The 49,453-nt window shown below is 49.8% G+C and carries 48 protein-coding genes, 1 tRNA gene and 2 rRNA genes (1 of these 51 running past the window's edge); 18 read left to right on the forward strand and 33 right to left on the reverse strand.

The window, feature by feature from the left end; all coding sequences use genetic code 11:
• A protein-coding gene (locus HYT76_08085; GenBank protein ID MBI2083515.1) for an ATP-dependent helicase crosses the window boundary here: on the forward strand, nt 1–663 show its 3' end. The gene continues 1,179 nt to the left of window position 1, outside the view; 663 of the gene's 1,842 nt are visible here — the last part of the coding sequence; its start codon lies beyond the left edge, outside the window; its stop codon occupies nt 661–663.
• A 7-nt stretch (nt 664–670) separates the two neighbouring features.
• On the opposite strand, the gene dksA is transcribed toward HYT76_08085, so the two are convergent.
• Nucleotides 671–1,036: an RNA polymerase-binding protein DksA gene (dksA, locus tag HYT76_08090; GenBank protein ID MBI2083516.1), complete on the reverse strand. Its 366-nt coding sequence runs from the start codon at nt 1,034–1,036 to the stop codon at nt 671–673.
• A 37-nt stretch (nt 1,037–1,073) separates the two neighbouring features.
• Here dksA and HYT76_08095 point away from each other — a divergent pair, with 37 nt between their 5' ends.
• Entirely contained in the window at nt 1,074–1,394 is a 321-nt protein-coding gene (locus tag HYT76_08095) for a DUF721 domain-containing protein (GenBank protein MBI2083517.1), read from the forward strand.
• Here HYT76_08095 and HYT76_08100 read toward each other — a convergent pair.
• The 10 genes from HYT76_08100 to alr form a co-directional block, all read right to left on the reverse strand.
• Nucleotides 1,358–2,662: a DUF1015 domain-containing protein gene (locus HYT76_08100; GenBank protein MBI2083518.1), complete on the reverse strand. Its 1,305-nt coding sequence runs from the start codon at nt 2,660–2,662 to the stop codon at nt 1,358–1,360. The genes HYT76_08095 and HYT76_08100 overlap by 37 nt on opposite strands.
• Nucleotides 2,659–3,306 (reverse strand): threonylcarbamoyl-AMP synthase, encoded by a 648-nt coding sequence (locus tag HYT76_08105; protein MBI2083519.1) that lies wholly within the window; start codon nt 3,304–3,306, stop codon nt 2,659–2,661. Before HYT76_08105 ends, HYT76_08100 begins: the two co-directional genes overlap by 4 nt.
• On the reverse strand, nt 3,303–3,812 hold the full coding sequence (purE, locus tag HYT76_08110) for a 5-(carboxyamino)imidazole ribonucleotide mutase (protein ID MBI2083520.1): 510 nt from the start codon (nt 3,810–3,812) through the stop codon (nt 3,303–3,305). Before purE ends, HYT76_08105 begins: the two co-directional genes overlap by 4 nt.
• Before the next feature lie 153 nt (nt 3,813–3,965).
• Nucleotides 3,966–5,237, reverse strand: a complete 1,272-nt coding sequence (gene purD, locus HYT76_08115) for a phosphoribosylamine--glycine ligase (GenBank protein ID MBI2083521.1) — start codon at nt 5,235–5,237, stop codon at nt 3,966–3,968.
• Nucleotides 5,238–5,258: 21 nt separating this feature from the next.
• The gene (locus tag HYT76_08120; GenBank protein MBI2083522.1) at nt 5,259–6,482 is read right to left on the reverse strand and encodes a hypothetical protein; all 1,224 of its coding nucleotides are present in this window, start codon (nt 6,480–6,482) and stop codon (nt 5,259–5,261) included.
• 37 nt (nt 6,483–6,519) lie between these two features.
• On the reverse strand, nt 6,520–8,151 hold the full coding sequence (purH, locus tag HYT76_08125; protein ID MBI2083523.1) for a bifunctional phosphoribosylaminoimidazolecarboxamide formyltransferase/IMP cyclohydrolase: 1,632 nt from the start codon (nt 8,149–8,151) through the stop codon (nt 6,520–6,522).
• Nucleotides 8,152–8,162: 11 nt separating this feature from the next.
• Nucleotides 8,163–9,431 (reverse strand): MCE family protein, encoded by a 1,269-nt coding sequence (locus HYT76_08130; protein ID MBI2083524.1) that lies wholly within the window; start codon nt 9,429–9,431, stop codon nt 8,163–8,165.
• Nucleotides 9,428–10,153: an ABC transporter ATP-binding protein gene (locus HYT76_08135; GenBank protein MBI2083525.1), complete on the reverse strand. Its 726-nt coding sequence runs from the start codon at nt 10,151–10,153 to the stop codon at nt 9,428–9,430. Before HYT76_08135 ends, HYT76_08130 begins: the two co-directional genes overlap by 4 nt.
• On the reverse strand, nt 10,153–10,989 hold the full coding sequence (locus tag HYT76_08140) for an ABC transporter permease (protein ID MBI2083526.1): 837 nt from the start codon (nt 10,987–10,989) through the stop codon (nt 10,153–10,155). The genes HYT76_08135 and HYT76_08140 overlap by 1 nt, the downstream gene beginning before the upstream one ends.
• Nucleotides 10,925–12,046 (reverse strand): alanine racemase, encoded by a 1,122-nt coding sequence (gene alr / locus HYT76_08145; GenBank protein MBI2083527.1) that lies wholly within the window; start codon nt 12,044–12,046, stop codon nt 10,925–10,927. Before alr ends, HYT76_08140 begins: the two co-directional genes overlap by 65 nt.
• Before the next feature lie 199 nt (nt 12,047–12,245).
• Here alr and HYT76_08150 point away from each other — a divergent pair, with 199 nt between their 5' ends.
• From HYT76_08150 to HYT76_08185, 8 genes are all read left to right on the forward strand, one after another.
• Nucleotides 12,246–12,995: an MBL fold metallo-hydrolase gene (locus HYT76_08150; protein MBI2083528.1), complete on the forward strand. Its 750-nt coding sequence runs from the start codon at nt 12,246–12,248 to the stop codon at nt 12,993–12,995.
• Between the two features lie 87 nt (nt 12,996–13,082).
• Complete coding sequence (locus HYT76_08155) at nt 13,083–13,862, forward strand: hypothetical protein (GenBank protein MBI2083529.1); 780 nt, start codon at nt 13,083–13,085, stop codon at nt 13,860–13,862.
• A gap of 204 nt (nt 13,863–14,066) precedes the next feature.
• The gene (thiS, locus tag HYT76_08160; protein MBI2083530.1) at nt 14,067–14,270 is read left to right on the forward strand and encodes a sulfur carrier protein ThiS; all 204 of its coding nucleotides are present in this window, start codon (nt 14,067–14,069) and stop codon (nt 14,268–14,270) included.
• 69 nt (nt 14,271–14,339) lie between these two features.
• Nucleotides 14,340–15,110, forward strand: coding sequence for a thiazole synthase (locus HYT76_08165; GenBank protein ID MBI2083531.1), 771 nt, complete (start codon nt 14,340–14,342; stop codon nt 15,108–15,110).
• The gene (thiH, locus tag HYT76_08170) at nt 15,097–16,101 is read left to right on the forward strand and encodes a 2-iminoacetate synthase ThiH (GenBank protein MBI2083532.1); all 1,005 of its coding nucleotides are present in this window, start codon (nt 15,097–15,099) and stop codon (nt 16,099–16,101) included. Before HYT76_08165 ends, thiH begins: the two co-directional genes overlap by 14 nt.
• A gap of 9 nt (nt 16,102–16,110) precedes the next feature.
• Nucleotides 16,111–17,529 carry a phosphomethylpyrimidine synthase ThiC gene (gene thiC, locus HYT76_08175; GenBank protein MBI2083533.1) on the forward strand — a complete coding sequence of 473 codons (1,419 nt, stop codon included), beginning with the start codon at nt 16,111–16,113 and terminating at the stop codon, nt 17,527–17,529.
• Nucleotides 17,526–18,527: an NAD-dependent epimerase/dehydratase family protein gene (locus HYT76_08180; protein MBI2083534.1), complete on the forward strand. Its 1,002-nt coding sequence runs from the start codon at nt 17,526–17,528 to the stop codon at nt 18,525–18,527. Before thiC ends, HYT76_08180 begins: the two co-directional genes overlap by 4 nt.
• Entirely contained in the window at nt 18,524–19,489 is a 966-nt protein-coding gene (locus HYT76_08185; protein ID MBI2083535.1) for an acyltransferase family protein, read from the forward strand. Before HYT76_08180 ends, HYT76_08185 begins: the two co-directional genes overlap by 4 nt.
• Here the strand turns inward: HYT76_08185 and HYT76_08190 are convergent.
• The 4 genes from HYT76_08190 to HYT76_08205 all read right to left on the reverse strand — a co-directional run bounded on the left by HYT76_08190 (nt 19,401) and on the right by HYT76_08205 (nt 23,050).
• Complete coding sequence (locus HYT76_08190; protein MBI2083536.1) at nt 19,401–20,444, reverse strand: hypothetical protein; 1,044 nt, start codon at nt 20,442–20,444, stop codon at nt 19,401–19,403. The genes HYT76_08185 and HYT76_08190 overlap by 89 nt on opposite strands.
• 100 nt (nt 20,445–20,544) lie before the next feature.
• Nucleotides 20,545–21,930 (reverse strand): glucose-6-phosphate isomerase, encoded by a 1,386-nt coding sequence (locus HYT76_08195; protein ID MBI2083537.1) that lies wholly within the window; start codon nt 21,928–21,930, stop codon nt 20,545–20,547.
• Nucleotides 21,931–21,933: 3 nt separating this feature from the next.
• Nucleotides 21,934–22,293 carry a hypothetical protein gene (locus HYT76_08200; GenBank protein MBI2083538.1) on the reverse strand — a complete coding sequence of 120 codons (360 nt, stop codon included), beginning with the start codon at nt 22,291–22,293 and terminating at the stop codon, nt 21,934–21,936.
• Nucleotides 22,294–22,795: 502 nt separating this feature from the next.
• Nucleotides 22,796–23,050, reverse strand: a complete 255-nt coding sequence (locus HYT76_08205) for a hypothetical protein (GenBank protein MBI2083539.1) — start codon at nt 23,048–23,050, stop codon at nt 22,796–22,798.
• A gap of 22 nt (nt 23,051–23,072) precedes the next feature.
• Between HYT76_08205 and HYT76_08210 the strand changes: the two genes are divergently transcribed.
• Nucleotides 23,073–25,166 carry a hypothetical protein gene (locus HYT76_08210; GenBank protein MBI2083540.1) on the forward strand — a complete coding sequence of 698 codons (2,094 nt, stop codon included), beginning with the start codon at nt 23,073–23,075 and terminating at the stop codon, nt 25,164–25,166.
• Nucleotides 25,167–25,205: 39 nt separating this feature from the next.
• Here the strand turns inward: HYT76_08210 and HYT76_08215 are convergent, their stop codons facing one another.
• The 4 genes from HYT76_08215 to HYT76_08230 all read right to left on the reverse strand — a co-directional run bounded on the left by HYT76_08215 (nt 25,206) and on the right by HYT76_08230 (nt 27,125).
• On the reverse strand, nt 25,206–25,640 hold the full coding sequence (locus tag HYT76_08215) for a type II toxin-antitoxin system VapC family toxin (protein ID MBI2083541.1): 435 nt from the start codon (nt 25,638–25,640) through the stop codon (nt 25,206–25,208).
• Nucleotides 25,641–25,883: a type II toxin-antitoxin system Phd/YefM family antitoxin gene (locus tag HYT76_08220; GenBank protein MBI2083542.1), complete on the reverse strand. Its 243-nt coding sequence runs from the start codon at nt 25,881–25,883 to the stop codon at nt 25,641–25,643. It lies immediately after the preceding gene.
• Nucleotides 25,884–25,933: 50 nt separating this feature from the next.
• Nucleotides 25,934–26,017, reverse strand: a tRNA-Leu gene (locus HYT76_08225).
• Nucleotides 26,018–26,159: 142 nt separating this feature from the next.
• The gene (locus HYT76_08230) at nt 26,160–27,125 is read right to left on the reverse strand and encodes a radical SAM protein (protein MBI2083543.1); all 966 of its coding nucleotides are present in this window, start codon (nt 27,123–27,125) and stop codon (nt 26,160–26,162) included.
• Nucleotides 27,126–27,189: 64 nt separating this feature from the next.
• Between HYT76_08230 and HYT76_08235 the strand changes: the two genes are divergently transcribed.
• The gene (locus HYT76_08235; protein MBI2083544.1) at nt 27,190–28,164 is read left to right on the forward strand and encodes a flippase-like domain-containing protein; all 975 of its coding nucleotides are present in this window, start codon (nt 27,190–27,192) and stop codon (nt 28,162–28,164) included.
• Nucleotides 28,165–28,192: 28 nt separating this feature from the next.
• Here the strand turns inward: HYT76_08235 and HYT76_08240 are convergent, their stop codons facing one another.
• Entirely contained in the window at nt 28,193–28,855 is a 663-nt protein-coding gene (locus HYT76_08240; protein MBI2083545.1) for a hypothetical protein, read from the reverse strand.
• A 127-nt stretch (nt 28,856–28,982) separates the two neighbouring features.
• Between HYT76_08240 and HYT76_08245 the strand changes: the two genes are divergently transcribed.
• Together HYT76_08245 and HYT76_08250 are read left to right on the forward strand one after the other, a co-directional pair.
• Nucleotides 28,983–29,552 (forward strand): DUF1802 family protein, encoded by a 570-nt coding sequence (locus tag HYT76_08245; protein ID MBI2083546.1) that lies wholly within the window; start codon nt 28,983–28,985, stop codon nt 29,550–29,552.
• 63 nt (nt 29,553–29,615) lie between these two features.
• Complete coding sequence (locus HYT76_08250) at nt 29,616–30,227, forward strand: N-acetylmuramoyl-L-alanine amidase (GenBank protein MBI2083547.1); 612 nt, start codon at nt 29,616–29,618, stop codon at nt 30,225–30,227.
• Here HYT76_08250 and HYT76_08255 read toward each other — a convergent pair whose 3' ends face one another.
• The 10 genes from HYT76_08255 to mutL all read right to left on the reverse strand — a co-directional run bounded on the left by HYT76_08255 (nt 30,228) and on the right by mutL (nt 40,719).
• The gene (locus tag HYT76_08255; GenBank protein ID MBI2083548.1) at nt 30,228–30,923 is read right to left on the reverse strand and encodes a carboxypeptidase regulatory-like domain-containing protein; all 696 of its coding nucleotides are present in this window, start codon (nt 30,921–30,923) and stop codon (nt 30,228–30,230) included. It lies immediately after the preceding gene.
• A 75-nt stretch (nt 30,924–30,998) separates the two neighbouring features.
• Nucleotides 30,999–31,718 (reverse strand): NTP transferase domain-containing protein, encoded by a 720-nt coding sequence (locus tag HYT76_08260; GenBank protein ID MBI2083549.1) that lies wholly within the window; start codon nt 31,716–31,718, stop codon nt 30,999–31,001.
• Nucleotides 31,715–32,353 (reverse strand): HAD family hydrolase, encoded by a 639-nt coding sequence (locus HYT76_08265; GenBank protein ID MBI2083550.1) that lies wholly within the window; start codon nt 32,351–32,353, stop codon nt 31,715–31,717. Before HYT76_08265 ends, HYT76_08260 begins: the two co-directional genes overlap by 4 nt.
• Nucleotides 32,340–33,122, reverse strand: a complete 783-nt coding sequence (locus HYT76_08270; GenBank protein MBI2083551.1) for a CDP-alcohol phosphatidyltransferase family protein — start codon at nt 33,120–33,122, stop codon at nt 32,340–32,342. Before HYT76_08270 ends, HYT76_08265 begins: the two co-directional genes overlap by 14 nt.
• 93 nt (nt 33,123–33,215) lie before the next feature.
• Nucleotides 33,216–35,873 (reverse strand): c-type cytochrome, encoded by a 2,658-nt coding sequence (locus HYT76_08275; GenBank protein MBI2083552.1) that lies wholly within the window; start codon nt 35,871–35,873, stop codon nt 33,216–33,218.
• 22 nt (nt 35,874–35,895) lie between these two features.
• Nucleotides 35,896–36,699, reverse strand: coding sequence for a cytochrome C (locus HYT76_08280; GenBank protein MBI2083553.1), 804 nt, complete (start codon nt 36,697–36,699; stop codon nt 35,896–35,898).
• Nucleotides 36,699–37,532, reverse strand: a complete 834-nt coding sequence (locus HYT76_08285; protein ID MBI2083554.1) for a cytochrome b N-terminal domain-containing protein — start codon at nt 37,530–37,532, stop codon at nt 36,699–36,701. The genes HYT76_08280 and HYT76_08285 overlap by 1 nt, the downstream gene beginning before the upstream one ends.
• A complete protein-coding gene (locus tag HYT76_08290) occupies nt 37,499–38,035 on the reverse strand; it encodes a ubiquinol-cytochrome c reductase iron-sulfur subunit (protein ID MBI2083555.1) in 537 nt (178 codons plus the stop codon). Before HYT76_08290 ends, HYT76_08285 begins: the two co-directional genes overlap by 34 nt.
• A 60-nt stretch (nt 38,036–38,095) precedes the next feature.
• Nucleotides 38,096–38,998 (reverse strand): tRNA (adenosine(37)-N6)-dimethylallyltransferase MiaA, encoded by a 903-nt coding sequence (miaA, locus tag HYT76_08295; GenBank protein MBI2083556.1) that lies wholly within the window; start codon nt 38,996–38,998, stop codon nt 38,096–38,098.
• Nucleotides 38,977–40,719, reverse strand: coding sequence for a DNA mismatch repair endonuclease MutL (mutL, locus tag HYT76_08300; GenBank protein ID MBI2083557.1), 1,743 nt, complete (start codon nt 40,717–40,719; stop codon nt 38,977–38,979). The genes miaA and mutL overlap by 22 nt, the downstream gene beginning before the upstream one ends.
• Nucleotides 40,720–40,828: 109 nt before the next feature.
• On the opposite strand from mutL, the gene HYT76_08305 reads away from it, so the two are divergent.
• From HYT76_08305 to HYT76_08315, 3 genes are all read left to right on the forward strand, one after another.
• On the forward strand, nt 40,829–42,052 hold the full coding sequence (locus HYT76_08305; protein ID MBI2083558.1) for a hypothetical protein: 1,224 nt from the start codon (nt 40,829–40,831) through the stop codon (nt 42,050–42,052).
• A 215-nt stretch (nt 42,053–42,267) separates the two neighbouring features.
• The gene (locus HYT76_08310) at nt 42,268–43,428 is read left to right on the forward strand and encodes an acetyl-CoA C-acyltransferase (GenBank protein ID MBI2083559.1); all 1,161 of its coding nucleotides are present in this window, start codon (nt 42,268–42,270) and stop codon (nt 43,426–43,428) included.
• Between the two features lie 105 nt (nt 43,429–43,533).
• Nucleotides 43,534–43,920, forward strand: coding sequence for a hypothetical protein (locus tag HYT76_08315; GenBank protein ID MBI2083560.1), 387 nt, complete (start codon nt 43,534–43,536; stop codon nt 43,918–43,920).
• A 68-nt stretch (nt 43,921–43,988) separates the two neighbouring features.
• Here the strand turns inward: HYT76_08315 and HYT76_08320 are convergent, their stop codons facing one another.
• Nucleotides 43,989–47,789, reverse strand: a complete 3,801-nt coding sequence (locus HYT76_08320; protein MBI2083561.1) for a hypothetical protein — start codon at nt 47,787–47,789, stop codon at nt 43,989–43,991.
• Between the two features lie 407 nt (nt 47,790–48,196).
• On the opposite strand from HYT76_08320, the gene HYT76_08325 reads away from it, so the two are divergent.
• Complete coding sequence (locus tag HYT76_08325; GenBank protein MBI2083562.1) at nt 48,197–48,589, forward strand: hypothetical protein; 393 nt, start codon at nt 48,197–48,199, stop codon at nt 48,587–48,589.
• A 94-nt stretch (nt 48,590–48,683) separates the two neighbouring features.
• On the opposite strand, the gene rrf is transcribed toward HYT76_08325, so the two are convergent.
• Both rrf and HYT76_08335 read right to left on the reverse strand, forming a co-directional pair.
• Nucleotides 48,684–48,799, reverse strand: a 5S ribosomal RNA gene (rrf, locus tag HYT76_08330).
• A gap of 259 nt (nt 48,800–49,058) precedes the next feature.
• Nucleotides 49,059–49,453, reverse strand: a 23S ribosomal RNA gene (locus tag HYT76_08335); the annotation flags it as partial.

Consider the following 49,453-nt stretch of genomic DNA (forward strand, 5'->3'; position numbering starts at 1 on the left):
GTCAGCCTTTTCCTGAAAAGGCTTCTCGAACCGAAGGATAAACTCGCCAATCTGGCGTTGTCTTACTCTCCACTGAAAGATCTCACCATTTCAGCACCAAAAGAAGAACGATTGGAAGATTGGATTCAAAAATTTTTTGAGAAAATCCCTGCTTCGAAAAATATCGAGACCTTTTGTGAACTGATTCTCAAACTCCTGAAGGCAGAGCCCTCGACCCATTTGGGAGAACTTCTGAAGACGCTACAGACCTTAAGAAACGAGGAGGCGCGGATCCCTTGCCCAGCGCCAGATACAAACGAACCGGGGGTCCGGCTCTTGACTGTCCATGGGGCAAAGGGTCTCGAGTTTCCGGTGGTTGTCCTGTGTGATCTCGCCGGACGTCCCTCGACCGCTCGTCCCCCTTATCTCGAACATCCCGAGCTGGGAATTATTTTTAAGGAGAAAGAAACGGAGGCGGCAGGACTCAAAAATAAACTTAAAAAAACAGAACTTTTTGAGGAGCTTGAGGAAAAAGAACGCCGCGCGGAGGAAGAGGAATCAAAAAGGCTTCTTTATGTCGCTATGACACGGGCAAAAGATAAGTTGATTCTTCCACTTGTTGATTCAAATAAAACTAAAGGGAACTTAAAGACTTGGAGTGGCCTATTAAAATCGTTAGGTTAAAAAGGAACTACTCAGCCATCGTTCGCTCAAAGCGCTCCTCTTCTTCTTTGCACCGAATACAAAGATCTGTGACTGGACGTGCTTCAAGTCGGCGAAGATCGATATCCTCTCCACACCGCTCACAAACCCCGTACTCCCCCGCCTCAATCTTCTGAAGCGCTTTTTCGATTTTTTGGTAAAGAACGCGCTCACGATCCCGAAGTCTCAAATTCATCGACTGATCCGATTCGGAGCTTGCCAGATCGACCTCATCAGGGAGATCATCCGTGGAGAAACCGATCCCTTTTTCTTTCGTCGCTTCGGCCGCCTGCAAAATCTCCTTTTGACGTCCTAACAGAATTTCCTTAAAACGCTTGAGTTCTTTTTTGTTCATAAGTGGGGCATATTGAATTCTTCATGGTTTTTTGTCAATGCGAAAAAAGAGTAATAAATTAGAGCAGTTAGGCTCGATCCTCCCCTCCGCTATGAAGCAGTGGAGGGTTGATAACAAGATGACTGTCTGGTCACTGCAGGAGAAGTGGCCAAAGATCGTCGGCGAACCCCTCGCGCGTAAAACACACCCCTTGAGAATCCAGTCTTCGACACTTTGGATCGGTGTTTCGAGCCCGGCATGGGCCAATGAGCTCCAGCTGCTTCAATGTGAACTGCTGGAGAAAATTCAGTCAGAATTTCCATTGATTCGTGAAATCCGTTTTCAGATCGAAACCGTTTCTTCCGGACGAATCCGGTGAAAGACAAGGCCCGTAACAAGTTTTGGGTAAAAATAAGTCGACTTCGGAGGAAGGATGACACCTCTTTCAGCCGCCTCAATCACCTCCTGCGTTCTCGGCGCATTGAGGAGAATGCCGACGCTCTCTGATGATTCTTCCACCATCTTGAACAGAGCCGCCTCTTCTTTCACATAAGAAACCCTTTCTGGATTCCTCTCCTCTTGCTCGCTAATACCGAGGATTTTTCGGAAAAGAGTTTCGTGAACCTGAATCACATCCAGGACCCCTTTCGATTTTTGAGAAGTAACGAGGTGGTATTTTTGGTCCCGTGACATCACCAATCCAAAACCGCTCCCATGGCCTTTCAGTTCTTCCAAGGCTTGAAGAAACTCGGTCCGGTTTTTTGATTGAAATGATTCGATCTCAAATTCTCCCCGAAGTTGCGTCAAAATCCTGGAGGAATCGAGGGCCGCTTGCTTCAATACAACCCGATGAGTCGGGAAAATAATCAAGCCCGGATCATCCATTTCATTAAAATAGGTCAGGATATAATGAAACGGGGCCTGGGAATCGGCCTTCGGGTATTTTTGAAGCATCTCCCTCCGGTAGGCCAAACCCACCTCGTAACGATGATGACCATCTGCAATCAGCAAGGTCTTCTGTTCCATCTTCTCAGAAACTGCCCTTAAGATTTCCGGATCCTTCACCTGCCAGAGCTGATGACAGACCGAATCACGATCGACAATATCAATAATCGGCTCTGTATTATAAAAAGGCTCTAGAGAGGAAACAATCTCTCGCTTGGGATCGGGATAAATCATAAAAATCGGACTGAAATTCGCATGACAGGCCTGCATGAGCTGAAGACGATCTTTTTTGGGCCCCTCCATTGTCGTCTCATGGGGACGAACGGCACCGCCAAATTCTTCCAGTCTTCTCAAGGCAAAAAACCCACGTCGTCTCCACCTCTTCTCCCCCTCAGTCGTGAACTCCTGCTGATAGAGATAAAAAGAGGGGTCCGAATCACGAGCGAGGATGCCATTCTGGATCCATTCTCCAAAATCATGTGCCGATCTTGTGTAGCGATTGTCTTTTGAAGAATCGGTCTCGCTTCTCTCCCCTAATTCCAATCGGATCACATTGTAGGGATTCTGCTCATAAAGGTGTCTTTGTAACTCACCGGAAATCACATCGTAAGGGGGGGCAATCACCTGAGACAGATCACGAACCTTCTCGCGCGAGTAGCGAAGGGCACGAAAGGGGGCGATTTTTTGGGTTTGGTTTTTCAAATCGCCTCTTCTTTCTCAAAATGTTTAAAAATCATGTCGGCGGGAATGACCCCTTCCCGGATGATCGCAATCTTCTCCTCGGTCACATCGACAACTGTCGAACCGAGAGAGGGAGAAAGCTCCCCCCCATCGACAACCAAATCAACCTTGTCTCCAAAATAGCTTCGGACATGTTTTGGGTCTGTCGACGGAGGAAAACCTGAGAGATTCGCCGACGTGGTGCTTAAAGGCCTCCCAAGCCCTTTCACAAGGGCGGTCGCAACAGGATGAGAAGAAATTCGAATCCCGATTTTGCCGGTGTTGGTTGTTAATTGTCGTGATACCTGTTTGTTCGTTCGAAACAGAATCGTGAGCGGGCCCGGCCAAAAGAGATCCATAAGAACCAGGGCATGATCGGGAACCTCCTGAACAATAGAGACGAGCATATCCCTATCAGCGACAATCACGGCAATCGGATTCCCATAATCACGCCTCTTCAGGTCAAACAGCCGCTTGATCGCCATTTCATTTCCGATATCAACCCCCAGGCCATAAAAAGTCTCCGTCGGGTAGGCACAAATAGCCCCCTCTCGAATCATTCCAACCGCCTGTCGGATGAGATCAGTTTCAGGAGACTCCTGATTTATTTTTAAAAGACGACTCATCTCGCAGCCTGCCGGAGTTGATGATCCTTCTCCTCCAGCTTCTTCTCCATCCGTTTGCGATACTGGATCAATTTTTTCTTAAGTGACCGATCGGTCAAGGCGAGGATTTCGATCGCCATCAGAGCGGCATTTTTCGCCCCTGCCTTCCCGATCGCCATCGTCGCTACAGGAATCCCTCCCGGCATCTGAACTGTCGATAAAATGGAATCCAGTCCCTTCAGTGCCGAGGAATCAATCGGCACTCCGATCACCGGAAGTGTCGTCAAGGCAGCAACCATGCCGGCCAGATGCGCGGCATGACCGGCACCTGCAATCAGGATCCGAATCCCCCGCTTCTCTGCCGAACCGGCATAAACAGCGGTCCTTCGTGGACTCCGATGCGCCGAGGCGATCACCATTTCATTCGGCACCCCAAACTCCTCGAGCACACTGGACGTCTCTTGCATCACCTCGAGATCTGAATCACTCCCCATCAAGATCCCTACAATCGGTTTTCTATGAGTCATATTTCTATCCCTTTTAGCCCAATATCCTTCCTATAGTGCATCCCTCGCCAATATATTTTTTCACACGCGTCGATTCGCTCGCACTGGCAAAGCCAGATGCTCGCTTTAGTCATGGGGAGATCCCACTCTCCCCCTGACAACCCCCATCGAACCTTATTCCATTGATTCTTTCCATCCTATGTCTTTCCGGTAATGCACCCCTCTCCAATAAATCTTCTCACACGCATCATATGCACGCTCACGCGCCTCTCTCAAGTCCTTCCCCCAACTTGTCAGACCGAGGACCCTGCCCCCGCATGTCAGATATTTTCCCCCTTCTAGCCGAGTCCCTGCGTGAAAGACAACCGTCTTCGGCATCTTTTCTGCCCGCTCGAGACCCGTGATTTCATCGCCGATCTGCACCTTCCCCGGATAACCATGAGCCGTCATCACGACACAAATCGAACTCTCAGGTCTCCAGTGTAACGTCACCCCTTTTAAGCGACCGATAATTGTCTTCTCCATGAGATCGATCAGGTCGTCTTCGAACCGAACCAGCAGTGGTTGTGTCTCAGGGTCGCCGAGTCGTACATTATACTCCAGGATTTTTGGTCCCGAAGAGGTTAACATAAGACCGGCATACAGGACCCCACGATAATCAATCCCCCGTTTCTGAAGGGTCTGAAGCGTTGGGACAAGAATTTTCTCGAGAATCTCCTTCTCCATCGCAACAGAAACAAGGGGGGTTGGACTGAAGGCCCCCATGCCACCGGTGTTTGGCCCTTCATCACGATCCCCCACCCTCTTGTGATCCTGAGAGCTTGCCAGAGGCAAGACAGAAGTCCCATCGACCAAGACATGAAAAGAGACCTCCTGTCCCTCCAGATATTCTTCGATGACGACAGAGCTTCCTGCCTCCCCAAATATCTTCCCCTTCATCAGCAGGCTCAGCGCCTCAACCGCCTCCTTTCGATCCTTGCAGATCATGACCCCCTTTCCTGCGGCAAGTCCATCTGCCTTGATCACAACTGGATAAGATTGGGTCTGCAGGAAGTCGACCGCCTGATCAAAATCGGTAAAGCTTTCAAATTGAGCGGTTGGTACTTTTGCATCACGCAGAAGTTGTTTCGTAAACGCCTTTGACCCCTCCAGAACCGCAGCCGCCTTGGAGGGACCGAAGAGGGGAATTTTTTCCTTTGCGAAAAAATCCTGAATCCCCAACGTCAGTGGAAGTTCAGGCCCGACAACTACCAGATCGATCCTCTTCTCCTTCGAGACGGTAAGAAGCCCCTTCAGGTCATCTGCCGCAATCGGAACGCACTCGGCCAAAGAGGCGATCCCAGCATTCCCCGGCGCCGCATAAATCTTTTTGACCCGTTTGCTTTGAGAGAGCTTCCAGATGATTGCATGCTCACGACCACCGGAGCCGATGACGAGGATTTTCATAGACTGGCTATAACGTAGGAATTAATTCCGATCCAAGAAAAAATTCATCCCGACCAGGACGGTCCACCCCTCACCGAACAGTTCCGCTGGGATGAACCCCTCTTCCTTGTAGCTCGCATTGACGAAGAACTCCCCTTCCTCGGCCTGAAAATGAACCCCACCTCCACCGGCAATCATGACGGTATTCCACTCTGGGACATCTTCACTAACCTTCCAATCATTCGCATCCTGTTCTGCGAAAACAAAGCGCCCGCTGACCGCAACATCATAGGCCCCAAATTTCAGAGGCAACGGGAGCCGTGTTCCAGCCACCTCCAATCCAAAAGGAAAGATCGATTTTTCTCCTCCTTGGCGAGTCGGCGACGACCAGAATTCGGCAGAGACAGCGGAGGGCATCGGGTTATGCCCCTCCAGAAAATAATACCCCCTTAGCCCTAATCGAACCCCGATCGGTGACAGAGCACCGGTCGTCCTGAGCGTCCAGTTCCCGGGCCCGTAGGGATTTTCGGCAGACTCCCCAGTGCGTGCATAGCGAACGGTCCGGTAGACCGCCGGCCCGGTATCGGCAAGGGACCAAACAGCCAAGGCGGTCAAGGATCCGGAGTCATACCTTCCGCTTCGCTGCTGACGGAACTTTCGGTAACTCGTCAGGTCTCCTTCCCCATCAGAATATCTCGTTCCATCAAACAAAAAAAACTCCTGACCAACCTCGTAAAAAAGCGGGTCCATTTCGTGCACAATATGGGCGATATCACTCATCACCCCCTCATGCGGACGAAGCAGGAGTGCCTCAGAGGCCCGGAGGTTCGCATTAATCCCTCCCATCGTTGAGAGTGCATTGTAGAAACCAATATTTCCATCCGAGGTCGGACCTTCGTCCTCAAAGTCATGATGAAAATGGCCTGCCTCATGGGTCAGATAGGCCCCAGCAATCGCCAAGGGGATGTAGGTACCCACCTGAGCCCACCGCCAAGGTTCTGAATTCCCCGGGATGGTTCTCTCCACCGCATAACGACCGGCACTGTAACCGGAGGAGATAAGGGCAAGGTTTGACTCCGGATGCAGGAAAGGAGTGACAAATGTGGAGACATCCCAATCGGTCTTTTTGATTTCAATACCACCACCTGCTGAAGGATCTCTTGCATATTCAAGCATGGCGTTATCCAAGGCGAAGGTAACGGAAAAATGGGCCGGTTTCGAAACGGAAATCTTCGGTGTGACGTCCCCCGACATCGATAATGCCATCGACTACCATACATGAAGGTTGCTGGGAAGTTTTCGTTTAATGTTTGAAATGTCGTATGCCGGTAAAAACCATCGCGATCTTATGTTCATTGGCGGCATCGATTGATTCCTGATCGCGAAGAGAACCTCCGGGCTGGATGATCGCCGTCACGCCGGCCTTCGCCGCCTCATCAACATTATCACGAAAGGGGAAAAAGGCGTCGGAAGCCAAGACCCTCTCCCGCCGAGGGGAGAGGGTATCCATTTTTGATATCGCCAATCTCACACTATCCACCCGACTCATTTGTCCCGCACCAACTCCCAACGTCCGCAACATCCCATTCTCTTCTCCTTGGCCTTCGGAAGGCGGGCCCGCCAGCACAATCGCATTCGACTTCACATGCCTCGCAACCTTCCAGGCAAACACCATCGCATCCCACTCCTCTTCAGTTGGAGGACGTTTCGTCACAACCTTTGACCCACGAATATCTTCGACGATCCGATCCCGATCCTGGACAAGCAACCCGCCAGCCACTCGTTTGAAATCCCAGCCCCCCTTTGACAAAGGGGGGTAAGGGGGGATTTGCATTAGACGAATATTTTTCTTGGCCTTCAAAATCTCTAGCGCCTCCTCCGAAAACCCCGGCGCCACCACACATTCATAAAAATCCTTCCCGATCTCCTCCGCTGTTTCAAGATCCACTTCCCTGTTAAACCCGATAATCCCCCCAAAGGCGGAGAGGGGGTCACAGGAACGTGCCTCAACAAAGAGCTGTCGGCACGTTCCTCGATCGCGATCGCGATTCGCGATCGTGCCAACAGCCACCCCACACGGATTCGTGTGTTTCACAATCACACAGGCCGGCGCCTCAAACTCCTTCACCAGTTCAATCGTTGCATCGAGATCGAGGATGTTGTTAAACGAGAGCTCCTTGCCGTGGAGCTGTTTGGATGATGTAACGGAAGCCTCCTGTAGGGGCGACCGGCCGGTCGCCCCTACAGCCTTATAAAACGCCGCCTTCTGATGCGGATTCTCCCCATAGCGCAGATCCTGAATCTTCTCTGCCTGAAGCGAAAAAACTTCCGGGAATTCCTCTTCACGCCCCCCCGAGAAGTAGGCAGCGACCGCCCCATCGTACCTAGAGGTCAGGGCAAAGACCTTTTTTGAAAGCCTGAAACTTGTCTCCTTGGAGATCTCCCCTTTTCTCTGCTTCAACTCTTCAATGAGGTCGGCATAATCATCCGGATCACAAATGACCGCGACATCCTGCCAGTTCTTCGCCGCTGCACGAAGCATCGCCGGTCCACCAATATCGATATTCTCAATAGCCTCCTGGAGCGTCACATTCTTCTTCTGGATCGTTTCTTCAAATGGATAGAGATTCACGACGACGAGATCAATCAGCGAAATCCCCAACTCCTTGATCTCTTGCAAGTGCCCCTTGTCGGATCTGACCGCCAGGATACCGCCATGGATCTTCGGATGGAGCGTCTTGACGCGACCGTCGAGGATCTCCGGCTGACCGGTATAATTGGAGACCTCGCGAATATTAAGCCCCTTCTCCTGCAAGATCTGGGCGGTTCTACCGGTCGAAAGGATCTCGATTCCAATGCTCTCTAAAAACTGGGCGAACTCAACTATTCCTTTTTTGTTAGAAACACTGAGTAGTGCCCTTTGAATTCGAGGCATAAAATTTAAATCTACCGTCGAGCGGCACTTAAGGTCGCCGCTGAGAAAAGTGACTTAATATCCTCATCGATCAAGGCAAGCCCCGCCCCGACAAACCAGTCCGGGTTATGTTCGGGGGAGATAAAATCATCCAGACCGGAAACAATGAAGATATTTCTCGTAAGGCTCACGCGACCCAGTGCCTTCAGATGAGGACGCTGGCCATCGGTGGTTCTGAAATCAAAGGCGGAGAACTCAACCTTCAAAGGACCGTGCTCCCAATCAAGACCCGCTCCTCCTCGGGACTCGATCACACCGGCTCGGACTGTAAAATCATAAAAGCTCTTCGCGAGTTGCGCAGAGATCCTGAAGTCATCACGGTTAATCACACGTTCGTCGGTCACCGTTGTTGTTGTGACCCCCCCTGTCGTCTCTGTTGTTGTGGTAATCGTCTGATCTGGAGAGGGCTGGGGATCGACAACAAACTCAAGCCGGAAATACTTGTCCGGCCTTGGCTTGAGATTCAGTCCCACATAATTCTTATAATCCTTCGTCACTCCCAAATATTCGAGGTGATAGTCAAAACCCATCTGAAACCGGCTCACACCGCCAACCGCCGTCGAAACACCCTTGGCCGCCTCATTGAGATTGTCAGCAATCTCCTCGTCATTCACAAGCCGCCCCAGGGTCCCACGCCCATCGTCTATCTTTCTTGAAATATTCGAAAGCCGATCCATCGTCTCACTGATCTCTTCTTTTCGGCTGGAAAAGATAGTGCTCAGATCTTCGGAAAATTGTGCCAGGCCACTGAGGATCCGCTGGACATTCTCTTCGTTGTTCTCGCTGAACCGCTTCAGCGTCTCCAAAAAACCTGCCGCCTCAGAGACGATCCGTCCGACATCGGTGTACGGATTCACGACGAGGATCTCGCCCCCCTCCGAAATCTCCCCTTTTTTCAGATCACCAGGTTCCAGATCGACATAGGTCTCCCCCAAAAAACCCTTGGTCCGAACCGTCGCCTCCGCATCAGCGCCCAGTCGGACACGTTGGTCCAGTCTCAAGACCGCCCTTGCACGTCTCCCCTCCACAAGATCCAGACTCTCGACATACCCTACCTGAATCCCAGCCACCTCGACGGGGGTCTTGCGCGTCAGCCCCTCCGCGGAACTGATTGTTACAGAAACGCGATACCCTCGCCCTTTTATCGCCCCTCGATCACCGACACGAATGATGGCGTAGGCAATAATAAGAATCGCGATGAGCGCAAAAAGACCGACTTTTGTTTCGTACGCAAGTTTCATGGATGATCCGACAAAAATTCCCTTACAAAAGGATGCCGTGAGACCCGAAACTCCTGAGGCGCCCCCTCTTCAATAATTTTTCCCTCATGCAACATCGCAATTTTGTGCCCCATCGAAAGAGCCGACTCAATATCATGACTGATAATCACCGAAGTCACGCCAAATTTCTTCTCCATATCGAGAATCAATTTATTGATCGATCGAGTCATGAGGGGATCGAGCCCCGTTGTCGGCTCATCATAGAGGATAATTTGAGGTTTTAACGCAATCGCACGGGCCAGTCCAACTCTTTTTCTCATGCCACCGGAAAGTTCCGCCGGCATTTTTTGCTCGGCCCCCTCCAGACTGACGTGGCCCAGGAGCTCCCGGACTTTTTTGCTGATTTCAGCTTCTGAAAGGGAGGTATGCTCTCTCAACGGAAAGGCGATATTCTCACCGACGGTCAGTGAATCAAAAAGCGCCCCCTCCTGAAAGAGCATTCCAAATCGTCGCCGGAAATCGTTCAGTTCCGTTTCAGAGAGCCGCGAAATATCTGTCCCTTCAATAACCACCTGCCCTCGATCAGGACGATAAAATCCGATCAGGTGCTTCAGGAGAACCGTCTTCCCCTCTCCCGAGGTTCCCAAAATAACGGTAATCTTCCCTCGTGGAATCTCCAGATTGACCCCCCGAAGGACATCCTGATCTCGAAAAGTTTTGAAGAGGTCCTTAATCTGGATCATCAGAAGTCCGGTAGAAATTCTATAATCAGGGTTGAAAGAAAATAATTAAGGACAAGAATCGTCACTGAAGAAATAACCACGGCACGCGTTGTCGAACGGCCGACCCCTTCCGCCCCCCCGTACGTCCTGTAGCCTTGATGACAGCTAATCAGAGAGAGGCTAAATCCAAACGCCGCTGCCTTGATAAGGCCACCCACAAAATCATTGGCATCGACATAATAAACAAGCCGATTCACAAAGGCCGCTTCAGGTATTTGCAAAAGATAGACCGAAACGAGATAGGCCCCAACGACACCGACGAACGTAAAAACACCTGCCAGCAGCGGAAGCATGAAAAATCCGGCGATCACGCGGGGCAAAACCAGATATTGGATCGGACTGACCGCCATCGCGCGAAGCGCCTCCACCTGTTCGGTGACCTTCATCGTCCCAATCTCCGCCGCCATCGCAGAACCGGCCCGTGCCACCACCATAAGCGCTGTAAAGACAGGCCCGATCTCCCGCGAGAGAGACATCCCGACTGTCGTCCCGACAAGCGATTCGGCATTAAAAAGCCGGAAGGTGTACCCGGTCTGAAGCGCAAAAACCATTCCGGTAAAGGTCGCCGTCAAAACAATGATCGGAAGGGAGCGAACACCGATGAACTCCATCTGCTTGAAAAGCTGCTCGTGTCGGAAGGGAGGTCGAAAAATCCACCGGAAGATGGACAAAAAAAAGATAAAAAACTCCCCGAGCTCTTCGAGGGTTTTCAGAAGACGTCGACCGAGCGCCTTAACGCCTCTCTGAATCAATATAGGATCGAGGGATCCGTTGTGCCACCTGACAAGTGATTTCATAAGGAATTGTCTCCGCCCATTTCGCTACTTCGTCAGCCGTAATCACTTCACGCCCCTGATTTCCCAACAAGACAACCTCACTTCCGACTCGTGCCGATGGGACATTGTAAAGATCGACCATAAACATATCCATACAGACAGTCCCAGCTACAGGGACTCTGACCCCATCGACAAGAACAAAAGCCCGGTTCGAAAGCAATCGATGATAACCATCGGCATATCCGACAGGAACCACACCGATCCGTGTCGCCCGTCTCGTCGTAAAGCTTCTGAGATAGCTGACCGGTGTCCCCTTGGGAACCTTTTTAATAGAAACAAGCCGGCTCTTCCATTGCATCACCGGCTTGAGCTGGTTTTGCCGCCTCTGACGTGTCACCGGATAAGAACCGTAGAGCACAATCCCTAAACGAACGGCGTCGTAATTGAGATAACGCTTATCCAGCGCCGCGAGGCTGTTCCCGATATGACAAAAAGGTTTCGGGAATCGTTTTTCAAACTCCACCCGCCCCTTTTCAAATCGAAGCGCCTGCTGTTTTGAAAATTCTTCATTGTCGGCATCGGCCAAATGGGAGATCAACCCAACCGGTTTGATCGTAGAAAAACAGCTGAGTTCATCGAGAAACCCCGGCAGATCCTCCGGCAAGAGACCGAGCCGCGTCATCCCGGTATCGACTTTAATATGGACCTCGAGGGACTCTCTGCGTCCCTCCAGATACTGATGCAGCGAGCGGGCGACCGCAAAATCATAAAGGACAGGGGTCAGTTGATAGCGAAGGAGTTCCGAAAACTTCCCTTCGATCAGACCGAGCAGGACCAAAATCGGTTTCTTGATCCCCGCCTCACGCAGCAGAACCCCTTCATCGACGGTCCCGACACCGAAGAGATCTGCCCCGACGGACTGAAGGGTCCTGGAGACCGGCACCGCCCCATGACCGTAAGCGTCCGACTTGACCACGACGAGCGCCTTCGTCGCACCAATCCCCTTTTTCAAAAATTGGAAATTGTGGCGCAACGCCCCCAGATCGATCTCAACAGATGTTGGTGTATCGCGTGACATTGTTTTTGTTGCCGTTCCGGTTATTAACAGATAAGCAGGCAAATTCAAGAATTCAATAGCGAACGAGTAAGCCCCAATCAGGCTTTGCCTGTTGGGGCGACGGAGTGAGCAATGATAAAGTGGTGTACTAGATGGGGGTTTCAGGGGGAGAGCGGTATCTCCCCCTGAGTAGTAAAGATAAGTAGCCGAATTCAAGAAGATGTCGCTGAAAATTAGCTTTTTAGGCCACGCAACCGTTTTGATCGAATCCAATGGAGTAACCCTCCTGACCGATCCGGTTTTGAGCAATCGAATTTTTTGGCTCAAAAGGCAATCCCCTCTACCGATCAATCCCGGAGATCTCCCTCCACTTTCAGCGATCCTGATCTCTCATGCCCATTACGACCATCTCGATCTTCCTTCATTTAAGTACATCCCTTCTCGGGTTCCCGTAATTGTCCCACCGGAACTAAAAAAACTTGTTTCGAAAACATTGAAAAATCCGGTCATGGAACTCAAAACAGGAGAGACATTTTCAGTCGCAAAAGATCTCACTGTAAAAGCCTTTCCTGTCGCCCATTATGGGTTTCGAATCCTCCCATTTCGATACACCAAATGTAACGGCTATCTCATCAATCTCAATGGACACAAAATCTTCTTCCCTGGCGACACCGCCTACCGGTCTGATTTTAAAGAGCTCACGTCAGAGGGGATTGACATGGCCCTGATGCCGATCGGTTGCTACCAACCGGAGTGGTTCATGAAAAAGCGCCATATCAGTCCCGCGGAGGCGATTCAGATTTTCGAGGAGATTGAGGCGAAACAGATGATCCCGATCCACTGGGGGACATTCCAACTCTCGACGGAACCGCTGAACGAACCGATCGAGTGGCTCGAAAGGCTGGTCGCCGAAAAAGGGATCGCGAAAAAGGTGCAGATCCTGAAACCGGGGGAATCCTTTCAAATGTAGCAACATTCCTTCACCCCCTCCGAAGGAATCAACAGGTAGGCATGATTTTCATTCCCAGGCGGAATGAAATAAGATATGGGGTGACGTATGGCTGATGTCACAGCAGGGGATGTGGCACGCGCTGCCTTCGCGTCAGTTTGGACCGATCATCTCGGCTCCCATCACCTTGATGGGATCAATCATGCCTCCCTTGCCCTGTCCGGTGGAAGTCCAGAGTTAGTCGAAAAAGGGGCGGTATACCTATCCACCCATCTTCAGCATCAGGGTCGTCATGGACAATATCGATGGATCTTCCATCTCTTCACCGATCCTGACAAAAGGGCTGCCGATCTGGTGGCCGGGATCCGATACCACCTTGCCGTCCATCAGACCTATCGGGTGAATCTGCTGACTCAGATCCATCGACCAATCGTCGATGGCACTACCCTTTTAGGCGAACTCGATACCGCCTTGGATAACCTGCGGGCAAGTTGGAGGGCGCTGTTTGGACTTTGTGGTAGCGCCCCTGCAATTGCCGATCAGCAACTCGCCGCCTTTCGCAAGGTCTTGAATGTCCAAGATATTGACGATCTTTCAGAAAGAGTCGTCGCCCGAAGTCTGGGACCCGATGAAATCGGCAAACTAGGGGAAAATGTCTTTGCGCGCCTCTATAGAGACTGGTTGCATCTCGCCACCCTCTGTCGAACGGAAGAGGTCATTGCTGGTGCGTCAGCTCAGACCCCAGGGGTTCTGTGTGGCCAACGCTACTTTGATCCTGTCTTTCGTGCGGGAATCCTGAGATTAATCGGTCCGATCGCGTTGGGAGTCGCCTTTTTGATGGGTGGATTTCACCTCCTGAAATCCAATTCCACTGAATTGACAACCTAATCTGCTTTTGTTACCACGTGAACGTCTTTACAGGGGTGCCCTGAGCGATCCGCCTGAGGCGGAGAGTCGAAGGGCTGAGATGATACCCTTTGAACCTGTTAGAGCCTCTTAGCGAGGAGCAAAAGCAACGAGCTTAGAGGCTCTTATTCCGCCAAAGCTTTAGCGAAGGCGGAACCGGGTAATGCCGGCGTAGGGAGGCCAAGAGTGATATCGGTCCAAATCAATGGGGAAGAAAAACAAATCGAGAGTCAGCAAACTGTTCAAAAACTCCTCGAGTTCTTGAGAATTAAAAATCAAGCTGTCGCTGTTGCGATCAATAACGAGATCGTACCTAACTCTGAAGTCATTACACGAGAGATTCATGAAGGGGATCGCATCGAAGTTGTACGACCTGTGGGGGGGGGATAACAATCCCCCCCTCGGTCCCCCTCTTTGACAAAGAGGGGGAAGGGGGAGATTTTAAAAATGAAAAAAGATATTCTTCTCATTGCAGACAAATCCTTCTCCAGTCGCTTATTGGTTGGCACCGGCAAATTCCCATCCGGTGAGGTGATGAGAGAGAGTCTCGAGGCCTCAGGGACGGAAATTATCACGGTGGCCCTTCGACGCATCGATATCGCCCAGCCGGAGAAAGATATCCTGAGATTTATCGATCGAAACCGATTCACCCTCCTCCCGAATACCTCAGGGGCACGGGACTCCAAGGAGGCGATCCTCCTCGCCCATCTCGCCCGCGAGGCAGGACTTGGGAAATGGCTGAAGCTCGAGGTGATTCCAGATCCACAGTATCTCCTGCCGGATCCAATTGAAACATTGAAGGCGGCTGAACAGCTCGTCCAGGAAGGTTTTGTGGTCTTTCCCTACATCCATGCCGATCCGGTCCTTGCGCACAGGCTGGCGGACATTGGCTGCCCCACTGTCATGCCTCTCGCCGCACCGATCGGTTCGGGTAGAGGGCTCAAGATGCGCGAGGCGATTCGAATCATTATCGAACAGGCGACAGTGCCTGTTATTGTTGATGCCGGTCTCGGTTCCCCCTCACACGCCTGTGAGGCGATGGAGATGGGGGCCGATGCCGTATTAGTGAACACCGCCATTGCTACCGCCGAGGATCCGATCGCCATGGCAGAGGCGTTTCGGCTCGGCGTAGAGGCCGGAAGAAAAGGCTTTCTCGCAGGGAAAGCGGAAGAAAAATTAAAAGCAGAAGCATCCAGTCCACTGCAGGGAGTGATTTATGGCACTTCATGAAAAATCTCCCCCTTCCCCCTCTTTGTCAAAGAGGGGGACCGAGGGGGGGATTTTGGAACAGGCAGGAAGACTCACCCGTCAGCGCTTTGGCCGCACGATCCAGCTCTATGCGCCCCTCTATCTCTCCAATGAATGCATCGATATTTGCCGATATTGTGGCTTCAGTCTGGAAAACAAGATTACACGAAAGACCCTTTCGGTCGATGACACAGTTCGAGAGGCGGAGCACCTCCTCAACCAAGGATTCAAACACCTCCTCCTCGTCTCCGGGGAACATCCCCGCATCGTCTCTCCCAAATATCTGAAGGAAATCGCAAACCACTTGAAACCAAAGCTGGCCTCGCTCTCTATCGAAGTGGCCCCTTTTGTAGAAGACGATTATCGGGAACTCGTGCAGGCAGGGGTCGATGGCGTGGTGATTTATCAGGAGACCTATGATCAAAAACGGTATCAGGAGGTGCATCTCGCAGGCCCCAAAAAGAGCTTTGAGCGACGCCTACAGGCCCCTGAGAATGCCGCCCGCGCAGGTGTCCGACGAATCGGCATGGGAATTCTCGTCGGCCTTTCTGACTGGCAGGAAGACCTGGCGCGATTGATCCAACATATTCGTGACATGAAGAAAAAATATTGGCAGACGGAGTTTACGATCAGTCTTCCGCGACTCCGTCCCTGTGCCAGTGACTATGAGGCCCCCTCTCCTGTCTCTAATGAGAAGTATCTTCAAATGATCTGTCTCGTTCGGCTCGCACTGCCAGATGTCGGTATCGTCCTGTCAACGCGCGAATCATCCGAATTCCGAGACCAACTGATTTCTGTCGGTGTCACTCATATGAGCGCCGGCTCCCGAACAGAGCCAGGGGGGTATCTGAACCCGAAAGAGGCGGAAGAACAATTCAGGATCGAAGATAAGCGAACGGCAGATGAGGTCGCTGCAGCGATCTCTTCACGAGGATATGAACCGGTCTGGAAGGATTGGGAGAATATACTATAGGAGGATAATATGCGATCACCCTGGATTTCAAAACGAACAAACGATCCCGTAAAAACCCAAATGCACTACGCACGCCGGGGGATGATTACGGAAGAGATGGAATTTATTGCCAACAGGGAAGAGCTAGCCGTGGAACTCATTCGGGACGAAGTGGCTCGAGGAAGAATGATTATCCCTGCAAACATTCATCACACAAGCCTCGAACCGATGGTGATCGGTATCGCTTCCCGATGTAAAATAAACGCGAATATCGGAAATTCCGCCGTCACTTCTTGCATCGACGAGGAGGTCCGAAAATTGAAACTTTCTGTCAAGTATGGCGCTGATACGGTGATGGATCTCTCCACCGGGAAAAATATCGATGAGACACGAAAGGCGATCATCGAGGCCTCACCGATTCCGATCGGAACCGTTCCGATCTATCAAATGATGGAGTCGGTCCAGAGTGTGGAAGAACTTTCTCCGCAAGATATGCTCGATATGATCGAGCATCAGGCCCGGCAAGGGGTCGACTACATGACGATCCATGCGGGAATTCTCCTCGAACATCTCCCGCTGGTTTCCGGAAGAATCACCGGAATCGTCTCCCGAGGAGGATCTCTGATGGCCCAATGGATGGTTTATCACCGCAAGCAAAACCCCCTCTACACGCATTTTGACAAGATCTGTGAAATTTTCCAAAAGTACGACGTCTCCTTTTCTTTGGGAGACGGGCTCCGTCCCGGTTCTCTGCATGATGCGACCGATAAGGCCCAGTTATCGGAACTCAAGATTTTGGGAGAGCTCACCAAAAGGGCTTGGGAATACGATGTCCAGGTGATGGTGGAAGGTCCCGGACATATCCCGATGGATCAGATCGATTACAATATGAAAATCGAACAGGAGCTCTGTCATGAGGCCCCCTTCTACGTTCTGGGGCCGTTGGTGACCGATATCGCCCCTGGCTACGACCACATCACCTCGGCAATCGGGGCAGCCCTAGCCGGTTGGTCAGGTGCCTCGATGCTCTGCTATGTCACGCCAAAAGAGCATCTCGGCCTTCCGAATGAAGAGGATGTCCGCAATGGGGTCATCGCCTACAAGATCGCAGCGCATGCCGCCGATATCGCCCGTCATCGAAAAGGGGCTCGAGACCGGGACGATGCCCTTTCCAGGGCCCGTTATCGCTTCAATTGGGAGGAACAGTTCCAACTCTCGCTTGACCCTGATCGGGCACGGGAGTATCACGATGAGGCTTTGCCGGGGGACTATTTCAAAAGTGCAGAGTTTTGTTCAATGTGTGGGCCAAAATTTTGTTCGATGCACATTACACAACAAATTGAAGAGGGGATTAAAGCCTTGGAAATCCCCCCCTCAATCCCCCTCTTTGACAAAGAGGGGGAAGGGGGAGATTTAAAAAAGGTAAGCGGAGTCCATGGAGTGATATGAGGAAGAAAAAAGAGAGCAAAAAAACCATCGTCCTTACCGGCACCGCTGGATTCTATGGAAGTTCGCTTCTCCGCGAGCTTGAAAAGGACCCTCGGTATCCCAATATTATTGCCATTGATTGCCGCAAACCCCCTTTTGAGCTCAAAAAAACCCGCTTCTATCGGATGAGTCTGACCGAAACCCTTGCCGATTCCAAACTGGTCGATCTCCTGAAAAACGAGGAGATCGATACCTTCATCCATATGGCCTTTCCCTACTCTCCCCCACATAACCTTGAGGCAGTCCATGATCTCGTTTCTGTCGGCACGATGTATATCCTGAACTGTTGTGCCGCCCTCAAGGTCCGTAAAATCATCATGTCCTCCACGACAGAGGTCTATGGGGCCCACCCCTCAAATCCAAATTTCCTTTCAGAAGACTATGAACGCCGCGGCGGGTACAAAAGCCGTTTTTTAAGAGATAAAATTGAGGCCGAAAATCAATTCCTCGCCTTCGCGAAAAAACACCCTGAGACGATCGTCACGATCTTGCGTCCCTGTACGACATTGGGTCCAAATGTCAGAAATTACAAAACGACTTTTCTCCAGAGATCCGTTTTGATGCGGGTTATGGGGTATGACCCGCTTGTCCAGTTTGTGCATGAAGACGATGTCATGAGGGCCTTTAAACTGATCCTCGAAAACGATTGTCCTGGGGTTTACAATATTGTCGGTGAGGGTGTCCTGCCGATCTCCAGGGTCTTAAAGATCGCCGGAAAACTTTCCCTTCCGATCCCCTCTCCCCTTCTTTACCCTTTTGTGCAACTCATGTGGTATGCGGGGATCTTCGCCGCCCCTTCGTCACGACTTGATTTCCTGAAATATCTTTCGGTCGCCGATGGAGAAAGGGCAAAAAAAATCGGTTTCAAACCAAAATACTCCAGCAAGGATGCGTTGCTGTCATTTCTCGGCGCCCAAAGGGTCAAAAATGTCCGCCTGCTTGAAAGGACAGTTTCATGAATGACGAAGGAAAAATCCACTATCTGAAACGAGGGCCCGGAGAATCCTGGGAGGAGTTGGCCCGCCGTCTTGAAACTCGCCTTTCTGAATTAGAAAAAGAATTGGGGCACCATCCTCGAAAGGAAAAAACCCCGGCCCTCAAGCTCCTCAAAACCTTCTGGTTCGGGGATGAAAACGAACCGGTTGAGTACGATGAGTTTGGTCGGGATATCAATTTTGTCAAAAAGGTGAAACCTCTCTTCGACTTTCTTTATTACAATTATTGGAGGGTCCGTGTTCAGGGGGTCAAAAATGTCCCTTCGGAGGGACGCGGTCTCATCGTTGCGAATCACTCAGGAACCCTCCCCTACGATGGCGCGATGATCGGTCTCGCTGTCCATAATGATCACCCGGTGAGACGTGATGTCCGCTTCCTTGTCGAAGATTTTGTCTATCACTTCCCCTTCCTCGGGACATTCATGTACCGAATCGGCGGGGTGCGTGCCTGTCAGGAAAATGCCGAGAGACTTTTGAGGGAAAACCATCTCGTGACCGTCTTCCCGGAAGGGATCAAGGGGATCGGGAAGCATTTCAAAAACCGCTATCAATTACAGCGATTCGGCCGGGCCGGTTTTATCAAGCTGGCGTTAAAGACAGGAAGCCCACTGATTCCAACAGCAGTCATCGGTGCTGAGGAGATCCACCCCATGATCTACAAGTCAACGATCCTGGCAAGACCTCTGGGGGTTCCGTATCTGCCTGTCACACCAACCCTCCCGCTGCTGGGACCGTTGGGATTGATCCCGCTCCCCTCGAAGTGGTCAATCTACTTCGGAGAACCCTTTGATTTTCACAAGACCTACGGTCCTGATGCGGTGAATGATCAACTCCTGATCAATCGTCTCTCTGAAGAGGTCCGGCAGAAAATCCAGGAGATGGTGATTGAAGGGTTGAAACAAAGACGGTCGACCTGGTTTGGATAATCAGATCTGTCATCGCGCCCAGAATCAGGGTCAGGGCACCTATCGCAAGAAACGAGCCTCCCCGTGGAGAAAAACTCTTCCGACCCGAGGTGATCCCCCCCTTCGGGACACCGGAACTAACTCTCATCTGAAAGGTCTTCTTGACCTCGCCGAAGGCGGCATCAACACCTTCTATAGGCACCGGTGCCTCTCCAGTCAGGATTCGCAAAAGGGGCCGACTCCCAGTTCTCTGACAAAGCTCATCAATGGCCGAACCATGACACTCCAGTCCCCCCCTTGCCAGTTGGGCTGAAACCTCTGAACTTTCAACAATCCTCCCGCCGACAATTCCTACAGGTGATTGAGCCCTCGTTAAAAAGGGACCAGGAGAATAAACCAGCCCTCCCATTGACCTATCATAATAGAGATGATTACCACCGCGAGCGAAATCCTGAAAACCTATGGCATCTATTCCACTGGGACAATGTCTAGACCATCTCCAATCGGCACTTACATGTGTATAGGGACTGCGGAAACCGGCAGAAGAATCATAGATCCTCCAGTGATTGAACCTGTCCTTTCCCGATTTATCCCGAGGGGTATAGAGTCCCTCACCAAAAACCCTCCTTAAGAACCCCTGATCACGATGACGTTCCATGCTTACCAAAAAATCCCGCTCGGTGTGTCCCCTGATAAATGAATTGACCTCCAGGCGTAGGGCCGGGGGGAGCGAATTCCCCTGGACAAAGTTTCTCGGGACCGGGCTCCCATCCTCAAAAAAACCGGCTGTCATCTTGTAACTCTGTTGCTCCGCAAATTCTTCAAAATAGAGCTGTGCACTTCCACCCCTTCCGGGCACCGTCCCGGCAGGCGTCTCAAGGGTGACATTATCCAGGTGAACATTTCCCCACCCCAAGTATTTGCCTATCTCGCAAAGTAAAAGTGCCGCCTCTGCAATTGTTATCGGTGCCCTCAAGGAAACCTCCTAGTGATGTCTCACAAACGTTATCGTCTCTCGGAGGGAAAAGTTACTTGTGTACGCAAAAAAATCGTACCCTGTCTGGGTACAGAAGAGATTAAATCACAAACCTTCTGTCTTTTTTGACCGCATCAATCGCTTGGCGTTGTTTATCAAACCCCGCAGCCCCCATAAGCCCCTGGATGTAATTCTTGATCTTCTCAACACCCGGTTGATCGAAAGGATTAATATCGTACAGGGCGCCTGTAAAAACAGTTTCCACCTCTCCCAGATACAAGAGCTGTCCGATCGTGTCCGACGTCACCTCCTTCATCGTCAACGTCAGATTGGGACACCCAGCATCGCAGAGGGCCGCTTCCGTCGCCTGTCTTTGAATCTTCAGCAAGCTATCGACCGCTTTTCCCCCTAAAATGGAGAGTTCCGGATGCGAATCATAGGCACTTGGAATCTTTAGCGCAACGCCGGCATGCTCCACAGCCAGAAAGGTCACCGTCTTGTCTCGAGGGCCCTCGAGGTAAAGTTGGAGTTGGGAATGCTGATCAATAGAACCTTCGACCCTTACCGGCGTAATCCCGGCACGGATCTCCTCGCCTCTTAGCGAAACCCGTTTTCCCAAACTTTCGGCCCAGAGCTGGGCAAACCAGCTGGTATAACTTCTGAGCCGGTCATCATAAGGCATGAGAACACGAATTCCCCTCCCCTTCTTTTTGGCAACCAGGTAATGAAGAACCGCCGACATCATGGCAGGATTGATCCAGACATCCCCTTTCTCACACCTCTCATCCATACGCCTTGCCCCCGAGAGCAGTGATTTGACCTCGATGCCGACACAGGCAGCCGGCAAGAGTCCCACTGTTGAGAGAACTGAATAACGTCCCCCCACTCCCGGAGGGACAGGGAAGGTCTCGATTTTTTCTTTCTCGGCAATCTCACGCAGTGGACCACGATTCGGATCGGTAATAAAAAGAACGCCCTTGCGATACCCCATCTCCCCGACCCCCTCAATCATCCATTGTCTGAAAAAAAGGAAGGCGGCGAGTGTCTCGATCGTCTTCCCTGATTTGCTCACCACAATCATGAAAGTCTTATCCGGGGAAAGGGTGTCTGTGAGCTGTTTCCATCTTAAGGGATGCAGATCCTCGATAATCTCCAGTCTCATCCTGTTTGAAGAACCTTGCTTGGCGAGCGAATCAATAAGACAGGCCGCACCCAAAGACGACCCCCCTGTCCCCAGAAGGAGAACGGTCTCATAGCGTGATCGGATTTCATTAGCCCTTGTGGTGATACGGTCCAGCAACCCCTCTTGATAGGGAAGATCCCGAAACGGAAGCTGGCCAAGCTTTCTTAAATCAACAAGTCCCTTGAAAGTCTGTCTCAACGTGTCTGAGAGCGCCTCAATCTCGTCAGGGTCAATCCCCTCAGGACCGATCCGATCGGCCAGCATATTATTAAAATCGAGCGCTATTTCTGAATGAAGTGGCATGGTTTATTTTGCGCAAATAACTGTGTAGGAGGCAGTACAGCTTTTTTCAGTCGGTTGAACCTCTGCCCTCTCTTGAACGAGCGTCTTGCAGGTCACGACAGCGGTCGTTTTATTCACGGCGACTCGCTGAGATAAGGCGCTACCGGAGACCGAGGCCAAGGCGGCGGTAAAGACACACTGCTCGGCGGTAAAACCGGTCGGCAATGTGATCTTATCTCCGTCTGCAATAAAACCGGCCTCCGCACCGATATTTCCGGTAGTATCTGTAACCGCCGATTTAAAAACAAGTTCGTCAGAGGAATCTGAAATTTCGGCGGGTGCGACCTCCTCTTCTGGCTCCGCACCGGTGCAGGAGAAAAGCACTATAATTATCAGGAGGCTGAAGAACCTTTTCACAAGGGAATCAATAAACACTGAAAAAGAAAGTATCGCAACTTTTTTTTAGGAGATTAACCATGAACCCGTAAGAAGAGATCAATCATCATCTGAATCGTCTCCTCTGGGTTCAGAGGAACTGAACCCGATGGACAGCAGCCGTCAATCCGACAAGGGCGAGATTTTCCGGTTTGCTAAAGATCCAATCCCTGAAGGTTGGTGGGTTGGGTCGAGAATCAAATAAATCACATCGACAGTCATAACCCGGACCATAGGAATCGTCCTGTTTTGCTCAGATCGTGTGCAGATAACAGGGCTCGGGCATTGATCCAATATGTTCCAGGCATCAAAAAGCGAGGTCGACTGAGGCGAATCTTCCCCAGGCTGTCTTATTGCGGCCAGTTGTAATCCTAAACCCATAATATTCCTGTAAAAATCTTACAGGAGGGTTATCGGCAGCCAACAGAGATTGTTGCTTATTTGTGCCGCTCTATTCAAAAACACTACCAAAAAACTGCCAAAAAACCAGCAACCAAAAACTGTTCCCATCGATAATATGTCCACAGAAAATGAGCGTTTCACCTTTACCTTCATCGAGCTGGAACTCTTCTCCCCACCCAACGAGCCAGGGGATAGAAAGGGTCGTTCCTAATCCATCATTTCCAACAGATCGAAGATTAGTGGCAACATCCCCATTCACCATATCTTCGATTTGGAATGACGCTCCCAACTTCTTCTCAGACAATACGACGGATACGGATGACGAGTTGGGAGTTCGAAAAGCTGGGTTTGATATCGATCCGAGGCTCGCTGCTGGCCTTGGCATCCTGATAGCGCTTGGCTGGAGCGTGGGTTACCTTCTTCATTGTCGGTCGGCCATGAATGTTTTTCAGTCAAGGTCGTCTCAGTGGAGCAAAAAAATATCGGAGGCATGGGGTAATCTCGAAAAAATTTATGGGGATCCAGGAAAAGCACATACACTGCTGGAAACCTTGCGTCAGAGCCGTGGAAAATCACAGGAATTATATCAAGCCTTAGACACCTCTCTTGTCGAAATTGTTGGCGGACTCGAAAAACTGGAAACACAAGTCAACGGCTCAACCTTACAGGCCTCTCAAGCAGGAATATGGGGGCGACTGAGCCGATTGAGAAAATCAATGAGAGATATGGAAACCTCATTTTCTATCAAGCGTGAGGAAGTCGATAAAATAAGAATGCCGGGAATAGAAACGAGGGAGCCGATTTTGGCGGAACCATCAACCTTCTTGAGTCGGCTTGACGAGAAAATGGCCCAATTGAGGGTCCACTGGAAGGAGGGATCCCTCGCTGCCGATACTCTAAGAATTGGCAATCCTCGGCAAGATCTGCCACTTGAACAGTTCACAGAGTTGCAAGAGAGAATACGTGGTTTAGGATTATCCGAACGATGGCTCGCCTCTCATCCTTTGAGTTCGCCAGAAGCTGTTTGGGGTGAGCTAGATAATCTCCTGTATCAGAAAGACCCCGTCTCCTATCTCAATCTCCTTCATCGTCATAAAATCCAGGCCAAAAAGGCAAAAAAAATCGTTGATGAACTTGATGATGCGGTAAAAAAGATACGCGCATCTGAGGCAGAGGCAACTCTAACCTCTATTGACTACAGTCTTACTGTTGTCCCAGCGGCCGACGACCCTCGAGAGCTGTTAAGAATAGCAATGCAAAAAAAGCAGGAGTTCTTTGATTTCTGTGGCTCAACGGATGATCTGGCTGCCGTCATCAAAAGATCCGATGATGTTACGGATGCCTTCAAGGCTGCACAATTAAAAAAGAAGGATGTTCAAGACGCCATTGATGGAGCCAGTGCCACCGTGGCAAGGGTTGAAGAGCTTTTCAGGCCAACAGATACGGCATTTGCGGAGGCCGAAGCTACCCTTCAACATCTGGAGACAACCCATTCAAAAGAATCAATGGTAATGGCCTGGGCTGAAGTGGCTCAAGCAAGAAAAGAAATCGAAGAAGCCAGAACAGCTGTCACCAACATTCGGAATCTACTGACCCAAAGGAGACATCTTGAAGCAAATCGAGCGATTGCGAATGCCACACGTGAGTGTCAGGAGGCGCTTGCCGAAATTGAGGATATTCGAAAGGCCGCTGGAACACTTGAGGCAGCTCGAACCGGTTTCCAACAGAAATTTCAAAGCCTCGACAGTCTGCGAGCAGACATAGTGGCTAAACTCAAACATTATGATGGAGACCCAGAGCTCCTGGCAATGGGCGACAGACTCAGGGAGCGTTTCACCCCTCCGTCTGCAGCCGAAGACTGGTCATCTAAATTGACAGAGGTCGAAGGAATTATTGGCGAATGGCATAAAGGGCTCCGAAAGGCACGTGAGGCTGCTGAAAAGAGATGGAAAGAGGCATACGCGAAGGTTGAACAGATTGAAAAAGAAGGAAACCGCCTGATTCATAAGATTGATGAGGCTGTTGATGAGATTGATGATGCCCAAGGAATGGAAACACTGGATCTTCTCACAGATAGCAAAGCAGTCAGTTTCTTCTCTACGATGTCAACCTCCGAAGCAGATGATGCTATACAGACAGTCACCCATCATGCAGAACGTTTTCAAGCAAGGCTAAGGGAGTATAACGAATTTGCTCAAGACTCTTCTCTCCCTGAAGTTGAAGGGGTCTCGGATTGCCTTGATTTAGCACTCGATCTTATTCTTGATGGTGGCTTTGATTTTATGAGCTGCCTTAATCTTTTTAGCCTTGGAGAGGCAGAGGATAATCTTGATACTTTAAGAGGTTCTGTCACCCAAATTCTGAATCGTGTCAGAGGACGAAAGAGTCATCTTCACTCCCTCTTAACAAAGCACGTTTAAGAATATGCCGCTCCCCCCACGCCGCTCGCTACAAACGATTTACTTGAAATCCTGCCCGTTTTGAACAGGCAAGCCCAATTCCAATGCCGCACCCCGTTGTCTCTCATCGAGAGTGACAAAACGTTCAAGACCGCCGTTTTGAATAAACCATTGAGCGGTTCTAATATGGACAAGATCATTGGAACGAGGCAGGCGTACCGCCGGAAAAGAGCCGGTAAGACAAAGGTCGACCGTGAAATCGCGCAACAGGAAATCCTCATGGACCCTTCTCAGCTGCCCAATGGCCCGTTCATAGTGTTCCTGTTTCAATACTTTTTCACGACTCAGCCGAACAAGATTTCTTTCTGCTTCGATCAGAAGCAGGACACTTGAGCAAAAGATCTTTTTTTCTGCAAGTCGTTGCAGCCTTTCGGCCTCCTCTTCCCCCAGAAGTATCCCCAGGTAGGCGGAGGTGTCCAGATAGATCCGCTCCATTTAATCCTCGTTTCTATCCTCTTCCAGGTACTTAAGCCACTTTCCCTGAGTGAGTCGGTGACCAATCGGCCGTAATTCAGCCTTGCCCGCTTTTTCTCCACGATGGAGATGAGGCTCTACGCCCGTGGTAAGCCGGATATAAGGCCGATTATAGCGGGTCACAATAATATCGGTCCCCTTTGAGGCCTCTTCTGTCCAATGAGAAAGGTTACTTTTTAGGTCTTTTAATGGTACACTTTTCATATGATTATGGTACTTATTTGTGGTCTATTCGTCAAATGAATTTTGGAATATGCCGCTCCCCGGAATCGAACCGGGACGGGGTTGCCCCCACCAGATTTTGAGTCTGGCGCGTCTACCAATTCCACCAGAGCGGCGTTCGCTCGCACCCCACCTTGGCAATGGCGGGGATGCTCGCTTTAATCAAGGAGAGATACCGCTCTCCCCTTGATAATCCCCATCTGACCACCTCCTCTAATCCCCCCTCTTAGTGTAAGAGGGAGTTAGGGGGTGACACGATCAATGCTTCACAAACTCCCACAGTCGTGCCGGCGTAATCGGTGTCTCCGTCTCTCCCCGACACGACAACCAGCAGACATTACATGGATTCGGTTTTTCGACCTTTGCCGGATCATACTCGCTCCAATGCATCATGACCGGCATTTCAGAGCAACGTTTGATGTAACCATCTGGCGTCATCTGGATAAAATTGAGCCCCGCACGACAATCCTCAACAAAACCACTTTTGAAATATTGCGGAATTCTTTTCAAGTAATATTCGGAGGTCAGGATATGCCCCTGCTTCCCTTTCAGCACTAATACTTCATCGATGACTGATTGGAGCTTCGTCAACCGGCTCTCTTGAACAGAGTGCTCCGGTCGATCATTCTTGAGCGAGCTGTAGGAACTGAACGAGATCTTGGCCCCCCATTCGGCTGCCTGTCTTGCCAAAGGGATAATATGATCGATGTTCCGATCCATAATCACCGTATTAAAGGCGATGTTATCAAACCCCTGAGAGGTCAACCGTGGAATCAGATCCTGAAAATGCCGCGTCAGCCCCGGCAGGTGACGTTCTTCGTCATGGGTTTCATCGATATAGTTTCTTGAAATCGATAGCTGATCAACCCCATGCTCCCAAAGCTCCTTGTATTTTTCCTCGGTCAGTAAACCACCGTGGGTAATTAGCGTCAGATAGGTGCAATACGGTCTCACCTGGTCGATGATATCAATAAGATCTTTTCGAAGTAGCGGCTCTCCTCCATTCAGAGAAAGGACAATCGGACGAAATTTCTTCATCACTTCAGTGTAGTCTTTCAGTTGCGGATAATCCTTGATCTCCCAACAGGGGCAGAAGTCACACTGGGCATTGCAGAGCTTCGTCACTTCGAGATTGATCAACCGTGGCCAACCGGTCGCCTTGATCCTGAGGTATTTGTAGATCCCCTCTAACTTCTTCGCAGTTGTTAATTGGCGTGAAAGCATCGCAAACCCCTCTAATATCTTCTTGTTTTCTTTACAAGGCGTTTATCGATGCTTATAACCGCTTATGCCGATGAAAATTCTGAGACCTCTCCTTTTTTTAATCGCCTTGCTGTTGGCAGGAATCATCATCCATCAACTAGGACCGTCAAAAATCTGGAATAATATGAAACTAGCCGGTTGGGGAATGTCGCTGGTCTTCCTGATGGGATTTCCGCGCTTTCTTCTCTACACCCTTGGTTGGCAGGTTTTTTTGCCACGAGGTGTTTACAGCCTCAAACGTCTCTATCAAATCAAGATCGCCGGAGAACTGATTACCCGATCGACACCGGCGCACTTCGTCGGGGGGGACACGGCACGGGTCCTCCTGATGGGCAAAAACATTCCACGGAAGATCCAGACCGGCTCGGTCATCATTGACCGAACTGTCATGACCCTCGGGGCTGCGGTCATGGTCCTGCTCGGACTTTTCATCGGTTCGTTTCGTCTCCCCCTCCCCTGGCTTCCGAAGCTCGCCCTTTGGGTGCTGGTCGGGCTCCTCTTTTGGGGGCTCTCTTTCATCATGGCCCATCAGAAGAAATCAGCCTTTGTCTCATTCATTAAACTCCTGGAAAAAATCGGTATCGGACGGTGGTTCCCAACCACATGGAAGACAAAGGCTGCTGAGGTCGATGAGGTGATCCGCGGATACTATGAAGAGGGGCATGGGAAATTGTTACAAGGGGTCGGTTTTAATGTCTTAAGCCGTCTTCTCGGTGCGATGGAACTCTATCTGATTTTAATTTTTCTGAAGATCCCGTTGGGCCCCTTTGAGGCAATTATCCTTTCCTCCCTCGCCCTACTCATGACCGTTGCCTTTTTCTTCTTCCCGGGAAATCTTGGGGTTAATGAAGGGGCCTTCGGTCTACTCTTTCACTTTCTGGGACTCGATCCGGCTGTGGGGGTTTCTGTGGAACTTTTAAGAAAAGTGAACTCGATCCTTTGGGTGTTCACGGGCGGTCTCGTCGCATTAACCTTTAAAAAGAAAATCGCAAAAGGCTAAGCTCCGGGAATCCATCCCTGACTCAATCCTATCCTGCCGTTAATGAATGAAGATAACTTACGAGGCTTCGTTTTGGATAAAACTCTTCTGCAAAGTCGTCTATCGTGTAGAAAACACCAAAATCAAGTGCGCGGTTTTCGGCAAGAAACTCTGTCGCTGGAACTGTCCTGATTGAGACAGAGGCTATTGCTTCTGGATCAGGATAGCCGAACATTCTTCTGAAATAATCATGAACCCCAACAACTCTTGGAGAATCAGTGAAGTCAAGATCAAAAATAACGCGCCCGTCCCTTAATACCACGTGAGCACTCCATCCTGATGTCGCATTTCGTGGGCACAGTGGTCTCAATAGAGCCTTTTTTTGTGACGCATTTCCTCTAGCCATGATAAAAACAACCTCAGCACCACTGATATCCATCCCCCGTTCCTCAGCAGCTTTTAAAAAATTAATAATGTTAGTGCTGCAATTCCCCCTTTCGTAACTTTTAAAAAAAATCTCCCTGAAAATAGCCACCAATTTTCTTAGATTAATAATCCTCGTCCAATCTGGAGGAAATGCAGGAAATCTCGGAGAAAAGGGCGGGGGTGCTAAACTTGGGGAATGTGGTTGCAAAACTTCTGAGACAACTGTCTCAGCTACTTCGGCAACAACTCGCCGTAAAAAGCCGCTATTTGGGGGAGGTATCTTCATCCTGAATCTCTATTAATGTTATCGACAGATTTTCTATAAAGTTGTTAAATAATTAGGTAATTTCCAACCGTTGCTTTTTTAGATACATCACATTAACTATCAGGAAAAGAATGGCAAAGAGAGCAACATGACAGAGAATTGCACAAAACTCCTCAAGGAATGGGCGATCGTCTGCGAGGCACTCGGGAACGGAAAACAGATCTTTATCGCTCGAAAGGGGGGGATCGCCGAGGAGCAAGGGGAGTTTATTGTCGAAAACCGTGAGTTTCTCCTCTTCCCAACCTACCTGCATCAGAATCGGGAGAGTCTGATTCCGAGCGTCCTCCTCGATTTTGAACTCAGTCTCGACTCGGAGCCAAAGGATGGGAAACTGCATCTCAAATATTTCGCGCGGGTTGTCGATGAGATCAAGATCACTCACCCATCACTCTTCAATAAATTGAAGGGGCAACATATCTGGGATGAATCACTCCTGCAGAGCCGCTTCGAATGGGGGTCGGAAAAGGCGCTCACCATCGTCGTTCTCCGTGTTTACGAACTACCGGAGGAAATTAGGATCCCGATGAAACAGAGCTATGGAGGCTGCAAATCGTGGGTGACACTCGAAAAACCGATCCCTCTCCCGGGAGGTCTGAAGGCAGCACTTTCTGATGCTGAGTTTTTTATAAAGAGGGATCAACTCCTTAAATCAATGTAGGGCTACAAAAAAGTCGTAGTTTTCTGTGGACACACAGGAGAAAAAATAGCGTAAGGAGAAACCATGGGGGGAGGGATTATTCCAAGGACAGCCTGGCAAGCACTTCCTCCAAAACCAACTCTTCATGAACAGGAATATGAGGTTCCCCTGACCGAGGTTCTTGATTACATCGTGATTCATAAGACCAATCTGCGCAGAAACCTTCCACCTCTCGATTTGCAAAGACGTTCTCAAAATTCCTTAAGATACCCGTGGGACGATATTCCCTATCATTATTATATTACGTGGGATGGAAAGATCTACGAAGGACGCGAAATGAAATATGTGGGAGGTCATGCCGGAAGATCCTATGAATCCGTCAAAGAAAAAGGGGCCGGAAATCCTGACCATATCACAAAAGATCCCGACTATGGATCGATCGGGGTCGCACTGGCTGGAATGATTCATGATGATATTCCTCGGGACTACGCCTCATGGGCACAGATCGAAAGCCTGAAATGGCTCATCGGTTATCTTCGGAATGAATATCCGAGAATAACCCGCGATCGTGTCATCCTGCACAGGGAGGTTGACAAGAAGATCACACGGAAAAGAAAACTAACCCCCTACCCGGATGTCCAGGGCCGGACAAACTGTCCAGGCAATGGAATATCGAAACAGATGGAAGGTCTGTAATTACTGCCCGGCAAACGTGAAATCAGCAGTCGCTGTCGCACCGGCAGTGACAGTCACCTGCGCCGTCTGCATCCCGTACTTCTCATGCCAGGCCTCGACGGTGTAGGTCCCTGCCGGAACATTTGACAAGGTAAAATCACCGGCATCACCCGTCACCGCAACAAAGGGGTTCTCATTCGCAATCACATACCCCGTCATCCAGGGATGGACATCACACTTCATCTTGTAAACCCCGGCTCCCAAGTCCTTCTCGATATCCTTCGCCCCCTTCATCTGGGCCTGGTTAAAACAGGTCTTGGTCTCCTGGTAACAATGTACGTTATGCAGGACAGGATCACTATTCTTGACGAGAAGTTTCTGCCCCGGAGCCATCACAGTCACTCGGGGTCGATACATGCAATTGTTCTGATCGACAGTGACTGAAGGGGTTGCCGCTGCGGCTGCCCCAGCGACGACCCCTTTGATTCGAACCGCCACATTTTTCAGAGTGCCATTCGCATTCACGAGCACCGTCTCATCCTTCATCTGGGTCTTCGCACAGAACGGATCGGCCTGTCTCTTCAAGGCCGCCACCGGCGGAGGGGTCCCATTAAACTTTACAGCACCCTTGATCGTCCCTGCCTGGGCAAAAAGTGAACCCGATAGCAAAAGGGTTGCCAAGACAAACATCAGTGATTTTACGTGAGTTTTTTTCATATAATTTCCTTCCTTATATATTGATGCGTTGCACTACAAATAATTCGAACCAATTGTCAAGAAAAGTAAAGCGCCCTAATCCTTAACGAGTTTGGAAATCTCTCTCTCCGCCCTCCGCAATTCCTCAGCGGTATCAACCTCCCACCAAGGGCCCAGTCCGCTTGCATCGAACACGGATGGGGCCTCACCCCACTCGATCAGCGTCGCAAGGATCTGTTCGACATTGACGTTATGTCCCCAGCGGGAAAGAGTCGCTTGCGCCGCATGCTTATAGGTCTTTAGAGACTCACGAGAACAGACAGTCATCCCAATATACCCCCCATCGTAAGTCACCATCTTCTTGTTAATTGACGTCAGATCTCCTGTCGTATCGAGACGGATCTTCATGTCATCATCCCCGAGCGGCCGATCAAAATCACAGGCAGCGACCACCCCCTCCTTCTTCTCCAAAAATCCCCGAAAAAGACGACGTGGATAGATGTGATCGACATTGGCGAGCAAAAAACCGTCATCAAGGTAAGGAAATGATGTCAGTAAAGTCAAAATACTCCCCACTCTGAATTGGCGATTATGAAGAAGTCGATAGCTCCTGTGGCGTCCTTTAAGGGCTGCCTCTACGAGATGAAAACCATATCCCCCGACAACAATCACCTCATCGAACGCCGCCTCATCACAGAGATCCAGAATCCGATAAAAAAGAGGTTGGTCCAGAAAAGGAACAACCGCTTTTGGTATTTGACGCGTTAATGTTCCCAGCCGACCTCCACGGCCGGCAGCTAAAATAACTGCTTTCATAAATAAGACTTAAGTTCCGAAAGAGACCGGATCACACGCACTTTTGGAAAATGATCCCGAAATTCTTTTTCGGAAAAGATTCCGGTCTTCGCAATGAAATCAATGGAGCACTCCTCTGCCCGTTCGGCATCTTTCAAGGAATCTCCCACGAAGAGAATGGACTGCGGTGTAACAGATAAAACCTTCTGAACATGACGAAAGTGATCGCGTCCTTTTGAAAAATTGGGCCTCCATCCAAGCACAAGATCTAATCGAACCTTTTTTTTCTTCAAAAACTCCTCAACAAGCTCTTGATAATTACTCGAAGAGACGACGACCTTGATTTTTTTGGACTGCAAATAACCAATTGTCTCACCGACATCCTCGCAAAATTCCTTTTCGAGATAGCTCGCCTTTTTTATCGATTCGAAACGCTGACAGGCGAGGGGATTACGGCAATCGCCTGGGAAAATAATCTCCAACTGCTCACGAAAGGGAATACCTGAGGTCTTGACATACGCCTCACTCCCCTGTGAAACAGGTAATTGATAAATGTCTCTCATGACCTCTGCCGCCAGAACAATGAAGCTATCCATCGAATCGACCAAGGTCCCATCAAAGTCAAAAACACAAACTGTCTTCTTATGATTTGGCATCTGTCCCTTCCGCAAGTTCAAAGGCAGGTTTCTTCTTGAGACTCAGATAGAGTGTCAGAAGCGAGGCGACCGATGTGCCAACGGCAGCCAGGTAAGGAATCGATTCAGAATATCCAAGCAGGGCAAGCATCATAAAGATGAAGGTAAAGGCATCTTTTTTCACCAGATATCTGCCGTAATGAATGAAATGTGAGAAAAAGCCACTCTCCTCCTTCACCGCCCCATTGACGACATCCTTTTCAAACGTAACAAGACTCCCCGAACGGCTATTTTTCTTAAGATAAATCAACATCAGACAGAGAAACAACACCGAAGAGGCGAGAGAGAGTGTGCCAATGATCAGGACCGACGGATCTCCAAGATGTCGATAGAGCCCCCATGTCAAACCGATCAAAAAGACAAAATAGGTCATGCAATCACTGATCGTATCGAGCCACTGCCCGAACTGACTCGCCGTCCCGTTGAGTTTAGCAACCTCACCATCGACCCCATCAAGCACCGAGGCCAACTGGAAAAAAATGGCGCCCCACAAAATCCCTGCGGTGGACCCGAGGCTCGCAAGAACCCCGGACAGGATTCCAACCAGCATATTAAAATAGGTGATGGTATTGGGACGAACACCCCTTCGAGACAGGAGCAGGCTGATCGGAAGGGAAATCCGTTTGTTTAGGTGGCGCGCAACAATCCCTGTAGTTTTAGTGAGTATTTCCGAGCACTTAGCAACTTCAGCCTGAGTGGGCGATAACCATTTGAGATGTTTGTAAATCATGGTTTCCGACTCCCGTCTCCAACCATTTCCGCGTCCACCCCCGCAGCGCGGGGGTACCCGGACTTGGTCATAAACCGGCGCACCTTAGACCTATTAGGGATTCAAATTCAAGAGATAATCCCGAATAACTTCAGCTTGCTTCTTACTATTCCCTCCGAGAATATCTTGCGGTGCCGCACTATCATCCGGGAGGAAACCGGGCATCACGACCCCCGGGGTAAACCTCTGAGGATCCTTGAGCCACTCCGGAATAAATTCAGGTCGGATCCTCTCACGCACCAGCGCGAGGTCGGGACCCCATTGAGTCGGAGATCCGGGAGGCGGCGTATTGTTCCGTGCATGGCAGGAGTAACAACTAAAATAAGAAGGCGAAATCAGGTTTTCCGCCGCGACCCTGTCCTCCACCGACATTGACGGAGGATGAGTCGGAGAATAAAAATCAGATCGCACACCACTCAATCCTGAAAAATATTGAAGAACCCGATTCGTGTTCTGATCATCGAAACCAAATGTTGGCATCCTCACATCGACCCACGGCCGAATCTTCTTGAAAGAAGGGTCCTTCAAAAACTTGAACATAAATTCCGGACGGACCCGTGCGCCGATCCCATCCAGGATCGGAGGAAATGCAGATCCCTCGGCGAGATGTTGCTGAATCAGTCCCCCCTCTCCCTCAATCACATGACATCCACGACAGTTGAGTCGTTCGACAAGACGCCTTCCCTCATCAATCGCTTGCTGTTCAGGACGGCGATAGGTCATCAAATAGCGAGGCGGGACTTTTTCATTTTTCAAACCCTTTAGAAAGAGAACCAGGGCATCGATCTCATCATCCTTCAGACGGAAATTGGGCATCTTGGAGCTGGTTTTTTCATTGAGATACATGCGAGGATTTTTGAGCTTGCCTTTGAGCCAATCCTCCCAGTTTCTTGGCACCTCAGTATCGCCAAAATCAAGGAGGGATACCTCTTTCTTTCCAAAATCAGTCAGCTCCACAGAGAGTCGGGAGGCCTTTTCAAAACCATTAATAGCATGACACCCATAACAACCAAATTGAGAAACGAGCAGGAATCCCTCCTTCGCCTCTTCAGGGTCGTCATAGGGGCTAGCGTCGCCCCCTCCACCGGCAGAGCCGGATGGAGCCTCCCCCTCAACGGCCCTTCGGGCCTGGTTTTCTTTGGTAAGAAAAGCGGTAATGTTGGCCGCCTCTTGAGAAGTCAAACGAAGATCGGGCATCCTGGCATCCGGATTGTAAGTCTTCGGATCCTGGATCCAGTTATAAATCCAATCAGCTGTTGTCTTCTCCATGATCCGATCGAGTGCTGGTGCCAGAGCACTTCCCTGACCTTTCAGGGTATGACACCCAATGCAGCCAACCGTCTCAAAAAGCCTCTTCCCTTCCTGAGAACTCCCTCCGGGATACTGACCAAATGGAAACGAGTAAGCAGAGGATGATTGCAAGAGATAGGCGGCAATCTTTTCTGTCTGGCCGGGCGCATCGATATCAACAGGGGGGGTCGGCATGTTGGTCTCGGGAAGGTATTCCTCAGGATGTTTAATCCAGCGAATAAGCCATTCGGGATCGACCTTGCTCCGAACCTTGAGGAGAGAGGGAGCTATCTTTTGGGCCTCTTCAAAACCCTTGACGGCGTGACAACCGGTACACCCAAGATCCCAAAAGAGTTTTTTCCCCTTCAAATAAACAGGGGCAAAATTCAACTGCCATTGATCCTGATGACATTTATTGCAACTTGACTGGAGGGCATCTCCCCTGAGCAGATGTTCGGGCCAATGATGCTCAAACCCATGAACGAAATCCCCCTCCTCCATCGGCTCGCCTTTTATTTGGGTCGCCCGTCCCTGCCCCTGATGGCATGTGGTACAACCAAATTCTGAAATGGGATGAGCACCAAAAATCTCGCTTCGATGCGGATGGGTTTTAAAGGGATTTTTCTCGTTTTCGAATCCGTCGCGGTTCATGGAAACATGACACGATTCACAGCGATCGACAGCCCCCCAGCTGATTACCCCCCCCTTGCCAAGGTCATCGATTACCACCTGCTGAATCTCCAAGCCCCTTGACCGTATCGCCTTCTTTTTCTTTTCGAGTTTATCAAAAGGTTCCAGGTAAACCTTTTCTTTGTCTTTCCATTTCTTTAATTCCTGCTCATAACGTGTGACGACCGATTGAACCTCAGCAACCCAACTCTCCAATTCTTTTACCTTCTGATCATACTCGCGAATCTTCGCCTCCAACTCGGTATACTCTTGTTTGAAATGGGCCGCCTCCTGCTCTTTCTTGTGCTCAAGGGCATGCTTCCATTCGTAAAAGACCTCGTCCTGATCCGCCTTCGCAAATCCATAGCGTTGTTTCCCATCTGAAAGACGGTTCTTTCTCTCTTGGAGTTCGTCCTTGGTTTTTAGAAGCTCCGGACTCTCCATATTGACTTCAGCCTGTTCGATCTTCAATCGAATCTGACGAAGCGAAAGATCGTCCTCTCTCTCAGCAGTCATCGGGAGCTGATCACGACGTTTATCTTCAATCTCCCAAGCCTCTTTTGTCTTGGCATACTCTTCCTCAACCCTCTTAAGCTCCAAGGTGTTAAATTCGCGCTGATACCTTTTCCAGCTCCTTCGATCGATCATCTCACTGTAAAAGGCCCAGACAGAAACAGCGAAAAAGAGAGAACCCAGGACAAAGAGCCATTTGGAGTAGGATTTGAGTTCGATGGGATCGGTTTCTTTGGCCATAAATTATCGGGAAATATTTGCCCTAGATGTTAATCCCCACCCACGGAAGCACGCAGATATATTTAATATTCAATGTCCACCGCAAAACCATTTTGATCGGGAGGGCCATCATCGTCAGGAAAAGAAAGGCAACAATTCCATAACGGACGGGACCCAGTTTTTGAAGCGTCTCATTTGTCTTGACCTTCATCAGATAAAAAACAGCCCCCAGAGAGTAGTAACCGCCAATGAGACTCAATCCAAACAAGGCAGCCACCACCTGATTTCTTAGAAAATCAAGACCGAAGGTCTGGGCAAGCCACATGTTGAGATCGACATTGGTCAACGCAACAACCTTATGAGGATCCCACGCCTCCCATGGGGCAAAAAAGTTCCACCCCGGTCCTCTCAGAAAAACCCCGACGACAATCAGGGCAATCCAGAGGATCAGAAACCCAAAACAGTACATGCCGACGGCAAACGGTCTTTCACGGAAGGTATAATAACCAGACCCTTTCGAATTGATATCGATATAAGGAATCACCATGAGACCAACGATAATCAAGGAAGGCAACAGAACCCCCGCAATCCACGGATCAAAGTAGACCAGCATCTCCTGCAGTCCGAGAAAATACCACGGCGCCTTCGAGGGATTCGGGGTCTTGGTCGGGTTAGCCGGTTCCTCCAGGGGGGCATCAATGGCAATAGACCAAATGGTTAAGAAAATAAGGACGAGGAGACCGACAATAAACTCCACACGAACAAGAAAAGGCCAGGTATGAATCTTGTCGGGATTCAATGAAGAGGGGGGAATGATTTGTTCTTCTGACTTATGTGGTTCTACCATTAGAGTGGCCCCGAAATGCCCCCGTCTTTTCGAACACGCCAAAAATGCACAATCATCAATATCGCTGCGGCAATTGGAATAAAGATACAATGCAAGACATAGAACCGAAGCAGCGTCGGCGCCCCAACCACAGTCCCTGCTGTCAAAAGCGACCGAGCATCATAACGCGGGGTCACAAGACCGGTGAGTTCCTGCATCTGTGCCGCAAATGGCCCCTCATGTCCCAGGAGCGGGGTCGCACGAGCCATGTTGGTTCCAACAGTAACGGCCCAAATTGAAAGCTGATCCCAAGGAAGCAGATAGCCGGTAAAGGAGAGAAGGAAGGTCAAGACAAGCAGCAAGACACCGACGACCCAGTTAAATTCCCGAGGTGGTTTGTAAGACCCTGTCATGAAGACGCGAAACATATGGAGCATGACCAAAATGACCATCAGATGGGCCGCCCATCGATGCATGTTTCTCATGATCATCCCAAACGGGACATCGAACTGCAGATACTTCATGTCGACATAGGCATATTCAGCAACAGGTCGATAATAAAACATCAGGATGACACCGGTAACCACGGTTACGAGGAAAAAAAGGAAGGTGAGCCCACCGGCGCACCAGGTATAAGAGATCTTGATTCCATGCCGTCTCATTTTCGAAGGATGGAGGTGGAGGAAGACGTTCGATGCGGTCATCAAGACACGATTTCGTGGTGTGTCTTTGTACCCGTGACGAAAGATCGATTTCCAGACGTAGGAATCGACGACCGTCTTTCGGATTTCTTCATACTTCGCTTTGAGTTGAATCAAATTCATAAAACGATAAACGACTCCGGGTCCTCCCATTGCCCCTTCTCATACAGATATTTCTTGCTTTTATCGATGATGAGATTTCCCTCCTCATCCATACGAATCGCAAGCCGCTCCAGAGGGCGAGGAGCCGGTCCCTCGAAATTAACACCATCTTTAGTAAAACCACTTCCATGGCAGGGACATTTGAACTTGCCCTCCAGAGGGAGCCAACGGGGCGTACAACCGAGATGGGTGCAGATCGCCTGGATCGCGTAGATCTTCCCCGCCTCACGGATAATCCAGACCCGTTGCTCTTCCTTGAATTTCTCACTCACCTCTCCCTCCACAAAATCCTCTATCTTCCCTGCCTTGAAAACAGGAGAGGGTTCGAAAAGAACTCGTGGATAGAGAAGTCTCAAAAAACCGAGGAGCCCCAAACCGATCGCGGAGAGAAACGCCCCCCATCCGGCAAACCCAAAGAAATCTCGACGTGTCCAGAGATTCCTCTCGACCGGTTTTTCAACTAATTTCTCACTGCCTGGAATGTTCGTCTGCATTGTTTTTTTGAAAGTTTACAAGAACTTAATAAAATTGAAAGCGGTATTTAACAAGCTGCGTTAGGCTGTCAAGGGATTTACCCAACGAATTTCTTTATCTTTTTTGAACCAGGTTAACTGGCGTTTCGCATAGTGTCGCGTAGCGGTCTTGATCAGTTCAATCGCCAACTCGCGTTTCGTTTTTCCCGCAAGATAGATCGCCAGCTCCCTATAACCGATCAGCTTCAAACCGGGTGCCTCAGCCCCCCATTTCTTGAGTAAAACCTCTGTCTCTTCGATCCAACCTTTCTGAATCATCTCATCGATGCGTGTCTCAATACGGCGATTGAGTTCATCGCGGGGGAGGGTGAGGCCGAGTTTTACAAAATCTCCCCCTTCCCCCTCTTTGTCAAAGAGGGGGACCGAGGGGGGGATTTTCCAAAAACTCGAAATCGACCTCCCGGTCAGCTCATACACCTCCAACGCCCGGATGATCCGCTGACGGTTGTAACCATCCATCTTTTTTGCTGCGGTGGGATCAATCTTCTGGAGTCGCCTGTAGAGATGTTCAATCCCCTGCTCGCGAATCTCCCCCTCTAATCGAGCCCGAATCTCAGGATCGGCCGAAGGACCCTCAAAGATCCCCTCTTCAAGAACCTTGAGGTAGAGTCCCGTTCCACCGACGATAAAAACTTTTTTGCCCCTTTGTTGGATCTCGGTAATTGTTTGGAGGGCCTGCTTTCTAAAATCAGCAGCGCTGAATCGTTCCGAGGGATCGAGGATATCGATCAGATGAAAAGGAACGCCTCGTCGTTCTTCATCAGTTGGTTTTGCCGTCCCGATGTCGAGACCTCGATAGATTTGTCCGGAATCGGCGCTGATGATCTCCGCATTCTCTTTAAGGGCCAGGTCAATGGCGTAAGCGGTCTTGCCGACAGCGGTGGGGCCGCAAATGATAGTGACTATACCCTTCTTCGAAACCATCTCTCAATCTCTTCAAAGGAGATCTCCACTTTTACGGGCCGGCCATGAGGGCAGCTGTAGGAAAAATTGGTTTGAGTCATCTCTTGAAGAAGCGCCTCGATCTCCTCCTGATGAAGTCGATCACCAGCGCGAATCTGACGATGACAGGCGATCGTCTCTAAAACCTCATGGATCCTCTCTTGCAGGGGAGTCAACTTTCCATACGATTTTAACTCTTCGATCAAATCCTGAATGAGGGTAACAGAGTCCTCTCCCATCAAAAGAGTCGGAATCGCCCGTAAGGCAAAACTATTCGGACCGAATGAATCAACCTCGAGGCCAAATCTTTTTAGCTCATCGAGATACAGTCGTAAGATCTCGGCATCGGACGGTTTGAGTTCGAACGTTTCCGGCAACAGAAGGATTTGTTTTGAAACCTCTCCCGCCTCAAACTCTTTTTTAAGCTTTTCAAAGCCAATACGCTCATGCGCCGCATGCTGATCAATCAGAATCAGTTTGTCTGGTGTCTCGCAAAGGAGATAGGTCGCGTGAACTTGGCCGATGATTTTATAGGAGCCAGCAAGAGGTGTTTCGGAAATTTCCGAGAACTTGTCTGAGACCCACCTTTGAACCGAGTGATTTTCCGCCGGGAAGCCCTGGACCAGAGGAAAATCAATCGACGGTGTTGGGCGAGTTTCGCAGGAAATTGGAGAAGCGCCTCTTGCTGGCTCTGTGATCTTATCCCCTCGTAAAACTCTTCTCACCCCCTCCCTGACAAGATCATGCACCAAACTCCCCTGCGCAAATCGAACCTCTGATTTTGTCGGATGAACATTGACATCGACGACGTCCGGCTTGACCGACAGATAAAGAAAAACCCATGGATACCGATGTTTCATCATGAGATTTTCATAACCGCTCATCACCGCATGCTGGAGTGTCCGATCCCGAACAAACCGATTATTCACAAAGAAAAAAAGGCTCTTCGCCAAAGCCGAGGTGACGTTGTGATCTGAAACAAAACCGGTCAACTCCATGGCACGCCCAGAACAGGAAATAGGCCTTAAAGAGGCCTCTATCTCCGGACCCAAGAGATCCCGGATACGTTCCCTGAGATTTTTTCGAGGCGGCGTTCGGATCTCCTCTCGAACCTGACCTGTCGCCAGATGATGGGTCAGGATAAAACCGATTTCCGGGGACGAGAGGGCGACCGCCTCGAGCCAATTCGCGATATGAGAAAATTCTGTCTCGCGCCCCTTCAGGAATTTTAGTCGTGCCGGGGTGTTAAAAAAGAGATTCCGAACCTCGACGGTTGTCCCGCGATCCCGTGCAAAGGCCCCTTGATGTTTGGTCTTTCCCCCTTCTATCTGAATCCGTATCCCTTCATTAGATCCATCATTTGTCTCAATCGACATCCAGGAAACCGCTGCGACCGAGGGAAGCGCCTCTCCTCTAAATCCCAAGGTTTGGATGTTAAAGAGGTCCTGATAGTTTTGAATCTTGCTTGTCGCATGTCTTTCAAGAGCGAGCAAAAGCTCCTCGGAATTCATCCCACAACCATCATCTATAATACGGATGAACTGCCGCCCCCCCTCCCCCACCTCGATCCGGATATTCCTCGCACCGGCGTCGATCGCATTCTCAACAAGCTCCTTCACGACAGAGGCGGGCCGTTCGATCACCTCACCGGCAGCAATCTTAGAGATCAGATCTTCGGGAAGTTTCTTGATGCGGCATGACATTCTGGGGGGAGCTAACACGGCCGTAAATCTATTGGAAACATTTTTGTTTTCGGTCCGATGAACCTCAAAATCGATGACTTCAATAGCTCCTGTCACACCAGAATCTGCTTTGAGACAAATTTTTGAACCTCTCTTCCCTGCGGGGTGTAATGTACGGTCAAGAAGTATAAAGACCGGTCTTTTTCTGGTCGCAGGCACTGTGGTAGCCTTCACGGGAGTTTTTGAAAATGTTGATTCCATCATCAATATCCCCCTCAAGTTTATCAATTTTTTCAAGACAGGACGACTTGATGAATGGAGCGATCGTCGCTTCAGTGAGCGCTGTCAGAATGATTCGGAATATGCGGGTCTCTACGGATATCGGGATCCGATCCGGAACATCCTTCAGGTCGGTCTTATTGCCGGTGGAGTCTACCAGCACTTTCTTAATAATCGCAAATATGTGAAGGGAAAGGGACTAATCCCGCTGAGGGCCAGCATTGGCTGGACGGCACTTTCTCTCATGATGAATTTAGTGGTACGGATGATAGCTGACGGAGCTGGAAATGCGATGCTTCGACCGACATCCGGGAACACTTCCCCATGGAACCCTCGGAATTATCGTCTCGAAGATTTTTGCACAAATCTGTTCGTCTCTACCTGGAGTCTCGCGATCTTTTTCAATCCATTTTTCGCGATTGGGACACAGATCGCCGTCAATACAACAGAACACTGCTATAAAAAAATCACGAAGGGGCCTCTTCCCTTCTTTGCGTTAGAGAAACTCCCTGATGATTTTATTAAACCGACCCTCGGTCGAGCGCTCTTTAGCGGATCAACTCTGGGTTATCTGGGGCTTCTCATATTCTTCACTGGAGCTGCCAGCGGAATTGGTACCTGCATGATTCGGAGCTCTCAAGAATACGAAGACCGGTCCTACTATAAATGGGAATTTATACGATCTTATTGGTCCATGATGCCGAGTCGTCTTCTCTTAATCGGCTGGATGTTGGCCTCACGAGGTCCGATGTCGATCTATTTTTATAATCTCCCCTCGCTCCTCCTGACAATCTACCCCTTTTCAACACCCAACAGCACAAAGGAGGCAGGGTCTCAAAAATATCGGGAGCTTGTACAAGATTACATTTATGCCTCGTCACCAGAAAAAAAGGCGAGAAATAAGCAGCGCCTCATGGCGAAGGAAAAGGAGATTCTCGATGGGGCACGACGTATCGGATTCCGTCATCAGACTCACCCCTTCGTAAAACAATGGGATGAGGTCCAAAAAATCAAATATAGATATTCAATCGAAGAAAAGGATACGCCGCACTTTGATCAACTCCTCCCTGTTTAGAGAATATTGGATAAAACATTTTAAATTTATACAGTTATAAGTGACATTATACATATTGTCACATATTGCCAACAGTTGTGGATAACTTTAATATCTATTTTTGCCTAATATTTAAGCAATTAGGATCATCTTATTGTGTTTGAAGAGGAAAAAGGGTAGGAACGAATTGTTTCAACAAGGTTTCCAACAATTTTTGTGGAAAAAGGAGAACCAACATGATCGACGCCTTCATCATCGATGCGGTCCGCACACCTCGAGGAAAACGAAATGGAAGTTTAGCCTACACCCACCCGATCGATCTAGCAGCGACTCCACTTAAGGCATTGATCGAGAGAAACAAGATCGATCCTCATCAGATCGACGAGGTTATTTACGGATGTGTGAGCCAGCGTGGAGAACAGGATAATGTCATCGCACGTGAGGCGGTCCTCGCCGCTGGCCTCCCAGAAGAGGTCGCTGCCTACACAGTGAATCGTTTTTGCGGCTCCGGACTTACCGCCGTCAACGCCGCCACCCATGCCTGCATGTCAGGCCAGGAAGATCTGATCATTGCAGGGGGGGTCGAACACATGACGCGCGTCCCGATGGCGATTGACTTCAACATGAATATCAGAAACTCCGAACTGGAAAAGCGCTATCCAGACCTCCCCAATCAAGGAATCTCCGCAGAAATGATCGCTGATCGCTATGACTTCAACAGGCGATCATTGGATGAATTCTCCGCTGAGTCACAACGACGTGCTGCGCAAGCCTGGGAAGAGAACCGGTTCAAAAAAAGCATCGTCCCTGTCAAGGCCAAGACACAAGACGGTCAGGAATTTGTCTTTGGGAAAGACGAACATATGCGACCAACAACCACCGTTGACACCTTGGCTAATCTGAAACCTTCCTTCAAGCCGGATGGGAAGATCCATGCCGGAAATTCCTCAGGTATTGTGGATGGCGCCGCAGCAATTCTGATCACCTCAAAGAAAGGTCTGGAGAAATCAGGCCTCAAACCAAGGGGACGAATTGTTGCTACCGCTCAAATTGGCGATGATCCGGTCTACATGCTTTTGGGAGTCATTCCTTGTACCCGAAGGCTTTTGAAGAAAGCAGGTCTCACACTCAAACAGATTGACCTCTACGAGGTCAACGAGGCGTTCGCCCCTGTACCGATGGCATGGTTACATGATCTTAAAGGAGATGGGGCGAGTTGGGAAAAACTCAATGTTAACGGTGGAGCGATCGCCTTAGGACACCCGATCGGAGCGACAGGGGCGATGCTCGTCGGAACAGTGCTCGATGAGCTTGAGCGAACCAATAAACGTTATGGACTCGTAACACTCTGCACCGGGTTTGGAATGGCGGTCGCTACGATTATTGAGAGGTTGTGAGCGTTGGCACGGAACTTGCCCCTCTTTAAATAAAAAAGTAAAAAAGCATTACCCCACCCCACCGAGAGAGGAGTAGAATTCGGGATCAAAACAAGGAGGTGGTTTATGGGACAGATCCAAAAGGAAATCTCTGTAACAGCAGAGAACAAGCCAGGGACCCTGGCAAAGGCAGCCGGTTGTTTGAAGGAAGAAGGGGTCTCGATCCAAGCGGCCTGCGCCTGGGGGGAAGGAGGGAAGGCCACATTCATGTTTCTGACAGATAACAACACCAAGGCGATGGAGGCGCTTCGAAAGGGAGGGTATTCGGCGACAGAAGAGGAAGTCGTCACATCCGTCTTGGCAAATCGTATCGGTTCCTTCGCAGAGGCAACCCACAAGATGGGACAGGCGGGAATCGATATCAATTATTGCTACGTCAGCGCCAGCGGTCCTAATGCACTCGCCGTTTTTGCCACAAACAACAACCAAAAGGCAAAAGGACTCCTTCCTTAAGAAACAACAAAAGGTGCCTCCCCTCCTCCATCGGGAGAGGGAAGGCACCTCAAGGTTGTTTCATTCCCTTATTTCTTTTTCTCTGAAGTCGATCTCAACCGTCGAATCCTGGACAACCCAATCAAGGCAAGGATGAATCCCCAAAGGATCCGGTCATCCAGTTTGCCATCCGCTGAACTCAACATATAACAACCACCACAGGAGCCCAGATCGGCACCTCGGTTGGCACCGGATCCAGCGGTTTCATCCTCTTTCCCGACCGCTCCACCGTCCTCACCCTGAATTCCACCGAGGTAACCATTTCCGACAATCGCAAAATCGGTCAAATGGCTCACGGACAAAGTAGTACCGACGCTACAATCGACCGCACAATTGGTATTTGTCTTGTAACTTCCTGTCGCCGGATCCCAGTAACTGCATTGGACATCATCTTCGGTAAGACCCATATTCGTCAGCTGGCTGCTGTTACACGGAATCTTGATAGTGGCATTGGTATTCAATTGCTGTATCGCGTTCCGTGTCGAGCTTCCGTTACTGTCCACAACCGTTTCATAACAATTGATGAAGTGCCCGTAAAAGTTAGCGGGCACCTTATTATGCGTAAAGGGCGGGACCACAGGACCCATCGAACAGGTCACAGCCTCTCCCGTATCTCCCAGGCAACCTTGGTCACATTTGAATTCCGCTCCATCTGAAAGTGTAATCAACATCTGCTCTGTCGCCGCATCAGTAATCGTCACACTCCGTGCCTCCGGAAGGGTGGTCACAAAATCAACCGGGACCTCGCAGGAAGCACCCTCAGGAGAACAGGTGCACTCTGTTGCACTGGAGACATAGAGGGCATTGCCGACGATATTGTAAGCCACGACAAACCACTTATCATCTGAAGAGCAGGAGCAAGTGGCGTTCCCGTTTTCATCTGTCGTCACCTCAAACGATCCACCAGCAGGTGAGAAACAGTCAACCGTCGCCACCGCATATGGATTAGAGGCGTCTGTTTCCAAGGCGTTGAGTACTCCCTTCAATGGCGGCGCCGTCTTAACAGCACCTGACTTAAGCGCCAATCCGGAGAGATCCGACGAGGCAATCTCGCCATTACTGACCACGATATTAATTTGCCCATCCGGTTGTTCATATTGGAGGATACATGGATTGACCGAACCCATCACCGCCTGAACAGTGCACTCCTGCGGATTGTTACGTCCCTCTCTCATCCCGTACGGAATATAGGCATTACCGTAATAAGTAATCCCTTCCGACCCTGTGGGACATCCTACCTTGACGGTGACCTCCCCATTGCCGTCGGTCTCTCCCCACCCACAACCATAGTAATATTGATACGAGTTGGCCCCTTCCTGAGAGGCCGAATAAGGACAAACCTCAACCCAAACATTCGGCCTGCCACTCGAATCGAGATCCAGGACACTGACAGCAATAGAACAGGTATTGAGAAGGGTCAAATTATGGGTCACACCACCGGAGGCAGGAACAGTAACTGCATTGGTCGTTGTCCCAGCTGAACCTGACGTAAAACCACTGCCCGAATCGACCCAATACCCTAACTGCCAGGCTCCTTCAGAAACATCACAACAGTAGCCGGTCGATGTCGCCTCGCATGTCTTATAGTTATTTCCTTTTGTCGCATAGACGGAGATATAAGAGATGTTAGTCATTTCCACCGGATTCCCTTCTCCATCTACATAACTTCCACAAATGGCATCATTAATTATTGGAGCGATACTGATCGAACAAGAACTTGAACTCCCTGAGCATGTACAAGTCGTTTCATCCGCCGTTGTATAGCTTGAATCCCAAAACCATGTCCTGCAGGTAAACTCACGATCCTTCTCCACATCCAGAGTTCCTGTTCCTGAAGTCATTTGTCCCCAGACACCGTAATAATACTCCCCTGCCCTAAACGTCTTCGGTCGACACTCGAGACTTCCATTCAGAGAAATCGTCTCATTCAGCGCATTCACAACATTGAGGTTGAGTGCACAGTCACAGGAAGGAACCGTAAAATTAACAGTTTGTGCTGAGGAAGTCGCTGTGACTGACTGTTGTCCTTCATTCGTATACCCACAAAAAGTCGAGGAGGGGTCGTTCCAGGTATTCGGACTCGCCGTGCAACTGTAGGTCCTCCCCTCAACTGCATTACCAGAAAAACAACCGCTGCTGTCTGTTTGCCTCCAAAGATAGTCACTTTGACTTGTTGATCCATTATAACTCCAACAGTTCACATAGGCATTAACCCCCCGTCCACTTGAGTCGGTCACGCACCCATTGATCCGACCGGTCTTCTTTTCCATGATAAGACTGACGGTGGTCAAACCACCTGCTTGTGCCACCACTTCTTCACAGGTCTGTGCCAGATCCTGTCGATCCCATGGTGGCCAGACACAGACAGAATAAGTTCCTGCCGGCACACGAACAGAAAAAGAACCGTCTGAAGCGGTAGAGGCCGAGGCGTAAACCTGCGAGGAAGAAGCGGAACCGCTTGTCGCTTCATAATTTTTGATGACAAGGGCCCCCGTCGAGCTGCCGGTCTGACTCGTTACATCATGGGCATTGAGACTCGCCCAAACACCGGGAATATAGTTCGCCCCGTCGGAAACAGATCCGGCAACCGTCGCATCATTTTTAAGAAATGTCAGCGTCACATTGGCAACTGTCCCAGCAGCATCGGCGCTGGAAAAGGAAACCTTTCCTTGGGGATATCCTGAAACCTCGCTGTTCTGGTAATTGTTGGGATAGGCAGAAATCTGATGGGTGCCATTTCCGACCGTAAGTTCATAATATCCGCCACTTGTTGGGGTTGATGTTGAGGAATAGCTCCAATCACCCCCCTGTTTATAAGAAGAAACAGTCATGCCTGATGTAAAAGTGCTCCCTCCTGCCTTGAGGGTCACCCGAATCTTTTTGTCCGGCAGTTCGTATCTTAATGTAATATCTCTGCTCGTATCGGAATCACTGAGTGTGACGGTGGTGTTCGGACTTCCTTTATATTCATCGCAAGGCCATTTGTTACAGTAAGAAGAGCAATAGAATGACCCCGCCCCCACTTTGATCGTGTAACAACCATCGGAATCAGCGGTAGAATCACTGCCGTAGATGTAGGTACCCGAACCCTGGGAATTACAAGAAACCGTAATGTCTCGGCTGACAAGATTATCACCGGCATAAACACAGGCGTGGACTGTTTTGTTCTTCAAACTAAAATCTAAGTTCAGTGAGACTGAGGTATCACTGGCACCAATGGTTACTGACTTTGAAGGATATCCCCCATAAGGGCAGTCTGAACCCCACGTGCTCCAACGACAATAGGCACTACAGGTATAGGTACCTGCCAACGCCGGAACTTCACAAACACCATTAGTACAATTATCAATCCAGCTTGACGAATAACTCCCCCCACTCTCATAACAAGAGACAGAAACACCGGTCGTTGCTTGCCCCCCTGCGGTCACGGTCATATTAATTTTTTTGCCTTTTGAACGGAGGGCGATATTTTTTGTAGCGGGTGTGGAGCAGTCAAAGGTCACATCACTATACAAGCTATTCGCGACATCGGTCTTTTCCCATTGGTAGGCGTAAATCTGACATCGATCCCAAGTTCTCCCCGAATAGGTCGAAGAGCAACAGTTATAAGAATCAGTTGCACCATCCAGCGTATACTTCCCATGACTATTGACTTGAGCCCAAGCACTGCACCCTGACCAGTTCGAACCTGAGCACCAAAGACTCACATAAGTGGTAGAACCTGTGTAAGCAGAGTCATTGAGCGTCACGTCACCTTCAAGAAAGTGGGTCGCATGAGCCAGAGGAATCAAACCAACAAGAAACAGGATAACAAATAGAATCCTTCTCATAGACACCTCACTTTTAAAGGTTCGCTGCTAACGAGGGAGAGGTTGCACAAATGGTGCCAATGGATTAATCTTAACAAATACTTGAAATTACTAAATAATTTTTAATCACCCCTCTGGTAAAAGGGTTTTTTTTTACCCTTTTTTCTAAAATTAACAGGAAACCCTTTTAAAAATAATCGGATACAAATCTCGAAGTTATGATGCTGATGGGTAGAAAATGACTTTATGGAAAAGTGATAAGTTAAACTGCCTTGGCAAGCAACAGATTCGTTTTCATCAACAATTTTAAATTTTCAAAAAAACCTTGTCAAAAGTGGGGGGGGGGGTACACAATTCAGACCTGTGCTGATACAGCGTTGCCACTCGCCGTTAATCAAACAATCCACACAACAAAACAAGGAGGACCTATGAAACATACCTTGATGGGGCTCACACTGGTTATGCTCCTTATCACAATCGCACACAACGCCTGGGCACCGCCGCCACGGGTACCATCAGAGAGTCAAAACATCTACTTCAAGACGGCAGATGTTAGACTTCTGTGTCATCTGGAGGATGGAACTGATAGATATAACTGTCTGGGAATAGAAGAAGGGGCACCCATTCCTACTATGCCGACATGCAACAACGGAGATACAGCACTCACTGAAGAGGATCATATGAAAGCCTGGAGGAAGACATCTGCTGGCCTTAGAAGAGTCAGGCTTTTTCCTCATATGGAGGGAATGTCTGTTGATGACTACGAAGAAGCGAACGTTCGCTTGATCACTGTCTGTGCTAGAACGAGTAGTATCTGGTAAAGCCGATCGCTCGCTCACAAAATTCATTTGCCCTCAAGACTGAATAATAAAAAAAGAACCCCCGGCTCTGTTAAGAACCGGGGGTTCAAATTAATCCCGGCAACGTCCTACTCTCCAGTACCTTTCTGGCACAGTACCATCGGCCCTGAGGGGCTTAACTGCCGTGTTCGGAATGGGAACGGGTGGGACCCCCTCGGCATGGTCACCGGAAACTTGATCGGATAACGATAAATCCTCGTCTACTTCGTTGGCCGTCTCGGTTGCTCCTCGACGTACGGAACAGTACGCCTGCGTCGCACCTCGACAGCCCGCCTCGTATCCGAGGTTTCTCGTTATCCTATATATTCATTTGCACAAAGAACAGTTGAGCATTCAAAAGACTATGACAGACGCCAATCGGCAATATGTCATAGAGACTGTCGGGAAAGGGACTGCAGGTTTTTATACCTGCAGCCCTTTACCGCAGTCGAAAAATAATTGGTCAAGCCTCTCGACCGATTAGTACAGCTCGGCTGAACGCCTTACAGCGCTTACACCTGCTGCCTATCAACCTCGTCGTCTACGAGGGGTCTTAGTCCCGTATTGCTACGAGACGGGAAATCGTATCTTGAGGCGAGTTTCCCGCTTAGATGCTTTCAGCGGTTATCTCATCCGGACATAGCTACCCAGCTGTGCCACTGGCGTGACAACTGGTCCACCAGAGGTCCGTCCGTCCCGGTCCTCTCGTACTAGGGACAGCTCCTCTCAAATTTCCTGCGCCCACGGAAGATAGGGACCGAACTGTCTCACGACGTTCTGAACCCAGCTCGCGTACCGCTTTAATGGGCGAACAGCCCAACCCTTGGGACCTACTTCAGCCCCAGG

It is taken from the genome of Deltaproteobacteria bacterium, from assembly GCA_016180845.1.
GTDB lineage: Bacteria > UBA10199 > UBA10199 > JACPAL01 > JACPAL01 > JACPAK01.

Coding starts and splice junctions, on each gene's coding strand:
- dksA (MBI2083516.1), bottom strand. CDS start 1,036: ATGAACAAAAAAGAACTCAAGCGTTTTAAGGAAATTCTGTTAGGACGT.
- HYT76_08270 (MBI2083551.1), bottom strand. CDS start 33,122: ATGATTTACAAACATCTCAAATGGTTATCGCCCACTCAGGCTGAAGTT.
- HYT76_08315 (MBI2083560.1), top strand. CDS start 43,534: ATGGGACAGATCCAAAAGGAAATCTCTGTAACAGCAGAGAACAAGCCA.
- mutL (MBI2083557.1), bottom strand. CDS start 40,719: ATGTCATGCCGCATCAAGAAACTTCCCGAAGATCTGATCTCTAAGATT.
- HYT76_08130 (MBI2083524.1), bottom strand. CDS start 9,431: ATGAAACTTGCGTACGAAACAAAAGTCGGTCTTTTTGCGCTCATCGCG.
- HYT76_08195 (MBI2083537.1), bottom strand. CDS start 21,930: ATGCCACTTCATTCAGAAATAGCGCTCGATTTTAATAATATGCTGGCC.
- HYT76_08150 (MBI2083528.1), top strand. CDS start 12,246: ATGTCGCTGAAAATTAGCTTTTTAGGCCACGCAACCGTTTTGATCGAA.
- HYT76_08180 (MBI2083534.1), top strand. CDS start 17,526: ATGAGGAAGAAAAAAGAGAGCAAAAAAACCATCGTCCTTACCGGCACC.
- HYT76_08135 (MBI2083525.1), bottom strand. CDS start 10,153: ATGATCCAGATTAAGGACCTCTTCAAAACTTTTCGAGATCAGGATGTC.
- HYT76_08260 (MBI2083549.1), bottom strand. CDS start 31,718: ATGAAAGCAGTTATTTTAGCTGCCGGCCGTGGAGGTCGGCTGGGAACA.
- purH (MBI2083523.1), bottom strand. CDS start 8,151: ATGCCTCGAATTCAAAGGGCACTACTCAGTGTTTCTAACAAAAAAGGA.
- HYT76_08325 (MBI2083562.1), top strand. CDS start 48,197: ATGAAACATACCTTGATGGGGCTCACACTGGTTATGCTCCTTATCACA.
- HYT76_08285 (MBI2083554.1), bottom strand. CDS start 37,532: ATGGGAGGACCCGGAGTCGTTTATCGTTTTATGAATTTGATTCAACTC.
- HYT76_08105 (MBI2083519.1), bottom strand. CDS start 3,306: ATGAGTCGTCTTTTAAAAATAAATCAGGAGTCTCCTGAAACTGATCTC.
- HYT76_08095 (MBI2083517.1), top strand. CDS start 1,074: ATGCGAAAAAAGAGTAATAAATTAGAGCAGTTAGGCTCGATCCTCCCC.
- HYT76_08250 (MBI2083547.1), top strand. CDS start 29,616: ATGGGGGGAGGGATTATTCCAAGGACAGCCTGGCAAGCACTTCCTCCA.
- HYT76_08240 (MBI2083545.1), bottom strand. CDS start 28,855: ATGAAGATACCTCCCCCAAATAGCGGCTTTTTACGGCGAGTTGTTGCC.
- HYT76_08235 (MBI2083544.1), top strand. CDS start 27,190: ATGCCGATGAAAATTCTGAGACCTCTCCTTTTTTTAATCGCCTTGCTG.
- purD (MBI2083521.1), bottom strand. CDS start 5,237: ATGAAAATCCTCGTCATCGGCTCCGGTGGTCGTGAGCATGCAATCATC.
- thiH (MBI2083532.1), top strand. CDS start 15,097: ATGGCACTTCATGAAAAATCTCCCCCTTCCCCCTCTTTGTCAAAGAGG.
- purE (MBI2083520.1), bottom strand. CDS start 3,812: ATGACTCATAGAAAACCGATTGTAGGGATCTTGATGGGGAGTGATTCA.
- HYT76_08310 (MBI2083559.1), top strand. CDS start 42,268: ATGATCGACGCCTTCATCATCGATGCGGTCCGCACACCTCGAGGAAAA.
- HYT76_08320 (MBI2083561.1), bottom strand. CDS start 47,789: ATGAGAAGGATTCTATTTGTTATCCTGTTTCTTGTTGGTTTGATTCCT.
- HYT76_08245 (MBI2083546.1), top strand. CDS start 28,983: ATGACAGAGAATTGCACAAAACTCCTCAAGGAATGGGCGATCGTCTGC.
- HYT76_08230 (MBI2083543.1), bottom strand. CDS start 27,125: ATGCTTTCACGCCAATTAACAACTGCGAAGAAGTTAGAGGGGATCTAC.
- HYT76_08215 (MBI2083541.1), bottom strand. CDS start 25,640: ATGGAGCGGATCTATCTGGACACCTCCGCCTACCTGGGGATACTTCTG.
- thiC (MBI2083533.1), top strand. CDS start 16,111: ATGCGATCACCCTGGATTTCAAAACGAACAAACGATCCCGTAAAAACC.
- HYT76_08280 (MBI2083553.1), bottom strand. CDS start 36,699: ATGGTAGAACCACATAAGTCAGAAGAACAAATCATTCCCCCCTCTTCA.
- HYT76_08255 (MBI2083548.1), bottom strand. CDS start 30,923: ATGAAAAAAACTCACGTAAAATCACTGATGTTTGTCTTGGCAACCCTT.
- miaA (MBI2083556.1), bottom strand. CDS start 38,998: ATGGTTTCGAAGAAGGGTATAGTCACTATCATTTGCGGCCCCACCGCT.
- alr (MBI2083527.1), bottom strand. CDS start 12,046: ATGTCACGCGATACACCAACATCTGTTGAGATCGATCTGGGGGCGTTG.
- HYT76_08155 (MBI2083529.1), top strand. CDS start 13,083: ATGGCTGATGTCACAGCAGGGGATGTGGCACGCGCTGCCTTCGCGTCA.
- HYT76_08185 (MBI2083535.1), top strand. CDS start 18,524: ATGAATGACGAAGGAAAAATCCACTATCTGAAACGAGGGCCCGGAGAA.
- HYT76_08290 (MBI2083555.1), bottom strand. CDS start 38,035: ATGCAGACGAACATTCCAGGCAGTGAGAAATTAGTTGAAAAACCGGTC.
- HYT76_08265 (MBI2083550.1), bottom strand. CDS start 32,353: ATGCCAAATCATAAGAAGACAGTTTGTGTTTTTGACTTTGATGGGACC.
- HYT76_08220 (MBI2083542.1), bottom strand. CDS start 25,883: ATGAAAAGTGTACCATTAAAAGACCTAAAAAGTAACCTTTCTCATTGG.
- HYT76_08140 (MBI2083526.1), bottom strand. CDS start 10,989: ATGAAATCACTTGTCAGGTGGCACAACGGATCCCTCGATCCTATATTG.
- HYT76_08275 (MBI2083552.1), bottom strand. CDS start 35,873: ATGGCCAAAGAAACCGATCCCATCGAACTCAAATCCTACTCCAAATGG.
- HYT76_08120 (MBI2083522.1), bottom strand. CDS start 6,482: ATGGCATTATCGATGTCGGGGGACGTCACACCGAAGATTTCCGTTTCG.